Consider the following 57,671-nt stretch of genomic DNA (forward strand, 5'->3'; position numbering starts at 1 on the left):
GTCGTCGGCGTCAGTCGTCGTCGGCGTCAGTCGTCGTCGCCGAGCACCGGCTCCGGCAGGGTGCCGGCGTTGTGCTCCAGCAGACGCCAGCCGCGAGCACCCTCGCCCAGGACGGACCAGCAGCAGTTGGTCAGGCCGCCGAGGCTCTCCCAGTGCCTGGGCTCCAGGCCGAGGAGGCGGCCGATCGTCGTACGGATCGTGCCGCCGTGGCTGACCACGACCAGCGTGCCGTCCTCCGGGAGCTTCTCGGCGTGCCGGAGCACCACGGGCGCGGCGCGGTCGGCGACCTCGGTCTCCAGCTCGCCGCCGCCGCGACGCACCGGCTCACCGCGCTTCCACGCGGCGTACTCCTCGCCGTACCGGGCGATGATCTCCTCGTGCGTCAGCCCCTGCCAGACGCCCGCGTAGGTCTCCCGCAGGGCCTCGTCGTGCATGACCTCCAGGCCGGTGAGCGTGGCGAGCTCGGCGGCCGTGTGTGCCGCGCGCTGGAGGTCGGAGGCGATGATCGCGTCGGGCTTGAGCCCGGCGAGCAGCCGGGCGGCGCGGCGGGCCTGGGAGATGCCGGCCTCGGTGAGGGGGACGTCCGTGGAGCCCTGGAAGCGGCGCTCCACGTTCCAGGAGGTCTGGCCGTGCCGCCACAGAATGACGCGGCGGCCCTTGCCGGGCCGGCCCGCGGCCACCTCACCGGTGGCACTCATCGCCACTCACCACCCAGCTCGGCCGCCTCCTCGGCAGCCTGGACCTTCGCGTGCTCCGCGGCCTTGCCGCGGGTGGCCCTGGCGTCCTCGGGCAGCTCCAGCTCGGGGCAGTCCTTCCACAGCCGCTCCAGGGCGTAGAAGACGCGCTCCTCGCTGTGCTGGACGTGGACGACGATGTCGACGTAGTCGAGCAGCACCCAGCGGGCCTCGCGGTCGCCCTCGCGGCGCACCGGCTTGACGCCGAGCTCCTTCTGGAGCCGCTCCTCGATCTCGTCGACGATCGACTTGACCTGGCGGTCGTTGGGTGCGGAGGCCAGCAGGAAGGCGTCCGTGATCGACAGCACGTCGCTGACGTCGTAGGCGATGATGTCGTGCGCGAGCTTGTCGGCGGCTGCCTGGGCGGCGGTGTTGACGAGCTCGAGGGAACGGTCGGTAGCGGTCACTACAAGGCTTTCGGTCGGCGGACACTTGACACCTAGGGTCTCACGGACCGCCGACAGCACCCCACGTGATTATCGGCTCACGTGGGGTGCCCCGGGTGTCGAGTGGGGCGCGGCCCCGCTACGAGGACGACGGCTCGTAGTCCTGGCCGAGGACCACCGAGACGTCCGCGTTCCCGGACGTCTCGCCCTTGCTGACCGCTTCGGAGGACAGACCCAGGGTCTTGGCGACCTCGGTGGCGTCGTCCTTGTCGGCGGCGTCGGCGTAGACGACCTCGGAGGTGGCCGCGGTGGACGCGGTGCCGCCCTCCAGGAAGGTGAAGCCGCCGTTCAGCAGCACCACGCGGGCCGCGTTGGTGTTGTCCTTGACGCCGCTGGCATTGCGGACGGACACGCGGACCGCGGCGTCCTTGCTGGGGCTCTTGGCGCTGCCGCCGAGGACTTCCTTGACGACGCTCGCGCTCGCCTGCGCGCTCAGCGTGCCGTCGGTCTGGACGGGCAGCATGGCCGTCTTGTAGTCGCCGCCCTTGGCGAGGTCGGCGAGCTTGGCGAGGAAGGCGCCGAGGTCCTTGTCGGTCAGCGGCGGCTCGATGATCATCCCGAGCGTCTGCACGGTGGTGGTCGCGCCCTGCGTGTCCGAGGTCAGCTTGCGCAGCACGGCCTGCATGACCTGCCCGAACCGCTCCAGCTGGGCGTTCTGCGCCTCGCCGGAGCCCTGGTAGGTGGCGTAGGCGACGGCCGTCTTGCCGCTGAGGGTCTGCGCCTTGCCCTTGCGGACGAGGGGCGCGGCGCCCTTGGACTTGGCCTCCGGGTCGGGCACGTCGGCGTTGGTGTCGACCTCGATGTTGCCGACCAGGTCGACGAGGTTCTGCAGGTACGGGGTGTCCAGCCGCCAGGTGCCCTGGATCTCGGTCCCGAGGACGGTGTCGATCGCGTCGCGCGTCCCGGAGGAGCCGTCGTCGTCGACCGACTTGGCCAGGGTGGTCGTACTGCCGTCGTCGCCGGTCAGGGCGAGCGAGTTGGGCATCAGGACGGTGGTGCCCTGCCGGGTGGTGGCGTTGTCGACGAGCAGCGCCGTGGAGGTGCCGCCGCTCTTGGTGTTGTGCAGATGGACGACGATCACGTCACGCTTCTGGGCGCCCACGGGCGTCGCGGTGTCTGTCTTGTCCTCCGACGCCGCGAGGCCGGGCAGCTTCCCGGCGTACCAGAGGTAGCCGACGCCGCCTCCCGCGGCGATCGCGAGCACGACCACGAGGGCGATGACACGCGCGCGTGCCCGTCGCCGGGCCTCCTCACGGCGCTCGGTGCGGTTCTCGGTGAACTTCAGCCAGTCGATGACGTCCTCGGAGTCCTGGTCGGGCTCCTCGACGAAGGCGAACTGTTCGGTGCGGTAGTCCCCGTCAGCGCGCCCCTGACCCACCGGTTCCTCGACCGGCCCGGCCTGCTGCGGGATGTAGGCGGTCTGCTCCGCGACCCGCTGCTGCTGACCGCTAGTGGCGGTACGGCCGTACGGGTCATACGGCGCCGAGTGCGCGGCGCCGTGGTGCTGCTGCTGGTGCGTGCCCGTGCCGTACGGGTCGTAGCCGGCCGTGGGCGGCTGCTGACCGGTGTCGCCGGACCCGTAGGGGTCGTACGGCGGCGCCGGCTGCTGCCGACCGGTCGCGTACGGGTCGTAGCCGTAGCCCTGCTGTGCGTAAGGGTCGTACTGCTGCTGGGGCTGCTGTTGCTGCTGCGGGATCTGCCGGTACACCGGCTGCCCGTACTCGTCGTAGCCGACCAGTTCGTACTGGTCCGCCTCGTATCCCGCGCTCCCCGCGTCGTATCGGTCGTTCACCGGTAGCCCCTCTCGGCTCACTGCCTCACTCGCCGCGGTACAGCTCGCGCTTGTCGATGTAGCGCACGACTCCGTCCGGCACCAGATACCAGATGGGGTCTCCCTTTGCGACTCTCGCGCGGCAATCGGTGGACGAGATGGCCAGCGCGGGAACCTCGACCAACGAGACACCGCCTTCCGGGAGCCCCGGGTCGTTGAGGTGATGGCCGGGCCGGGTGACCCCGATGAAGTGCGAGAGGGAGAACAGCTCCTCCGAGTCCCGCCACGTCAGGATCCGGTCGAGGGCGTCGGCGCCGGTGATGAAGAACAGGTCCGTGTCGGGGTTGAGCGCCCGCAGGTCGCGCAGGGTGTCCACGGTGTACGTCGGGCCGCCGCGGTCGATGTCGATGCGGCTGACGGAGAACTGCGGGTTCTCGGCCGTGGCGATGACCGTCATCAGATAGCGGTCCTCAGCCGGGGAGACGTGCCGGTGGCTCTTCTGCCACGGCTGGCCGGTGGGCACGAACACGACCTCGTCGAGGTGGAACTGCGCGGCGACCTCACTGGCCGCGACGAGGTGGCCGTGGTGGATCGGGTCAAACGTTCCACCCATGACGCCGAGGCGGCGCTTGGCACGGTTCGACGGGCCGTTTCCGGGGCCGGTAGGCATGTCCTGCTCTCCCATGCGTGCAGACCCTACCGGCCCCGCCTGAGGGCTCCGGCCGGGCAGCTGCCGGCCGGACCGGGAAGGGCCTGGCCGGGACTCAGCGGTCGCGGTTGAAGCGGGTGGTGATCCACAGCAGGAGCAGCAGGATGACGAAGGCGCCACCCCCGGTGAGCCACGGGCTGATGCTGTTGTGGTTGCCACCGTGCTCCTCGCCCTCGGCGGCGAGGGTGACCAACTGGGCAGCGGCGCTGTGGAAGCTCATCTTCGGCGTGACCTATCCGGTGTGGGCGGGATAAAGATGTCGGCCCATCGTAAGCGGGCGCCATGACGGCGATCACGCCGACTCCACCGTTGGGGCGCCTTCGACGGTCCGCGGGGAACCTTCCCGGCGGCTCAGTCGTCATTCCGCCTGTAGCCCCGCAACAGGAACCACGCGGTCAGCACACAGCCCACGACCATCACGATCAGTACGACGCGGAGCAGATTTCCCGCCCCCTGCTGCTCGGCCGCGCTCGCGGCCCCGGTGAGCCAGGTGGCCGGGGGATTGTGCTCCATGACGCGGAACTCCTTCGCTGTAGTGCCCGTCCACGGTAACTCCGCCTAGGCTGGGCTCTGCTTCGGGGGCGCAAAGGGCGGAACAAGGCTCCGCAAAGGGCCGTAGAGAGCCATCCAGACGCACATGGGGGAAGACATGTCCGAAGGCCACGAGCACACCGGGCACGAGAACGTACCGAGCAGGCAGCGCAGGCGTTTCCCGGGGATCTCCTCGCGTGCGTACGAACACCCGGCGGACCGCTCGGCCCTGGTGGCCCTGCGCAAGCTCAGCGGCTTCGACACCGTCTTCAAGGCCCTGAGCGGCCTGCTCCCGGAGCGCAGTCTGCGGCTGCTCTTCCTGTCCGACTCGGTGCGGGTGTCGGACCAGCAGTTCGCGCACCTCAACGACATGCTGCGGGACGCCTGTTACATCCTGGACCTGGAGAAGGTCCCGCCGATGTACGTCAACCAGGACCCGGTGCCGAACGCGATGTGCATCGGCCTGGACGAGCCGATCATCGTGGTCACGACGGGCCTGGTCGAGCTGCTCGACGAGGAGGAGATGCGGGCGGTCGTCGGCCACGAGGTGGGCCACGCGCTCTCCGGCCACTCCGTCTACCGCACGATCCTCCTCTTCCTCACCACCCTGGCGGTCCGGGTCGCCTGGATCCCCCTGGGCAACATCGCGATCATGGCCATCGTGACGGCGCTGCGCGAGTGGTTCCGCAAGTCGGAGCTCTCCGCCGACCGCGCCGGCCTGCTGGTCGGCCAGGATCTCCAGTCCTCCATGCGCGGCCTGATGAAGCTCGCGGGCGGCCACCATCTGCACGAGATGAACGTGGACGCGTTCCTGAAGCAGGCCGAGGAGTACGAGGCGGGCGGCGACCTGCGCGACTCGGTCCTGAAGATCCTGAACGTCCTGCCGCGCTCCCACCCCTTCACCACGGTCCGCGCGGCCGAGCTGAAGAAGTGGGCCGAGTCCCGCGACTACCAGCGGATCATGGACGGCCACTACTCGCGCCGCGACGAGGACAAGGATGCCTCGGTGACCGACTCCTTCCGCGAGTCCGCCTCCCACTACGCCACCCACGTGAAGTCCTCCAAGGACCCCCTGATGAAGCTGGTCACGGACATAGCGGGCGGCGCAGGCGACCTGGGCGGCCGCGTACGCCGAGGCTTCGGCGGCTTCACAAGCGCACCCCCGAAGGACGAGCCGAGGCGCGACGACACGGACGGCACCGGCCCAGCCGACAACTGACGGCCCGCAAAGTCAGCCGTCCGGCGTTTGAGGACGAGGCCGTTCAGGCCGATGGCCGGGGTCTGGGGGCGGCAGCCCCCAGGGGCCGGGGCCGAAGGGGCAGCGCCCCTTCAAGGACGGGAAGGGTAGGGGCGGCGGGGGCGTGAAAAACCCCCGGCGCTCAGACCTTCGGCTGGGACCCCGAAGCCAGCGACCCGCACAGCGCCGTCGCCCCACCCGTGGCATAGGGGTCGGTCCCCGCAGGACCACCCTCCTTCGCCGTCTGCCCGGCCAGCAGCGGATGCAGCCGGTTCGTGGAGTCCTCGGCGCACGACAGCGGCCCCGCCTGCACGTAGGACACGACCAGCTGGGCCTGATGCAGCCGCAGGTCCTCCCGGTCGAACCGGAAGTGCAGCTCCCGCCGCACGGTGAACAGCGAGGCCTCGGCCGCCTTCTCCCCGGACCCCGCCCGCACCGCCCGCAGCGCGTACACAAACGTGTGATCGGCCGTGACCTCGAGCGTGGACGAGTCCGTCTCCGCCGCCTGCAGCGTCCCCTGCACCCGGATCTTGCGATCCGCCAGCTCGGCCTGGGAGGGGTCGAAGCGCACGAGCCACCCGGTCGGCGCATGCCGCCCGTCCGCGGCGGGCTGCCTGAAGCTCTGGTCGAACTGGTCCAGCTGATCGGGATCCAGCAGCACCCGGACCGGACGGTTCTGCTCACCGGTGAGCACCTCGGGATACAGCGAGGAGCGCACGATGTAGTCCTTGGCGATGCTCAGCGCGTTCGTCACCTGGCTGTCCGAGAAGTGCGCGGTACGGCGGGCGGCCGGCAGCGGTATGCCCTCCGCACCGAGCCGGAACTGAGCGGCGGGGCTGTGCGCGTACAGGTTCTCCGTGTCGCTCGCCCCGGGCACCTTGCCCTCCGGGGCGAGCGGGATGACGGTCATGCGCAGCGGCTCGGCGGGCGGCCCGGAGTTCGCCGGGGTCTGGTAGGGGTGCCGTACACCCATGTAGATCGCCGTACCGAAGGCCACGGCGATCAACAGGACCAGGATCAGTGCCTGCCGGGACAGGCCGCGCCGCAGTGGTGCCCGGTGGCGCACGGCCGGCGCGTGGTCGGCAATGCGCTCCTGCGCGGAGAACTCCTGGAGGCGGGCAGCACGGACGAACGACTCGTCGAAGACGACGGATCGGTACTCGTCCTCGCCACCTCCGGGGCCGCCCTCGGGTGTCCCCTCAGGTGGGTCTCCTGGCCCTCCCATATCTTCAGGGTAGGTCGCCAGGAGCTCAGGTAAACGCCCTGCTGCACGACAAGTTCTGACAGGTTCTCACCAGGATCGTCAGACAGCGCTCAGTGGCGTTCAGGCCATGGATCGGGGCCGATCAGGGCGTGCGCGGGGTCGCCGAGATGGCCGGTTGGGAGTGGTCGGCGGAGGCGGAGGGAGCGGCTGCGCTGCCCTGTTCCAGCCCGGTCGAAGCAGGCGCCGGGACCTGCTCCCGGCCGCCTGAGGAGGCGCCGCGGTAGACCGCCGTGAACGCCAGCGCGACCATGCCGATGCCCATCACGAGGGCGAGCATCCAGGCCACGGGACGGTGCCAGCGGACCTGCTTGCCGTACGTCCCGGGAGCGCCGTAGCGCCCCTCCAGGATGTCCGTGTCGTCCAGATCGTCCAGCTCGGGGTCATGGCCGAAAGAAGGGCGGTCATCGGGGCCGTACCCGTCGTCGTACCGCTCGCCCCGGCCGTGACTCCGGCGGGCCTCCGCCTCGGAGGCCTCCGCTCTCGCCTGGGCGGCGGCCAGGAGGCGCTCGACGGCGGTCGGCTCGTGCACCGCAGCCGCACGTACGAAGGCCTCGTCGAAGACCACGGAGGCGAACTCTTCGTCCGACACCCCGCGGTCGTGGTCGTCGTCGGGCTCCCAGCCGTCAGGGAACGGCGTGCCCCCCACGTCCTCCGGCACGGCTCCAGAGTAGACCTGGGGGGTCAATTTGGGCAGACGGTATGGAAATTCATCTGCCTGGTGAGACACCTGTCGTGCGGCACGGAGGCTGCCCGGGGGCGCGTGTCTGACGCATATGCCCTGGCCGCGCGCCCCTACGCCGTACGGGTTGAGCACCATACGGGTCAGCGCCGTACGTGCCCGTCGCCGGTGACGATGTACTTGGTGCTGGTCAGCTCGGGCAGCCCCATCGGTCCGCGGGCGTGCAGCTTCTGCGTGGAGATGCCGATCTCCGCGCCGAAGCCGAACTGGCCGCCGTCCGTGAAGCGGGTGGACGCGTTCACCGCGACCGTCGTGGAGTCGACCAGCTGGGTGAAGCGGCGGGCGGCCTGCTGCGAGGTGGTGACGATGGCCTCGGTGTGGCCGGAGGTCCACAGACGGATGTGCTCGACGGCCTTGTCCAGCGAGTCGACGACCGCGGCGGCGATGTCGTACGACAGGTACTCGGTCTCCCAGTCCTCGGCGGTCGCCTCGACGACGGTCGCCTTGGAGTCCTTGCCGTACGCCATCACCCGCTCGTCGGCGTGCACGGTCACCCCGGCCTCCGCGAGGGCGTCCAGGGCACGCGGCAGGAACTCGGGAGCGATGTCCTGGTGGACCAGGAGGGTCTCGGCGGAGTTGCAGACGCTGACGCGCTGGGCCTTGGAGTTGATCAGGATCTCGATCGCCATGTCGAGGTCGGCGTGGGCGTCGACGTAGACATGGCAGTTGCCCGTGCCCGTCTCGATCACCGGGACGATGGACTCGGTGACCACCGTCTGGATCAGCGAGGCGCCGCCGCGCGGGATCAGCACGTCGACGAGCCCGCGGGCCCGCATCAGCTCCCGTACGCTCTCGCGGCTCTCCCCGGGCACCAGCTGCACGGCGTCGGCGGGCAGCCCGGCCCCGCCCACGGCGTCGCGGATCACCCGGACGAGTGCGCTGTTCGACTCGTACGCCGAGGCCGAGCCGCGCAGCAGTACGGCGTTGCCGGACTTCAGGCAGAGGGCGGCGGCGTCGACGGTGACGTTCGGGCGGGCCTCGTAGATGATCCCGACGACGCCCAGCGGGACGCGGACCTGGCGCAGGTCGATGCCGTTGGGGAGGGTCGAGCCGCGGACGACCTCACCGACCGGGTCGGGCAGCGCGACGACGTCCCGCACGTCGGAGGCGATGGCCCGCACGCGCTCCGGCGTCAGCGTCAGCCGGTCGATGATCGCCTCGCTGGTGCCGGCCTCGCGTGCCTTGACGATGTCCTTGGCGTTGGCCTCGACGATTTCGCTCGTACGGACCTCCAGGGCGTCCGCGATGGCGAGCAGCGCGTCGTCCTTCTCGGCCCGCGGCAGCGGGGCGAGGTCGGCGGCGGCGGCCTTGGCGCGGTAGGCGGCCCGGTTGACCGGGGACATGGAGTCGTACGGCGAAAGCGTGGTCATGAAAGAAGGGTAGTGCGCCTGCGTGGGCGGTCCATCGTGTGTTCCGAACCGCGAGACGGAACCGAAACGCGACCCTCGCCCTCTTTTGCCCGCCCCCCCCCCGCCCCGCCCCCGCTGCTACGCGCTAGAACGGGTGGACACCCACCGGAGTCGCCGGCGGCGGTCCGAAGCCTTCGGCGAGCCGCAGGTGGTAGGTCTCGCGGTCGATGACCTCCAGTCCGACGATCTCCCAGGGCGGCAGACCCGCGCTCTGCCGGTGCTCGCCCCACAGGCGCAGGGCGACCGCGGCGGCGTCGTGCAGGTCGCGGGCCTCTTCCCAGTAGCGGATCTCGGCGTGGTCGCACGCGTACCGGCTGGTCAGCAGAAAGGGGTGGTCGTGGGCGAGCTGTTCGAGGGCGCGCCGCACCTCCTTCAGAGGGGCTTCCTGACCGGAGACGCTGAGGGTGACGTGCCACAGGCGGGGCAGGTCCTTGGGCTCCTCGTAGCGGTCGCCGGCCGCGACGCTCGTCAAGGCGCGCTCCTCACCGGCCGCACGGGACGAGGCCCCACCGGCACTGCGGGACGCCGTCCCAGGGCGCACTCGTCTCACGACGGCCTCCTTTACGCAGTGACCGACTCGGTGGTCGTGCGGAATGTGTCCCGTAGACAAAGTTGAGCAGGCCGCAAGGGCTCGCGGGGCGGTTTTGCGGAACGTCCACCTCAGGGCGACGTCGGCAACGGGGCGTTCCCCCTGTTTTCGGCACCCCTGGGCACTGGAGGGCACCCAGAACCCCGGGATCACCAAGGCATGAGCCCCACGGCCACCGAGCTCTACGGCTCCAGGATCACCAGGTCGTCCCTGTGCACGACCTCCCGCTCGTACTCCGCCCCCAGCTCCCGCGCCAGCTCCCGCGTCGACCGCCCGAGCAGTTGCGGCACCTCCTTGGCGTCGAAGTTGACGAGCCCGCGTGCGACCGCGCGCCCGGCGCTGTCGCGCAGCTCGACCGGGTCGCCCGCGCTGAACTCGCCCTCGACTGCGGCGATCCCGGCCGGCAGCAGGGACATCCGGCGTTCGACGACCGCCCGTACCGCGCCGTCGTCCAGGGTCAGCGAGCCCTGCGGGGTGGAGGCGTGCTGGAGCCACAGCAGGCGGTCGGCAGAGCGCTTGCCGGTGGCGTGGAAGTAGGTGCCGGTGTCACCGCCGTGCAGCGCCTCGGCCGCGTGGACCGCGCTGGTGAGGACGACCGGGATGCCCGCGGCGGCCGCGATCCGGGCGGCCTCGACCTTGGTGACCATGCCGCCGGTGCCGACCCCGGCCCGGCCCGCGCTGCCGATCTCCACCTCCGCCAGATCCTGCGGACCGTGCACCTCCGCTATCCGCGAGGTCCCGGGCTTGCTGGGGTCGCCGTCGTACACGCCGTCCACGTCGGACAGCAGCACCAGCAGGTCGGCCCGCACCAGATGCGCCACGAGCGCCGCGAGCCGGTCGTTGTCGCCGAAGCGGATCTCGTCCGTGGCAACGGTGTCGTTCTCGTTGACGATCGGGAACGCGCCCATCGCGAGGAGCTTGTCGAGGGTGCGGGAGGCGTTGCGGTGGTGGGCGCGGCGGCTCATGTCGTCGCTGGTCAGCAGCACCTGGCCGACACGGACGCCGTGGCGGGCGAAGGAGGCGGTGTAGCGGGCGACGAGAAGGCCCTGGCCGACGCTGGCGGCGGCCTGCTGGCGAGCCAGGTCCTTGGGGCGGCGGCGCAGGCCCAGCGGCGCGAGACCGGCGGCGATGGCGCCGGAGGAGACGAGGACGACCTCCCTCTCCCCACCGCTGCGGCTCTTCGCGAGGACGTCGACGAGCGCGTCGACGCGGTCGGCGTCCAGTCCGCCGGACGCGGTGGTCAGCGACGAGGACCCCACCTTGACGACGATCCTGCGGGCCTCGCGTACACCCTGCCTTGCCCCTGCCACCTGTGCTGTTTCCCCTCGCGTACGTCCGGTTCCCCTGTCCGGCAATCTACGCGAAGAGGATCGCGCGGCGCGCGGCGATTCCACCTCCCGGACAGCCGGGCGGTAACGGCCTGCTCACGCGTTGCATACGGCAAAAAGGTTGCGCTGGTTGCCTGTAGAAGTAAAAGACGGCGCAAACTTATGTTGAACGCTGTGCCACACGAAGCTCACCACGTTCACCGCGCGAAGCGGCTCCTCCTCCGCTCGGGCAAGAGCCCCTACGAGGTCGTCCCCGTCGAGGAGGCCCTCCATCGGGACGTCATCGCCACCAACGCCGGCAACCTGATCTTCAGCGACGCCACCCACAAGATCCTTCAGACCCCGCGCGCCGAGGTCGTCTCGAACGGCATCCGCACCGACGTCTCGGCGGCGGGCCGGATCAACGAGGAGTACGACGCCTTCGTCGTCCCGCTCGCGAACGCGTTCCGGCCCTCGTTCGAGGGGCAGCTGAAGCGGCTGACGCGGCTGATCACCAAGCTGCGCATTCCCGTGGTCGTGGTGGGGGTCGGCGCGCAGGCCGGGCTCGGCTACAACGCGGCACGGCTGAAGGGCATCGAGCCCGCGGTGCGCGAGTTCGTCTCCGCCGTACTCGACCGCAGCGCCTCGATCGGGGTGCGCGGCGAGTTCACCGAGAAGTACCTCAACGATTTGGGGTTCCGGGACGTCGAGGTCATCGGCTGCCCGTCGCTGTTCCTCTACGGCAAGGAGCTCACTGTCACCAAGCGGGAGCCGGCCCTCGGCGCCGGCTCCCGGATCGCGGTCAACGGCTCGCACAGCGCGGTGAGGTCGCAGGGCCTGGACCGGGTCATCACCCGCGCCCACGCCCGCTACCCCTACCTGCGCTTCATCGGCCAGAACCTCAGTGACGCACGGCAGTTGCACTGGCGGGACCTGTCCGACCCGAACGGCACGGTGACCGCGATGCCGACGCACCCCGACCACCCGATGTACCGGGAGGACAAGGTCCGCGTCTACATCGACCCGGTCACCTGGATCGACGACCTGCGCCCGTTCGACTTCTCCTTCGGCTCCCGCATCCACGGCAACATCGCGGCGCTGCTGGCGGGCACGCCGGCGACCGTACTGTGCGGCGACTCGCGCACGCTCGAACTGTGCCGCTACTTCGACATCCCGCACCGCCGGATCGACAAGCTGACCGAGGACGTGGACCCCGCGGCGCTGTACGAGGAGGCGGACTTCGGCGCCCTGATGAGCGGCCACCAGGAGCGGTTCGAGCGGTTCACGGCGTTCCTGGACAGAAACGGCCTGGAGAACACGTTCACGCACGGCGACGGCGGCGCCGCCTTCGACGCACGCATGAAGTCGCTGTCCTTCCCGGCAGGCATCCGCCCCTGGAACGACGCCGACCTGACCTCGCTCACCAGCAGGTTCGGCTGGCTGCAGAGCCGTATCACCGAACTCGCCACGGACAACGACCGGTTGCGGCGCGACCTGGCCCGCACGGCCAAGGGCGGCGCGGCGGTGCCGACGGCGTCCGTCTACCGCCGGGCCCGCCGGGTGGTCGGCGGACCGATCCGCAGGGCACTCCAATCGGGACGGTAGGGGGCCGGGGTCCCCGGCCGCCTCGGCGGGCGCCGGGGCACCCGGCAGCCCCGGTCACTCCAGGCCCCCAGGACACATGCGTGTCGTCCGCAGGCCGCCGCGCGTTAACCCGGGCGCACCACGACCCGTAACCCGACGCCCGCGTCCCGCGCCGATCTTGGAGTGACCGCAGTTGCCCGCACCCCTGTCCCGCATCCCGGCGAGAGCGCTCGTCACGGCTCTCCTGGCCGCCGCCTTCTGCGCCCAGGCCGTGGCGGCGCTGCGCCCGCACGTCCCGCTGCTGCTCGGCGCGACGGCCCTGTCCCTGGCCGTCGAGGGCGTGCTGCTGCGCTGGCAGCGCGGCATGCTGTCGGTGTTCGCCAAGTCGCACGCGGACATCACCGTGCGGCATGTGCTGCGGGACCTGTTGCTGATCGTGTGCCTGCTGCGGCTGGGCGAGCAGCACCGGGAGCCGGTGTACACCCCGCTGATTGCGGGCCTGCTCGCCTTCTACGTCCTGCACTGCGCGATCCAGGCGGCCTCTGTGCTGGTCCGCCGCACCCGCACGCTGCCGGTGGTCACCCGCAACATCGACGCCACCGCCCTGCGGCTGTCCCCCGCCCCGCCCATCCTGCTGCGCCGCCCGGGGCCCCGCCTGCTGGTCTTCGGCCTCCCGGCCACGGCCGGCCTGCTGGCCACGGCGACCACCGACGACCCCCGCTGCGCGGCCCTGGGCGTCGCACTCTCCCTGGGCCTGGCCCTGGTGGGCCTGTGCGACCTTCTCGTACGGCTGCTGCCGAGCCGTCGCCCGGCGGGTGAGCGGGAGACGCTGGAGTGGCTCGACGCCTGGCTGGCGGAGTACCGGCCGACGGCCGGGCTCTACTTCTCCGGCGGCGCGTCCTCGGCGTACCAGGCGAACATGTGGCTGGAGCCCCTCGCGAAGCTCGACGGACGGCCGCTGATCGTGCTGCGCGAGCGGTTCATGGTGCAGAAGATCGCGCCGACCGACGTGCCGGTCCTGTGCCTGCCGAAGGTCTCCACGCTGATGCGTCTGGAGGAGTCCTCGCTCCAGGTCCTCATCCACCCCTCGAACTCCGGCAAGACCTCCCAGGTCCTGCGCATCCCCACGCTCAAGCACACCTTCGTCAACCACGGGGAGAGCGACAAGCTGTCGTCGTGCAACCCGTACGCGAAGGCCTACGACGAGGTGTGGGTGGCCGGTCCGGCGGCGCGCGAGCGGTACGCGTACGCCGAGGTCGGCGTCGAGGACAAGGACGTCGTGGAGATCGGCCGCCCGCAGCTGGACGACGTCCGGCCGTACGCGGGCCCGCCGAGCGGGGCGTGCACGACGGTGCTGTACGCCCCGACCTGGGAGGGCTGGGACGGCAACCCCGGCAACACCTCGGTGATCGAGGCCGGCGAGAACCTCGTACGGGCGCTGCTCGCGGACGCGGGCGTACGGCTGCTCTACAAGCCGCATCCGCTGACGGGGTCGGTGGATCCGCGAGCGGGGGCCGCCGATCTGCGCATCCGCGAGCTGATCACGGCGGCGAACCGGGAGCGGACCGGCGAGCGCCCGCATGACACCGGTGAACTCGCCCTTCGTACCGCGGAGTTGGACCGGCTCACCACGACCGACGTGCGGGCGTCCGCCGATCAGCTCGAGCGGATGCTGCTGCAGTCGGCGCCGGAGCCGGGGCGGGCGCAGGCGGTGACGCGGGCGACGGCGGCCTGGGAGGAGGCGTACTGGGCCTCGCTGCCGGAGTGGGAGCACCAGGTCGTCACGGCCGCCCGGCCGACGCTGTACGCCTGCTTCAACGAGGCGGACCTGCTGATCAGCGATGTGTCCAGCGTGATCAGCGACTTCCTGGCGAGCGGGAAGCCGTACGCCGTGGCGAACACCAGCGGCCTTGCGGAGGACGTGTTCCGCAAGGCCTTCCCGACCGTGCGCGCGGGGACGGTGCTGACGCCGGACGCGGCCGGGGTGCCGGAGCTGCTGGACGCGGTACGACACCCCGAGAAGGACCAACTGGTCGAGGCCCGGGTGGAGTTGAAGCGGCACCTGCTGGGACCGGACGAGCCGCCGTCACAGGTGCGCTTCAACGAGGCCGTGCAGTCGCTGTGTTCGGAGGCCGGCGAGCACCGCGCCCGGATGGCGGAGCGGCTGGCCGCGGAGACCCCCGAGATCCCCGATCAGCGACGGTCCTTCACGCCGCAGCGGCCCGCCCACCCGGCGTAGCCCCGCCCGAGGAACTCAGCGTCCGGCGCGCTTTGCGCACCGCCCGCCGCAGGAACGAGTCCACGCCGCCCTCCCGGTATCCGGGGAAGGCACGGGCCTCGCGCGGTTCGGCGAGGTACACGGAGTCGGGTATGCCGGCCGCGGCGTCCCGGAAGTGCGGGTAGGCGAGGTAGACCCGGCGGCCCTTCTTCTCCAGGAGGGCCGCCGCCTGCTTCTTGGCCTTGACGAACTGCACGACGTCCAGCAGGAGTTCGGGGCGCTGCTCGGCGACGAGGTGCAGCCGCAGCCGCTCGTGGACCTTGAGCCGGCCGGCGATGCCAGGGGTCCAGTAAGCATCCATGAGGGGCTTGGCGAGCTCAAGCTTGTGCTGCCGGACCTTCTCGCTGTCCTTGGCGTACCGGGGTCCGAACTGCGGCAGCAGGGTGATGAGGAAGGGCCGGAGCATGAGCTGGTCGCGCCGCGGGCCCGCCGGTACGTGCTCGGCGATCAGGTTCATCAGGGCGCGCGCGGAGTCGAAGCGCAGGGTGTAGCCGCCGCTCTTGGTCACGTGCTTGCCGTCGTCGCGGCCCACCAGGTAGTAGCAGGTGTGGTCGGCCACGACGGAGACGCCGTCCGCCCGCAGGTAGGCCTCCATCGTGAACAGCGCGTCCTCGCCGGTCCACAGGGACTCGTCGAAGCGCATGTCGTGCCGGGTCAGCAGGTCGCGGCGGAACAGCTTCTGCGCGCTCAGCGTGAACTTGATGTTCGAGGAGAAGACGTCGGTACGGTCCAGCGTCTTGCCCCACATCGACTTGGGCGCGGTGCGGTTGACGCCTTCGATGCGGCCCAGCACCACGTCCGTGCCGTTTTTGTCGGCCATCGCGACCATGCGCTCCAGGGCCTCGGGGCCCAGCCGGTCGTCGGCGTCCAGGAAGAACACGAAACGCCCTGCGGCCTTCCCCAGACCGACGTTGCGCGGGCCGCTGGGGCCGCCCGAGTTCTCCTGCCGGATCACGGTGACCGGCATCGCCGCGCGGGCGGCGAACTCCTCCAGGCACTCCCCCGTGCCGTCCGTCGAACCGTCGTCGACGGCGATGACCTCGATGCGCCCCGGGCCGATGGTCTGCGCCTCGACGGAAGCCAGGCACTCGACCAGGTACGGCATCGCTTCGTACGCCCCGATGATCACAGTCACATCAGGCTGCGTGACGGTCACGTTTCCCCCTTGTCAACGGGATATTTCCCCCGTATCGCCTCATTCGCTACTTGGTAGACGGCTGGCCGTTGCAAGCGGTTGCCTCAGGCCGGTGCTTTGGTGGGCCAGATCACATCGCGAACTGACATGGGCTCACGTGATTCGGGAAGTGGAAGTGGCCCTTCAGAAACGACGCAGCGGCCCCCGAGGATCGCTCCTCGGGGGCCGCTGCGTCGGTCGTGGGTCAGGCGGTCAAGTCGTCCTCGGCCGCCGACGCCCGCGGCACCGGCACGGTCGCCGGCACGGGGTCGGGCTCGGGCTCGGGGTCCATGTCGGCTCCGGTCGCCGTCCGCGACTCCTGGCCGACATTGCGCGTCTCGGCCTTGATCGCGAGTTTCGCCACCGCGGTGTTGAACTGGCAGATGGACGTCGGCTCGTCCGGGCCGAGCAGGTACCGCTTGAGCTCCCCGCGGTCCGCGGCCAGCGCATCGGCGGCCGGATCCCGTACGGCGTCCAGCAGCTCGCCCAGTTCGGCCGCGCTGTTGGACAGGATCGTCGCGGCGCGCACCGCGGTGTTCGCCCGCTTGAACTCCTCCACGCCCAGCTCGGCGGAGTCCGTCACGGCGTACGGCTTGCCGCTGGCGATGAAGTCGGAGACCACGCTGGAGATGTCGGAGACCATCGCGTCGGAGACGTTGAAGCAGTCGTACAGGCGCGGCTCGGCGCCTGTGATGACGCGGTGCTCATGGCCGGGGAAGGAGCGCCAGTACGCGGTGTTCCACTCGGCGCGCAGCCGGGCGACCTCCTCGTGCCTGGCGGTGTCGACCAGCCCGTCGCGGGTGGCCTCGGCCTCGTCACCCTTGCCGTTGCCCTTCCCGTTGCCCTTGCCCTTCCCCGACAGCTCGGCGAGGCGGGCCTCGATGCGGGCCAGCTCGGCCTTGGCGGCGGTCAGCGTGGCGGTGTCGGCCGTGAAGCGCGCGTCGGTGACTCGCTCGGCGGCGGCCTGCTCGACCAGGGCGATGATCCGCCGGTGCGCGGCTCCGGCCTCCTTGCTGACGGTGCCGGTGAAGGGGTGCGGCTTGTACAGCACGCGGACCGGCGGGTCGGCCGACACGAGCTTCTTCACGATGCTCTCGCCGGCCAGCACGATCGAGGTGTTGCCGGGGTTGCCGTCCCAGCCCTCCCAGGTCGGCGCGTACAGCACGGTCGGGATCCGGCCCTCCGGGACACCGCTCCAGCCCTGGATCGGCGCCAGCTGCGGGCGGCCGACCTCGACGATGTCGTCGTCGCGGACACCGACGTCGGCGATGGCGTAGCGGTCGCGGCCCGCGCGGCCGGCAGTCCACACCTCGTCGTAGACCTTGCTGTACGGGTTGACGCTGGCCAGCTTGTCACTGTCGCCGTGGCCGATGAAGACGTGCTTCATGGTCGGGACGCGCAGCAGGTGGATGTTCTTGCCGACGTTCGCCGCGTACAGAGCGACGCGCACGTTCGACAGGTCCAGGTTCATCAGGTGCACACCGCCGGGCACGCAGATGACGGGGACCGTGGTGGGCGCGAGATTGTTCAGGATGACGCGCTCACGCAGGATGATCAGCGGCTTGGAGTCCAGCTGCTCCATGGTCTCCAGCCACATGTTGACCTGGTACGCGGAGTCCTTGGAGCCGGAGAAGTACAGCACCGTCTCAGGCTGGTACTCGCCCAGCCAGTCGTCGACGGCCGCCAGCACGGTGTCGGCGTTCGGCGGGATCTTCGACCCCCGCACGTAAGGCACGAGCGCCAGCACGTAACTGCAGCCCACACCCACGGTGATGCCGATGCCGACGAAGCCGACCACGGCCGACTCGAGGGACGCGGAGACGAGGATGCCGGCGACCGCCGCGAGGTCGAGGTGCAGCATCTTCTCCGCGGAGCGGTGCAGCAGCCTGCGCGGCGGGGCGTCCGGGATGCGGATGCGCGAGGCGAGGTCGACGTTGCGGGTGGCGACCGGCATACGGCGGCGGTTGCGGATCAGGGTGACCAGCGCGCCGTGCGGGGCCTGAAGGCCGTAGAAGGCGATGAAGCAGGCGATCGCGCCGTAGTAGATCAGGTCGTCCGCGAGGCCGAGCCGGGCCAGCAGCAGGATCAGCAGCAACTGCCTGATCAGGAAGCGGATCGACAGACCTGCCCGCACCTTGCTCAGGCGGTTGACCAGATAGCTGCCCTTGCGGTGCAGATAGTGGTCCGCCAGGTACGTCACGGCGGCCGCGGCCGCGAAGGCGGGAACGCTCGGGACGAGCGCGGCCAGCATGAGCGCCGGGAAGCCCAGCATCATGAGGGCCGCCGCGGCCAGCTCGGCCGCGCTGCCCACCCGGGCGACGCGAATAGCGGTGGATATCACGGAGAACCTGCTCAGGGAGGGGGCCGGTCTGAAGGGGGAAGGACTCAGGCCCCTGTGAATTCTTCGTGAACGAAGAATCGCAGAGGCCTGAATTCCATAAGGCTATTAACTGATGATTATGCCATGCCGTCCTGGCGGTCCAGAACACTGGCCAGCGCCTGCTCGAAGCCGGACGCCTTCCCGGCGGCCGCCGTCGGGTCCTGCTGGCGGACGTCGATCACATGGCCGGTCAGCTCGGAGAGCAGCACGTCGAGGGAGGTGCGGGCGACGGCCTCGGAGGAGAGCAGGCTGCCCGAGGGCTCCTGGCCGAAGGCCTTGGTGCGCATCGGGGTGGCGGTGCGCTCCGGGTTGATGCAGTTGACGCGGATGCCGTCGCCGGCCCACTCGTCGGACAGGGCCTGGGTGAGGTTCACCATGGCCGCCTTGGTCGAGGAGTACAGGCTGTACTCGGCGCGACCGCGGGTGTAGCTGCTGGAGGTGTACAGCAGCAGCTGGCCCTTGGTCTCGGCCAGGTACTTGTACGAGGACCGCGCGATCTGCACCGGGGCGAGGTAGTTGACCTTCAGCGCCTCCTCGATGGTGGCGTTGTCGGTCTCGGCGAGCTTGCCGATGCGCAGCACGCCGGCGGTGTTGACGACGTAGTCGATGCGCCCGGTCTCGGCGTACGCCTTGGACAGCGCGTCGTCGACCTCCTCCGGGTTCTCCACGTGGGTGCCGGTGGTGGAGCGGCCCAGCGCGTACACCTTGGCGCCGTAGGACTCGGCGAGTTCGGCGATGTCCTTGCCGATGCCGTAGGAGCCACCGAAGACGACGACGGTCTTGCCGGTCAGCAGTTCGCGGTAGGTCTCTTCGCTGACCTGCTCGGGCGTGGCGGTGGAGGCCAGCTGGAAGAGCTTGTCGGCGATGAAGACGTCGACGGGCTGAGTGACCTTCATGTTGTACTCGTCACCCGCGACGACGTGGATCGGCACGTCCGGCAGGTACTTGAGCACGACGGAGCAGTCGTCCGTGGCCTGGAAGTTGGGGTCACCGGCGGCGACCTCGTAGGCCCGCTTGATCGTGGACAGCTTGAACGCCTGCGGCGTCTGGCCGCGGCGCAGCCGGGAGCGGTCCGGGATCTCGGTGATGAACTCGCCGTCCTCGCCGTGCGTGCGGGTCACGATGATGGTGTCCGCGGACGGGATGGCGACGTCGACGGCCTGGAAGCGGTCCAGCGCCACGACGCAGTCGTCGATGACACGCTGGGACAGCAGGGGGCGCACGGCGTCGTGGAAGAGGACGTTCAGGTCCTCGCCCTCGGCCAGGCCCTCGCCGAGGGCGTCGATGGCGCGCTCGGTCGTCTCGTTCCGGGTCGAGCCGCCCTCGATGATCTTCTTGACCTTCTTGAACCCGGCCTTGGCGACGATCTTCTCGACGCCCGGCACGTAACCGGGCGCCATCAGCACGATGATGTCGTCGATCGAGTCGGCCTTCTCGAAGGTGGTCAACGTGTGCTCGATGACTGCCTTGCCGGCGATCTTCAGCAGCTGCTTGGGGATCGACAGACCCACGCGCTGGCCGGTACCACCAGCCAGGATCACTGCGGTGGTACGGGGCTTGGCTATGTGCTGGGACACAGGTGACCTACCTTGTGGCGACTGGGAACCTGGAAATGGTCCCACTTGGGGTTACCGCAGTGCAAGGTGAGCGTCCCCGTCTGCATATGTGCGCGCAACCTGTCATTCACCTTGTACGCATGGTCATTGCGCTGAAGCCCGCCGGAAGTTCCCGGCTGTTGCCGTGAGTAACGACACAGGCTCACCGAAGCCTCAGCCGCTTGAGGCAACGGTGGCCGAGCACCCGCACCAGCTCCCGGGACGACGTCTGGTGAACGGTGCGCGACTTCGCGGGCGCGGCATGCCGCACGGGAGCGCCGGCCGCCGCGGCAAGAGCCCCGTACAACGCATGCGCCGCCACCTCGGGAGCCATGCTCGGTACGGCGTCGATCCTGGCCGCCGGCTTCTGTACGGCGGCCGGCTGCACGGCGGACAAAAGGCTCATGTCGCCGATGATCCGCACCCCGGTCGACACGATCCGGTCCGCCATTTCGGCACCGATCCCGGCGGCGGCCTCGACGGCCCATTGCGGGGTGCAGATCTTCACGTCACCGGGACCGGGAGCGCACGTGTTCTTCATATGCATCACGGCGCCGTTCCGGACGAGCTGCGAATAGAGCTCTTCGGGCAGCTCATTGGCGCGGAATTCCTTATTAAGATTCCGCAGCATTTCGGTCTCGGCCAGGGTGAGCGAGCGATTCGCCGCGTCCGGAATCGGCCGCAGTAGCTGCGCGGGCAGCCCGAGCAGCGCCTCGAAGGCGCGCATCAGGCCCTCCCGGTCCCGGTCGTCGACCACGACGACGGTGACCCGCTCCGCGCCGGCCACCCGCGCCCAGCGCTCGACGAGCCGGTCATGCCGGTGCCGACGCCAGAAACTGGGAGTGGGCCTGTCGTACGGCGGCTTCCTGAGCAGGTGCTCCAGCCAGTCCTCGTAGCCCATGCGCAGGCCGTTCTGCACGTACTGCTGCCACTGCGAGGGCATGATCCGCGCGAGCGGGCGCAGCGTGACCAGGACGTGCACGCGCTCGCCGCCGAGCTGCTCGACGATCCGCTCCACGGTGTCGTCGTCGGGGGCGTCGGCGAAGAACTCGCTGCTGATCACGGACGTCCGCCGCCCGGTGCCGCGCACCTGCTCGAGCAGCCGCTCCCAGTGCCGCTCGGTGGGGGCGGGGTCGCCCATCATGCCGGTGCGGGCGCAGGCGGCCAGGACCGCTTCCATCGGGTGCCGGGTGGCGGCCGGCCACTCGACACCGTGCCGGGCCATCTCGGCCCTCGCCTCGAACAGGGCGCCCTGGATCGAGGTGGTGCCCGTTTTGTGCGGGCCGATGTGCAGCAGGCGGGTCCCGGTGGCGAGCGGGGTGATCACGCCGCCGTTGGCCGGGAGTTCATCTCTCGTACAGTCCGTCTCCATGGTCAGAGGACGGTAAGAGAGCTTGCTGAGAGAGCGCTGAGAGTGACCTGGGACACGGATGAGTCCCAGGCCCTCCAGCAGGTGTTACGGAAGTGACAGAGGTTGCGGGAGTTACACGACCTCGACGCCCGGCCGGCCCGCGTCGACCCGCAGCCGGGCGAGCGTGCTCGGCGTGGCCGTCTGCGCACGCACGGTGTCCACGATCCGCACCTGCGCGTCGATGCCGTCGCGGCGGATGTCGAAGAGGTGGTAGCCGCGATGGGCGTCGAGGAGCTTCCAGTGCGGGTTGTCCGGCAGGCGCGGGTCCCACTCCTTGTGGAAGGCGTCCTGGTCCTGGTCGCCGTTGCTGGAGATGGACGTACCGACGAACTCCGCGCCCACGACGTCCGAGCCCGGGTCGGCGTAGTCCTCCTTGAGGTCGCTGATCATCGTCAGATGACGGTCGCCGGTGAACACGACCGGGTTGCGGACCTGCTTCAACTCCTGCATCAGGGCGTTGCGTTCGGCTTGGTAGCCGTCCCAGGCGTCGTAGTACCAGAGCTTGCCCTCGCCGACCTTGAGGTCGGTCTCGGCCATCATGATTTGCGAGCCGATCATGTTCCAGCGGGCCGGCGAGTGGCGCAGCCCGTCGATCAGCCAGCTCTTCTGCTCGGCCCCCAGCATGGTGAGCGACGGGTCCTGGGCCGCCTCCTGGCTCTTGACCTGGTCGCTGCGGTACTGCCGGGTGTCCAGCACGCTGAGCCGGGCCAGGCGGCCGAACTCCAGGCGGCGGTACATCTGGATGTGCGGGCCGTTCGGAATGGCGCTCGCGCGGACCGGCATGTGCTCGTAGAACGCCTGGTAGCCCGCGGTCAGCCGGGCCACGAACGCGTCGTGCGGCTGCTTGTCCGGGTCCTGCGGGATCTCGCCGGCGAAGTCGTTGTCGACCTCGTGGTCGTCGAAGGTGACCACCCAGGGCGCGTTCGCGTGCATCGCGGCGAGGGCCGGGTCGGTGCGGTACTGGGCGTACCGGTTGCGGTACTGGACCAGGCTGTACGGCTCACCCGTGCCCTCGTGCCGGCGCACACCCGTCGCCGACGGCGTGGACTCGTAGATGTAGTCCCCGACGAACAGGACGAAGTCGGGGTCCTGGTCGAGCATGTCGGCGTACGGCGTGAAGTAGCCGTGCTGCCAGTTCTGGCAGGAGGCCAGCGCCATGCGCAGCCGGCCGCCGGAGCTCGTCGGGTGGGGCGCGGTGCGGGTGCGGCCGGTGGGCGAGAGCTGGCCGCCGGTGCGGAAGCGGTACCAGTACGTACGGCCCGGGCGCAGCCGTCGTACGTCGACATGGACGCTGTGCCCCAGCTCGGGCCGGGCCTGGGCGACCCCACGGCGCACCGGTTTACGGAACCGCTCGTCCTCGGCGATCTCCCACTCGACGGACACCACGCGATCGGGCATGCCGCCGCCGTTCAGCGGGTCCGGGGCGAGGCGCGTCCACAGCACGATGCCGTCGGGCAGCGGGTCACCGGAGGCGACACCGAGGCTGAACACGCCGTCGGGCAACGGGGTTTCGGCGGCCCGGGCGGCCGACGGCAGCCACAGCTGGGCGGAGGCCGCGGCGCCGAGCACCGCGGCACCCGCGGTCAGAAAGCGGCGTCGGTCGGGCGATACGGATCCGGAAACACCGGTCATCGGCGAACTCCCCTGCCTCGCTGGCCTCTTGGACACTTCGGATGCTCACGCCCGAGGGCGGCCCGGCTGCTGAACTGTGAGCTTCGCGTGCATGACAACTAGGGAGACAACGGAAGACCCGCTGCGGCACGGCAAGGTGCCTTTTCCACAACGGGTCTGCCGGTCGATCAGTGAGTGAACCCGGCTGGATCAGTAGTTGAACCCGGAGCCCAGCTTCGCGTTCGTCGCGACCGTGCCGAGGGTCCCCGCCCCGAAGGTGAACGAGCCCGTCGGGGTGACGCCGGCCGAGGTGGACTTGAACACCCACACCGACCCGGCGTTCGCGTTCTCCCCCGGTGCGCCTACGACGAGTTCCGCGCGGCCGTCGTGGTCGGCGTCCATGAGGTGGGTCGCGCCGCCGAACGCGTCCTTGGTCTCCGCCGCGCCCGGCACGCCCTCGGTGGCCTGATTGACTCCGCCTGCGCCGGTGCCGGTCAGACCGTTCGCGCCGCCGCGCAGTACGACGGCACCGCCGGCGTCGCTCAGACCGTCGAAGTCCTCGCCGGGCACGCCCGTGGAGACATCGGCGTACCCGTCGCCGTCCACGTCGGCGACCGAGACGTCGGAGCCGAAGCCGTCGCCGCGTTCGGCGGCGCCCGGGACTCCGGCGCTGTCCTGGTTGACGTACATCGCCTTCGTACCGACGGGCCCGTTCGCGGAGCCCGGTATGAAGGCGACCCGGCCGCCCGTGGGGATGGGAGTGTCGAGGTCGCCGTCGTAGCCGTCGACGGAACGGCCCACGACGATGTCCTCGTACCCGTCCCCGTTCACGTCACCGAGGTCGAGGGACTCGCCGCCCTGCACCCGCCGGTCCCGGGCGTCACGCAGCACGACCCCCTCGGCGAGCCCGTCCCGCGTGCCCCGCCAGTACGTGACACGGCGGGCGTCGTACTCGTCGCCGTCGTGCATGGTGCCGACGACGTCGTCGATGCCGTCACCGTTCACGTCGCCGGTGGCCAGGTCCAGGAAGCGGGGGTCGGATTCGTCCAGGACGATCTGCTCCCCGCCGCTCGCGGAACCGTCGCGGCCGAAGGGGCCCTTGACGACCCGCAGCTTGACCTGGCTCTCGACGACGACCAGGTCCGGCGCCCCGTCACCGTTCACATCACCGACAGTCAGCTGCCCCTTGGCGCTGAGCCGGTCATAGGTCTCGCGCCCGTACGCCAGCGCCGCCCCGCCGGACAGCCCGTTCGCCCCGCCCCACAGGACCTGCACGAGCCCCGTCTCGGCACCGCCCTCGACGGAGTCCTCACCACTCACGCCGACGATCAGGTCCGCGTACCCGTCCCGGTCGAGGTCGGCGCTGCTCACCGCGCTGCCGAACAGGTCCTCCGTCTCTGCGGAGTCGGTGACGCCGGCCGTGTTCTGGCTGATGACCTGCTTGGAGGTGGTCCTCAGCCCACTCGCCGACCCGTAGACCACGGCGACGTACCCGGCCTTCGACTTCCCGTCGACGGTCGCCTCGGGCGCCGCGACCGCGAGGTCGGAGTAGCCGTCGCCGTCGAAGTCGTCCTGCAGCCCGTTGGCAGCGGGCGCCCCTGGAGCGTCCCCGGTGGCGGCGCCTGCGACGGGGACGGTCAGCAGGCCGGCGGCGAGAGCAACGCCGGTGGCAAGTCCAAGCCGGCTCCGACGAGAGAGGAGGGTGCGGCGCTGGGAAGGTGAAGGCACGTCATCTCCGTGAATCCGGCGGGCAGTTGAGGAGCGGAGAGACCTGAACCTTCAAGATCTCATCCACGCCGCCCAGTAGGACTCACCGGAGGGAGAGGGGGTTGCCCTGGGATGCGCCGCGAATTTCCCCGGAGTTAACCAATCCGGCCAGCCGCGTTCCTTGCGGCCGGCGGCGGCTGCGCTCACGCGCCATCAGCGCCTTTCAACGCCGGGTCCAGGCATTTCAGCCTGTCTGGGGGTGCCCCCTCCGAGGGAGTTTGAGGACGAGGCCGTTCAGGCCGAAGCGGGGGTCCGGGGACGACAGCCCCCGGACGACGGCACCGACAACGCCGCACTCACCCCAAGCCTCAGAACGGCTCGAAGTCGTCGAACTCCCGGAGGGCGTCGTCCCGTTCGGCCTCCTTGTCACGCCGCCGCTGCGCGGCAGGCCGCGGCGCCTCGAAGCGGTGGTCCTCGCCACGGCGGCCGAGCATCTCCGCGCCGGACATCAGCGTCGGCTCCCAGTCGAAGACGACGGCGTTCTCCTCGGGCCCGATGGCCACGCCGTCACCGGACCGGGCGCCCGCCTTCATCAACTCGTCCTCGACACCGAGCCGGTTGAGCCGGTCGGCGAGATAGCCCACGGCCTCGTCGTTGCTGAAGTCGGTCTGCCGCACCCAGCGCTCGGGCTTCTCACCACGCACCCGGAACAGCGGCTCGCCACCGGCGTCCTCGCGCGTCACGGTGAAGCCCGCGTCGTCGACGGCCTTCGGTCGGATCACGATCCGCGTCGCCTCTTCCGTCGGCTTCGCGGCCCGCGCCCTGCCCACCAGATCGGCCAGCGCGAACGACAACTCCTTGAGCCCGAGATGCGCCACCGCGGACACCTCGAAGACCCGGTAGCCACGGGCCTCCAGATCCGGCCGCACCATCTCGGCGAGGTCCTTGCCGTCCGGTACGTCGATCTTGTTCAGGACGACGATTCGCGGACGGTTGTCGAGCCCGCCGTACTCCTGCAGTTCCGCCTCGATGATGTCCAGGTCGGAGACGGGGTCCCGGTCGGACTCCAGCGTCGCGGTGTCCAGGACGTGCACGAGGACACTGCACCGCTCGACGTGCCGCAGGAACTCCAGGCCCAGGCCCTTGCCCTGACTGGCGCCCGGGATGAGCCCCGGGACGTCGGCGATGGTGTAGACGGTCGAGCCCGCCGTCACCACACCCAGGTTCGGCACCAGCGTCGTGAACGGGTAGTCCGCGATCTTCGGCTTCGCGGCGCTCAGCACCGAGATCAGCGAGGACTTGCCGGCGCTCGGGTACCCGACGAGGGCCACGTCGGCGACGGTCTTCAGCTCCAGGACGATGTCCTGCAGGTCTCCCGGCTCACCGAGCAGCGCGAACCCGGGCGCCTTGCGCCGCGCCGACGCCAGCGCGGCATTGCCGAGCCCGCCCCGGCCGCCCTGCGCGGCCACGTAGGACGTGCCTTGCCCGACCAGGTCGGCGAGCACGTTGCCCGCCCTGTCGAGAACGACGGTGCCGTCCGGCACGGTCAGGACCAGGTCCTGCCCGTCCTTGCCGGAGCGGTTGCCGCCCTCACCGGGCTTGCCGCTGGTGGCCTTGCGGTGCGGGGAGTGGTGGTAGTCGAGCAGCGTGGTGATCGACTGGTCGACGGTGAGGATCACGTCCCCGCCGCGCCCGCCGTTGCCGCCGTCGGGTCCACCGAGCGGCTTGAACTTCTCACGGTGGACGGAGGCACAGCCGTGGCCTCCGCTACCCGCGGCGACATGCAGCTCGACGCGGTCCACGAAGGTGGTCATGGGATGTGCCTCCAGTTACGTACGGGGTGTTCTCTGAGAACTAACACGCGAAAGGCGGACCCGCTTCCCGTGAGGGAAGTGAGGTCCGCCTCGCGAAAGCTTCCGATCAGGCGACCGGAACGATGTTCACGACCTTGCGGCCACGGTGGGTGCCGAACTGCACCGAACCGGCCTGCAGGGCGAACAGCGTGTCGTCGCCGCCACGGCCGACGCCCGCGCCCGGGTGGAAGTGGGTGCCGCGCTGACGGACCAGGATCTCGCCCGCGTTGACGACCTGACCGCCGAAGCGCTTCACGCCGAGGCGCTGAGCGTTGGAGTCACGACCGTTACGGGTGGACGATGCGCCCTTCTTGTGTGCCATCTCTCCTCAGTCCCTTACTTCGCAGCCGCGGGGATCTCAGTGACCTTGATCGCCGTGTACTGCTGGCGGTGGCCCTGACGACGGCGGTAGCCGGTCTTGTTCTTGTAGCGAAGGATGTCGATCTTGACGCCCTTGTGGTGGTCCACGACCTCGGCCTGAACCTTGATGCCGGCCAGCACCCACGGGTCACTGGTCACAGCGTCGCCGTCGACAACGAGCAGGGTCGAGAGCTCGACCGTGTCGCCAACCTTGGCAGTGGAAATCTTGTCAACCTCAACGATGTCGCCGACAGCAACCTTGTGCTGGCGACCACCGCTGCGCACGATGGCGTACACGCGGATCTCACTCTCTCGCTCGGGAACGGCACCCCCGCAGTCCAGCCGCCCGGCACGCGGACGGCCTCTCCGGAACAACCTGCGCTCCGGAGGGATGAGGTTTACGGGGATGTGGCGTGCCTGTATTCAGGGACACGCCGACGGTCAAGGTTACGGGGCCGTGGCCAAGGGGGTCAAACCGGGCCGGGCTCCAACGCAGTGCGGCCGGTCACATGGACCGGCCGCACCACGCATCAGTTGTTCAGTTGTTGCCCATCAGTCGGGCATCACTCGTCGGTGGCGGCCGAGACCGTGGTCTTCTTCGCCGTCGACTTGGCCGCGGCCGTCTTGGTGGTCTTCGCCGCCTTCTTGGCCGTCACCTTCTTTGCGGCCGTCTTCTTGGCCGCGGTCTTCTTGGTGGCGGCCTTCTTCGCCGTGGCCTTCTTGGCCGTCTTACGGGCCGTCTTCTTGGCCGGAGCCGCCTCCTCGACGTCCTCCTCGGCGGCCGAGGCCTCCGCGGCGATGCCGGCCTCCGCCTCGGCGGCCGGGACGACCACGACGGCCGTCTCCTCGGACGCGGTCGGCGCGGTGGCCTTGCGCACGGCACGGCGCCGGGTCCGGGCCGGAGCGGCGCTCTCGGCGACCGCCGCGGCCGGAGCCGGCTCGGCCTGCTCCGAGGGAGCCTCGGCCGGAACCCGCGCCGCCTGCTCGGACGCGGTGGACGCGGCCTCGCCGACCGTCACGACGGTGGCCTCGGACCCTGCGGGCGAACCGGCGGGCGCGGACACCTTGCGGGTCGCACGACGCCGCGTACGCCCCTTGGGCGCGGCCTCCTCGGTGGCCGGGGCCGCGACGACCGCGTCCTCCACGGCCATCGGCTCGGCCTTGGCCTCGGCGGCCGACTCCGGCTGCACCGGACGCTCGACCTCCTGCTCGACGGTCACGTCCTGAGCCGTGGGCACCGCCTCGGACTTCCTCGGCGCACCCGCCGGAGCGGACGCCCGCCGACCGCCACGGCGACGCGAACGACCGCCACGCCCGGCTGCGGCCTCCGCCTCGGCGACGCTGCTGTATAGCTCCTCGTCGGGCGCGAAGGCAGGCTCCGCGAGTGCGGCGGGCTCTGCGGCCTCGGCAGCGACCTCGGCCTCGGACTCCGCCTCCTCCTCGGCCGTCTCGACCGGCTCGGCGGCGACGGCGGCCTCGTGGACATGCTCCGGACCGGCGCCGGCCCGCGCGCGCTTCTTGCGCTTGCCGCCGCCTCCGGCGGAGGTCGGCTGCTCCATGTGCACGATGACACCGCGGCCGTTGCAGTGGACGCAGGTCTCGGAGAAGGACTCCAGCAGGCCCTGGCCGACCCGCTTGCGGGTCATCTGCACCAGCCCCAGCGAGGTCACCTCGGCGACCTGGTGCTTCGTACGGTCGCGGCCCAGGCACTCCAGCAGGCGCCGCAGCACCAGGTCCCGGTTGGACTCCAGCACCATGTCGATGAAGTCGATGACGATGATGCCGCCGAGGTCGCGCAGCCGCAGCTGACGGACGATCTCCTCGGCCGCCTCCAGGTTGTTCCTGGTGACGGTCTCCTCGAGGTTGCCGCCCTGGCCGGTGAACTTGCCGGTGTTGACGTCGACGACGACCATCGCCTCGGTCCGGTCGATCACCAGCGAACCACCGCTCGGCAGCCAGACCTTGCGGTCCAGCGCCTTGGCGAGCTGCTCGTCGATCCGGTACGTGGCGAAGACGTCGACCTCGGAGGTCCACTTCTGCAGCCGGTCGGCCAGGTCGGGCGCGACGTGCGAGACGTATCCGTGGATGGTCTCCCAGCCCTCGTCACCGCTGACGACGACCTTGGTGAAGTCCTCGTTGAAGATGTCGCGGACGACCCGGACGGTCATGTCCGGCTCGCCGTACAGCAGCGTCGGCGCGTTGCCGCCCTTCGCCTTCTTCTGGATGTCCTCCCACTGCGCCTGCAGCCGCTCGACATCGCGGCGCAGCTCGTCCTCGCTCGCGCCTTCGGCGGCGGTGCGCACGATGACGCCCGCGTCCTCGGGGACGATCTTCTTGAGGATGGTCTTCAGCCGCGCCCGCTCGGTGTCGGGCAGCTTGCGGCTGATGCCGGTCATGGAGCCCTCGGGGACGTACACGAGGTAACGGCCCGGCAGGGAGACCTGGCTGGTCAGACGCGCGCCCTTGTGCCCGATCGGGTCCTTGGTGACCTGGACGAGCACGGACTGGCCGGACTTCAGGGCGGACTCGATGCGGCGCGGCCCGTTGGCCATGCCGAGCGCCTCGAAGTTGACCTCACCGGCGTACAGGACGGCGTTGCGGCCCTTGCCGATGTCGATGAAGGCGGCCTCCATCGACGGCAGCACGTTCTGGACCTTGCCCAGGTAGACGTTGCCGACGTACGACGTCGACTGCTCCTTGTTGACGTAGTGCTCGACGAGCACGTTGTCCTCGAGGACGCCGATCTGGGTGCGGTCGCCGTGCTGGCGGACGACCATCACGCGCTCGACGGCCTCACGGCGGGCCAGGAACTCGGCCTCGGTGATGATCGGAACGCGGCGACGGCCCTGCTCACGGCCTTCCCGGCGGCGCTGCTTCTTGGCCTCCAGGCGGGTGGAGCCCTTGATGGACTGCACCTCGTCGGACGGCTCGGCCTTCGGGCGGGGCTCGCGGACCTTGACGACGGTGCGCTCGGGGTCGCCATCGCCGGGCTCGGTGTCCACGGAGGAGTCACCGGCGCGACGGCGACGGCGCCGGCGACGACGGCTGCTGGAGCTGGAGCCGCCGTCCTCGCCTCGGTCGTCCTCGGCGTCCTCTTCGTCCTGCTCGGCGGTGTCCTCGGCGTCCTGTGCGGCCTGCGCCGCGGCAACCTCGTCGCCCTCGGCGTCACCGCCCTCGGACTCGGAGTCCGCGGACTCACCCCGACGACGACGCCGGCCACCACGCCGACGGCGCCGACGCGACCCGGTCTCCTCGGCGTCGTCACCGTCGGCGGCGTCCTCGGTCTCCGCGTCCTCGGCGTCCTCGGTCTCGTCCTCGGCGGCCGCCTCGACGCTCTGGGCGGCCTCGTCCTCGGAGGTACCCCGGCGGCGGCGACGGCGCTTCGACGCGGCGGGCTGCTCCTCTGCGAACTCCTCGACGTCCTCGGTCTCCGCCTCCGCGGCCGCCTCGGCGGCTGCGCGCTGGGGCGTCTGGAACTGCGGCTCGGTGAACACAGGCGCCTGGAAAACGGCCATGGCAGGCCGCGCGGGGCGCTGTCCCTCGCCGCCCTCGGAGGCGGCGGACTGGGTCGGCGCCGCGAAACCGGTGGCGGCCCGCTGGACGACCCGGCGACGGCGGCGGGGGGCTGCCTTCTCCTCGGCTTCGGCGGCGGGCGCCTCGGCGGGCTCGCCGAGGCCGGCCACCGCGGCGCTCACAGTGTCGATACCGGACGTCACGGGCGTCGCCGCCGTCACCGGCGTCTCGGCGGGGGCCTCGGCGGCAACGGCCTCGGAGGTCTCGTCGGCGGCAGCGGCCGCACGCCGCGTGGCGCGCCGGCGCGTACGACGCGGGGCAGCCTCGGCGGTCTCATCGGCGTCGGCGGAGGTCTCGGCGGGGGCCTCGTCGCTCACGGGTGCCTCGGCGCTCTCGTCGGCCGCCGCGGAGGCAGCGCTCTCGTCGGCGGCGGAAGCACCGGCGGGCACGGAAACCCGACGGGTGGCACGGCGGCGCGTACGACGCGGGGCGGCCTCCTCGGCAGCCTCGGCGTCCCCGGCCGGGGCAGCGGCTTCAGCGGCGGCAGGCACTTCAGCGGCCGTATCGGACGCATCGGAGACCACGGTCTCGGCGGCCTCCGTCGGCGCGGGAGCACCAGCGGGGGCGGATGCCCGACGCACCGCACGGCGACGCGAACGAGGCGGCGCCGTCTCCTCGGCAGCCGCGGCGCTCTCGGCCGCGGGCTCTTCGGCGGCCGTGCTCGCCTGCTCGGCCACGGGTGCGGCAGCAGCCACCGGCACCACGGTCTCGGCGGCCTCGGCGGCAGCCGTCGGCGATCCGGCCGGCGCGGAAGCGCGACGCACCGCCCGCCGACGCGTACGTCCGGCAGGAGCGGCCTGCGCCGTCCCCTCCGCCTCTTCGGCCTCTTGGGTCTCTTCGGCGTCCGTGGCCTCAGAAGTCGCCTCGGCCACGGCGGCCACGACGGCGTCGATGCTCTCCTGGGGCTTCTCGGCCGACTCCGCGTCTTCGGTCAGGGCCGCCACATCGGAGGCATCGGCGACCGGTATGGCCGGCTCGACCACCTCTGTGGGCTGCGCCTCGGCGGCAGCCGTCGGCGGGCCCGCCGGGCGGGACGCGGCACGGCGCCGCCGGCGCGGCGGCAGGGTGTCGCTGGGCGTGTTCAGTTCGGAACCCTCATTGGGTTCGGTCGGTTCGAGCATGCGGGCGTTTCTCCCGTCAGGCTCCCGGGCGCCGCGCCTGGTCCGGCGGTATGCCGGTGACGTCCGCGGCTCGCGCGTTGCGCGACTGCCGCCGTCCGGGGCGCGGGCGCCGCACGGGAGCTCTCTGTGTCCTGTCTCGCCGGTTCCGTACGCCGAATGCGTACGGCCTGGCGAAAGTCTTCTGGTCGGTGCGCTGCCCGACCCAGGTGGCTCCCGAGTACGAGGGCGGCGCTTCGACGACCGTCCCTGCGCGGAACCTTCCTTACGCCGGCGCCGTCGCGGCGGCAGCGGTCTCGGCCTTGGTTGGGGCCGTCGCTGCCTCGCGGTCGGGCGCGAGCGGGTCGGTCACCGTGCCGGTCTCTTCATCGAACAGCCCCTGCGCCAGCCTGGTCACCGCTGCGGGGACCGGCGGCGCCAGGTCGGCCACGGCGCGGAGACCGGACAGGACGTCGTCGGGTCGTACGGCAGGCGTCACGTGCCGAACAACCAGCCGCAGTATCGCACAGGGCTGGTCGGTCGGCCTATCAGCCGTTTCACTCTGTGTTTCAAGTTGTACGACCGCGGGTCGGGCGTCGAAGGTGCGGACGCCGTTCTTGGTCATCCGCTGGACCTCGACCGCCTCGGCGGCGTTGAAGGCCGCCACGGCTCGCTCGGCCTCGGCCGGCTCCACGCCGGCCAGCCGCAGCTCCCACACGGAAGCGGTGAGCCGGTCGGCGAGCCCCGAGGTCCGGGCCTCGACCGCGTCGACGATGTCGAGGCCGGTAGGCAGCGACTCGTCGAGCAGAACCCGCAGTTTCTCGGGATCCCGCGCTGTGGTGAGCGCGATCTCCAGATACTCCGCCTCACTGCCCGTGCCGGTGGGTGCGGCATTGGCGTACGACACCTTCGGATGCGGCGTGAACCCTGCCGAGTACGCCATAGGCACCTCGGCACGGCGCAGCGCACGCTCGAAGGCGCGCTGGAAGTCACGGTGGCTGGTGAACCGGAGGCGGCCGCGCTTGGTGTAGCGCAGTCGGATGCGCTGCACCGCGGGTGCGGGCGGCGGGCCTTCGGGCTGTCGCTTGCCCAGTGTCGTTCAGTCCTTCGTGAGAGCGGTCGTACTGCTCCCAAGAGTACGTGTCTCACGGCCCAGAGGTTCCCGTCGGGCCACTGTCTCCCGCGGTTTCGGCTCCCCGAAGAGCATCCGCCGCACGTCGGCCCGCGCCTGCCGTACGGACTCCCGGGCGCCGGCGAGCGCCTGCCGGGTGGCCCGCCCCACGCCGCGGGCGGCCTCGGCGGCGGGCCGCAGGACCGCGTCCCGGACGACGTGTCCGACCGGTGTGAGCACCGTCCGGTACACCCATCGCACCGGCTCCACGAAGGTCCACCGGAAGAGGCTCGCGAGGAACCGTCCGACGGCGAGCGAGATCCGCCCGGCGACCCGCCACGCATGCCCGAGCGCCTCCCAGATCTCCCTGCCGATGGCGGCGAGCACTCGGCCGACGGGAGCGAGGACCCACCGGTACACGGCGAGTGCGGGCAGCACGAACAGCACGCGCCCGATCCAGTACAGCGCGATCCCGATCCCGGTGACGATGGTGCTCACGGCCCACAGCAGGCCCCTCGCGCACCAGGCGATCGCCCGCCCAAGGGGCGCGAGGACCCACTCGTACACCCACAGGGCCGGGACGACGAGCAGATACCGGACCAGCCACGCCACGACGGCGTACGCGCCGAGCCCGAGCGCGCCGAGCACCGCCCCGAGCCCCCTGAGGACCCACATCGCCGCATACCCGATCGGGGCGAGCACGCGCGCGTACAGCCACCCCAGCCCGGCCCCGATCCCCCGCGCCAGCCACGCGCACGCGTGCCCGAGGGGAGTGAGCACGTACCGGTACAGCCAGACCAGCGGAATGACGACGAGTACGTTCCCCAGCCAGGCGAGCCCCGTCGCGAAGGGCACCACGACGTACCGCCACAGCGCCACGAACGGCCACACGAACAGCGCCCGTCCGAGCCAGAGCAGCGCCCGCCCCAGCGGCCTCAGCATGGTGTCGTTGAGGAAGCGCCCGGCGACGACGAGCGCGTCCCACACCATCCGCACCGGCACGACCAGCACCAGCACCACGATTCGCAGGGGCAGTCGTATCGCGACGACGAGGCACCCGTCCGGCGCTGACGGCTGCTCGTGCCCGGCCGGTGGCTCCTGCGGGTCCGTGGCCGTGGGCTTCTCAAGGTCCATATTCGCCTAGACGCTCCAGCCACCCGTCCGGATCCCACCGGCGCCCACAACCTCCGGCCCGACGCGGGGCGTTCGCACTGCAGGGTGTGCCGACCGGGTGACCCGTGGATTCGTAGGGTCGAGTCCCCGCCGAATCGGCAAGCAGATGACGCAGCCCACCGCACAGCGCATCCCCTCCTCCAGCATCGGCGCGAACGCGATGCCGGTGCCCTCGGCGAGCGTGGCGACGAACGCCATCGACCAACTGCCCCAGTGCAGATGCGGCCTGGGCACGGTTTTATGCGTCACATTGATGAGGTTGTTGTTGTGCCACACCCGCCTCGCTAAATGAGCTGTGTAGTGAGCGGTACTGAACTCATCGATACCCAGCTTTCCTCGATCCTTCCTCATATACGAAACCTGCACGTCGACGCCCACATAGTCATAGCTCGCTCCTTCAGGAAGTTGAAATACGCGTTCAAGTGAATACTCCTGCCCGACATCGAGCCAATTTCAGGGTCCGCAGAAATTACCACTGCTTATTATGGTCTTCTTGGTTTCCTCGACGTGCAGATCCGCCTCCCCTACCGGGTAACCCGGCTTTCCCGCACTCTCGCGCCACCCCTTCATCAAATCCTCGCGCCGAGCGAGCTTGGAGTAACTGCCATCTCTGCCACGCACCGTGTAGATGTCGTTGACGATGTACCCGCGAGTCCCCGAACTTCGCCCGCAAGGTGAAGTGCATGGGGGCTGAGGTGGGCTGGTACATGGGTCGAGTACGCAAGACTGACACCGGCCAGAAGTGCGGTTGCGACCACGCGGGCCGCAAGCCGCTTGGGCTGCGGGACTATGGTCCAGGTTTTCTTCCGAACAAGCAGGCAGAGTGCCCACAGAGCCCAGCGCCAAAGCGGCAGGAACACCAACAGATAGGGCGTGTATTCCGTTTCCTCGAGCCACATGAGGGCCGCAGCCATGGCGCCGATGCACCCCAGAGGCACGCACGCCCCCGCCCTCTGCGCTGCGGTGGCCCGACAGGAGCCGCCCACTGCCCGGAAGGAGTTGGGCCTGCGCCAGGCCGCTCCCGCTGGGGCCCGTCCGCACGCGGATGCGGGGGCCGGCCGACCAGGTCGCGCACGTTGTCGTCAAGAGATCGCACACGCGAGTGAGCCCCCTTCCCATCCCGGGAAGGGGGCTCCTCAGGTATCTCAAACCGAACTCAGTGCGAGTGCCCGCTCCCCGCAGGAGCCGGCGCCGCGTTCTTGACCGTCAGCGGCAGCAGCTTCTTGCCCGTCGGGCCGATCTGGATGTGGGTGTCCATCTGCGGGCACACCCCGCAGTCGAAGCACGGCGTCCACCGGCAGTCCTCCACCTCGGTCTCGTCGAGGGCGTCCTGCCAGTCCTCCCAGAGCCAGTCCTTGTCGAGGCCGGAGTCGAGGTGGTCCCAGGGGAGGACCTCCTCGTAGGTGCGCTCGCGGGTGGTGTACCAGTCGACGTCGACGCCGAAGGGGACCAGCGCCTTGTCGGCGCACTGCATCCAGCGGTCGTAGGAGAAGTGCTCGCGCCAGCCGTCGAAGCGGCCGCCGTCGTCGTAGACCGCGCGGATGACCGCGCCGATGCGGCGGTCACCCCGGGAGAGGAGGCCCTCGACGATGCCCGGCTTGCCGTCGTGGTAGCGGAAGCCGATCGAGCGGCCGTACTTCTTGTCGCCGCGGATCTTGTCGCGGAGCTTCTCGAGACGGGCGTCCGTCTCCTCGGCCGACAGCTGCGGGGCCCACTGGAAGGGGGTGTGGGGCTTCGGGACGAAGCCGCCGATCGAGACCGTGCAACGGATGTCGTTCGAGCGGGAGACCTCGCGGCCCTTGGCGATGACCTTGGTCGCCATGTCGGCGATCTGCAGGACGTCGTCGTCGGTCTCGGTCGGCAGGCCGCACATGAAGTACAGCTTCACCTGCCGCCAGCCGTTGCCGTAGGCGGTGGAGACCGTCCGGATCAGGTCGTCCTCCGAGACCATCTTGTTGATGACCTTGCGGATGCGCTCCGAGCCGCCCTCCGGTGCGAAGGTCAGTCCGGAGCGGCGGCCGTTGCGCGTCAGCTCGTTCGCCAGGTCGATGTTGAAGGCGTCGACACGGGTGGACGGGAGCGAGAGGCCGATCTTGTCTTCCTCGTAGCGGTCCGCCAGGCCCTTCGCCACGTCGCCGATCTCGCTGTGGTCCGCCGAGGAGAGGGAGAGCAGGCCGACCTCCTCGAAGCCCGTCGCCTTCAGCCCCTTGTCGACCATGTCGCCGATGCCGGTGATCGAGCGCTCGCGCACCGGGCGCGTGATCATGCCGGCCTGGCAGAAGCGGCAGCCTCGGGTGCAGCCGCGGAAGATCTCGACCGACATGCGCTCGTGGACCGTCTCGGCGAGGGGCACGAGCGGCTGCTTGGGGTAAGGCCACTCGTCCAGGTCCATGACCGTGTGCTTGGACACACGCCACGGGACACCGCTCTTGTTCGGTACGACACGGGCGATACGGCCGTCCGGGAGGTACTCGACGTCGTAGAACGCCGGGATGTACACCGAGCCCGTCCTCGCCAGGCGGAAGAGGACCTCCTCGCGGCCTCCGGGGCAGCCCTCCGCCTTCCATGCGCGGATGATCGCCGTCATGTCCAGCACGGCCTGCTCGCCGTCGCCGATGATCGCCGCGTCGATGAAGTCGGCGATCGGCTCGGGGTTGAAGGCCGCGTGGCCGCCCGCCAGGACGATCGGGTCGTCGATGGTCCGGTCCTTGGACTCCAGCGGGATGCCCGCCAGGTCCAGGGCCGTGAGCATGTTGGTGTAGCCGAGCTCGGTGGAGAAGGACAGGCCGAACACGTCGAAGGCCTTCACCGGCCGGTGGCTGTCCACCGTGAACTGCGGGACGTCGTGCTCCCGCATCAGCGCCTCCAGGTCCGGCCACACACTGTACGTGCGCTCGGCGAGGACGCCCTGCTGCTCGTTCAGGACCTCGTAGAGGATCATGACGCCTTGGTTGGGCAGCCCGACCTCGTACGCGTCGGGGTACATGAGCGCCCAGCGGACGTCACAGGAGTCCCACGGCTTGACCGTGGAGTTGAGCTCTCCGCCGACGTACTGGATCGGCTTCTGCACATGCGGGAGCAGAGCTTCGAGCTGCGGGAAAACCGACGCAGCGACTTCGGCAGGCATCTCGCGAACCTTCGTGAGCGGGACTGAACTGACAGGGGTGACCATCTAGCCTAACGCGACCGTGGCCACCCCCAGCACGTCCGAAAGCTCAGAGGACGTCCGCCCCGCCCCTGACCCCGTCCCAGACTCCGGGCAGCTCGTCCTCCACGGCCGCCGCCCGCTGCTCCTCGCGCCCGTACAGCAGCCCGTAGGTGAAGGCGCTCTCCCCGCCCGCGTGCGCGACCGCGGACAGCTCGCGCAGCGTCTGGCGGGCCATGACGCTGTCCTGGTGCTCGCCGAGCAGGTTCTGCAGGGACTTCATGGTCTTGACCAGGCGCTTGGCCGGCTTGCCGAGCGCCGGAACGGCCGCCTCCGCCGCGTAGCGGGTGCGCTTGGTCTTCTTGCGGGCCTCGTGAATGGTGACGTCACGCTCGCTGCCGGGCTCCAGCTCGAGGGCCCGCTCGACGAGCGCGGACACCTTGCCGAAGTCCTTCCGCACGGCCTTCGGCAGCGCGTTCCCGGGCTCCTTCCCGGCCGCCTTCAGCAACGGGGGGTCGGCGAGCAACCCGTCGACGGCATCGAGCAGGGCCAGGTAGCGGCGGGAGTCCAGGACCCCGATCAGCCGGCCGCTCGCCCCGCCGGGCCTGTCCCCCGCCCAGTGGCTCAGCCGCTCGGCGACAGGACCGTAGACGAGCGTGTCGGGCACCTCGTCGAGAGCGGCCGACAGCCGCTCGTTCAGCACCTCGCGGTCCCGGTCCACGCCCAGCTCGCCGGCCAGCCACTTCAGCTCGTCGCCGATCGGGTCGGTGACGGCCCGGTCCAGGACCTTGCCGAAGGACTTGAAGGTGCTGCGCATCCGGCGGGTGGCGACGCGCATGCTGTGCACGGAGTCCTCGACGTCCTGGCGTACGGCGGGGTCGAGCTCGACGATCGCGTCGCGCTGGGCGCGGACGTACGCGAGCACGTGGTCGCCGGCGGTCACGGGGTCCTCGACGGACACGGGGGCGAGCTTCTGCGGGGCGGTCTCGGCCAGGGCGCGCGCGAGCTTCGACTCCGACTTGGACGGCCGAACCCCGGCCTTGCGCAGCCGCTTCTCCACCTTGTCGAGCAACTCCGGGTCGACGCCGTCGGCCAACTCCACCTCGATCTCGGTCCATTGCGCGCCACCGCTGCCGCCTGCGAGGCGGTCGGCCTGCACGGCGTCCACACTGACCTCCGCGAGCAGCCCGCCGTCGGCGTCCACGAGATGCCGCACGTCACGCTCGGAGCGCAGCCGGACCATGGGCACCAGTTCGGCGTCCCGAACCCGGGAGCGGACGAGTCCGGCGAGGGAATCGGGCAGCGTGTCGGACAGCGGCGCCTGGACCTCGTCCCGCACTCCGGGGGCCACGGGGAACTTCAGATGCCAGCCGGCGTCGGACCCGCCCGTTCGGCGCCGCAGGGTGATCGAGGACGAGGCGAGGCGCTCGTCCGCGGTGTCGTAGTAGGTGGCGTCCAACTGCGCTACACCCTTGTCGATCACGGCATCGACCCCGGCGGCCCCGGTCAGATCCGGCAGGCCGCTGTCGTCGGATTCATACTTCCGCTCGATTTCGCGCTTCGTGTCCGCCATGCCCTGAATCTAGTGGGAGTCACGACGGGATGACAGGGCTCACCAGCCATGAACGCTGGGAAAACGGGGGGCGGCGACTGGGAGTCGGGCCGATGCGGGCCGATCCTGCCGCAGGCCACCCGGCCCCCGGCTGGAGCACCGCGCCGCCGCGCATCATCCGGACGGCACGGCGCCCGTTCGACCGACCGCACGGCACCCATTCGGCTGACCGGAGCGCCGGTCCGACGTCGCTCCGGTCCGACGCCGCAGCACCGGTCCGACGCCGCTCCGGTGCAACGCCGCAGCGCCGGTCCGACGTCGCTCCGGTCCGACGCCGCAGCACCGGTCCGACGCCGCACCTCCCAGCCCCGGCCCGCCGCTCACGCGGACAACGGACGTTGCACCCGGATCGACTGCAGCAACCCCACCGCCACCCACACCGCGAACATCGACGACCCTCCGTACGACACGAACGGCAGCGGCAGACCGGTCACCGGCATGATCCCCAGCGTCATCCCGACGTTCTCGAACGCCTGGAAGGCGAACCACGCCACGATCCCCGCCGCGACGATCGTCCCGTACAGCTCGGTGGTCTCGCGGGCGATCCGGCAGGCCCGCCACAGGATCACGCCGAGAAGGAGGATGATCAGCCCGCCGCCGAGGAAGCCCAGCTCCTCCCCCGCCACGGTGAACACGAAGTCGGTCTGCTGCTCCGGCACGAACTGGCCGGTCGTCTGCGAGCCGTGGAACAGCCCCGCGCCCATGAGCCCGCCCGAACCGATCGCGATGCGTGCCTGGTTCGTGTTGTAGCCGACCCCCGCCGGGTCGAGCTCCGGGTTGGCGAAGGCCGCGAAGCGGGCGATCTGGTAGTCGTCCAGGACACCCAGCTGCCAGACCGCGATCGCCCCCATGGTGCCCGCGCCGATCAGCCCGAAGACCCAGCGGTTGGAGGCGCCGGACGCGAGCAGCACACCCAGCACGATCACCACCATCACCATGACCGAGCCGAGGTCGGGCATGAGCAGCACGATCAGCATCGGCACGGCGGCCAAGCCGAGCGCCTGCACGACCGTGCGGTGGTCCGGGTACTGCTTGTCCCCCGCGTCCACTCTCGTCGCCAGCAGCATCGCCATGCCCAGGATGATCGTGACCTTCACGAACTCTGAGGGCTGGAGCGAGAAGCCGCCGGGGAGCTTGATCCAGGAGTGGGCGCCGTTGATCGTGGAGCCGAGCGGTGTGAGCACCAGCAGGATCAGGAAAACCGAGACGCCGTACAGGATCGGCACGGCCGTGCGCAGGGCGCGGTGCCCCAGCCACACGGTCCCGATCATCAGCGCGATCCCGATGCCGGTGTTCAGGATGTGCCGGATCAGGAAGTAGTACTGGTCGCCCTGGTTGAGCTCGGTGCGGTTGCGTGTCGCCGAGAAGACCAGGATCGAGCCGATCAGCGACAGGGCGATCGCCGCCAGCAGTATCGGCCAGTCCAGCCGGCGGGCGAGGGAGTCGCGGGCGAACAGGCGGGTCCAGCCCGCCCGTTCGGGCCCGTACCCGGAGACCTGGAAACTGTTGGCGCCGGTCATGTGAGCATCCTCCGGCTTCCGCGCCCGCGGCCCCTGCGTCGTCTGCGCCGGGTGTCCCGGTTCTCGGTCGTCGGCGGCGCGACCGTCCCGGCGAGCTGCTGCTCGTCCGGCTCGGCCTCGCCCTTCTGGCCTGCCCGCTGCTCCTTCGCCGGGTCCTTGGAGACCTTCGGCGAGGCGATGGTGCCGTCGGTGCGGACCTTCGGCAGGTTCTTCTGCGGGGCGGGCAGCAGCGCGTTCTTCTTGTTGATCGCGCCGTCGTCGGAGACGCCGTACAGCGCGTCGTAGATGTTGCGCACGGCCGGACCCGAGGCGCCGGAACCCGTACCACCCTGGGAGATCGTCATGACGACCGAGTAGTCCTTGGTGTACGTCGCGAACCATGAGGTCGTCTGCTTGCCGTAGACCTCGGCGGTACCGGTCTTGGCGTGCATCGGGATCTTGTCCTGCGGCCAGCCGACGTCCGCGAACCGCCAGGCGGCGGTACCGCGGGTGGCGACTCCGGCGAGGGCGTCGTCCATCGCGGCCAGCGTCTGCTTGCTTATGGGCAGCTTGCCGTGGGACTTGGGCTTGATCTCCTCGACGGTCTTGCCGTCGGGGCTGACGACGGCCTTGCCGACCGTCGGGTCGTAGAGGGTGCCGCCGTTGGAGATGGCCGAGTAGATGGTCGCCATCTGGATGGGGGTGACGAGGGTGTCGCCCTGTCCGATGGAGTAGTTGACGGAGTCACCGGCGCGCAGCCGGTTGCCTTCGAGGCAGTTCTCGTAGGCGATCTTCTCGGCGTAGCTGCCGTCCTTCTTGCCGTACTTGCACCAGGCGTCCTTGTTGGCCTTCCAGTAGTCCTGCTTCCACTGGCGGTCGGGGATGCGGCCGGTGACCTCGTTGGGGAGGTCGATGCCGGTCTCCGCGCCGAGGCCGAACTGGTGGGCGGTCTTGTAGAACCAGTCGCCCGCGTTCTTCTTCGGCTTGGTGCCGCCGTCCCGCTTCCACTCCTCGTGGGAGAGGCGGTAGAAGACGGTGTCGCAGGAGACCTCCAGGGCGCGGCCGAGGCTGATCGGGCCGTACCCCTTGGACTCGAAGTTCTTGAAGACCTGGCCGCCGATCGAGTACGAGCTGGAGCATTCGTACGGGCCGTCGAAGGAGTAGCCCGCGTTGACCGCGGCGGCCGTCGGGACGACCTTGAAGATGGAGCCGGGGGCCGACTGCCCCTGGATCGCCCTGTTGAGCAGCGGGTAGTTGGAGGCCTTGCCGGTGAGTTGCTTGTAGTCCTTGGCGGAGATGCCTCCCACCCAGGCGTTCGGGTCGTACGAAGGGTTGGACGCCATGGCGACGACGCGGCCGGTCTTGGCCTCCATCACCACGACCGCGCCCGAGTCGGCCTTGTACGGCTCGTTGGTGTTGCGGTCCCACTCCTTGCGGGCTGCTTTCATCGCCTCGTTCAGCTCGTACTCGGCGACCCGCTGCACGCGGGAGTCGATGCTGGTGACGAGGTTGGCCCCGGGCTGGGCGGCGTCCGCCTTGGCCTGGCCGATGACCCGGCCGAGGTTGTCGACCTCGTAGCGGGTGACGCCGGCCTTGCCGCGCAGTTGCTTGTCGTACTGCCGCTCCAGGCCGGAGCGGCCGACCTGGTCGGAGCGCAGGTACGGCGAGTCGGTGTCCTGGGCCTGCTGGAGCTCCTCGTCGGTGACCGGGGAGAGATAGCCGAGGACCTGGGCGGTGTTGGAATTGCCGGGGCTCGGGTACCGGCGCAGGGCCTGTGGCTCGGCGGTGATGCCGGGGAAGTCCTCGGCGCGCTCACGGATCTGCAGGGCCTGCTTGGGGGTGGCCTCGTCGGTGATGGGGATGGGCTGGTACGGCGAGCCGTTCCAGCAGGGCTGCGGGGTCTCGGCGTCGCAGAGCCGGACCTTGCCCATCACGTCCTCGGTCTTCATGCCGAGCACTTTGGCCAGCTTGGCGAGGACGCCCTTGCCGTCGTCCTTCATCTTCAGCAGGTCGGTGCGGGAGGCGGAGACCACCAGCCGCGTCTCGTTGTCGGCGAGCGGCACTCCGCGCGCGTCCAGGATCGAGCCGCGCACGGCGGGCTGGACGACCTGCTGGACGTGGTTGCCGGACGCCTCCTTGGCGTACGCGTCGCCCTCGCGGATCTGCAGGTACCACAGGCGCCCGCCGAGGGTGCCGAGGAGGGAGAGGACGAGGATCTGGATGACGACGAGCCGGATCTGGACGCGTGGCGTCCTACCGGTCTCGGGGATGTTGCTCACTGCGGCTGCCTCCCCCTCTCAGTGCAAGTGCCAGTGCGGATACGACTGTGTGTGTACGACTCTTCGTACGACCGTGTGCACGACGCCGCCTGCGACCGCGTGTACGAGTGATGAACGTCCGGCCTGCGAGGCCCGGTTCCTCCTGGACTCACCCGTCCGGGTGAACTCCCCTGCCCTCACAGCCGCTTGACCCCCTTAATGCGCCCGGCGCGCGCAGTCCGCGCCCGCACCGCCTTCACCTTCAGTCCGCCCTTGAGGCCACCCTTCAGGCCCCCCATCCCGCCGCGCTGGCCGCCGATGCGCAGACCGGTGCCGCCGGAGAGCCAGCCGGTGGAGATGTCGGCCTTCTTCGCCTGCGACTTGCTGTCGGCGAGCGGGTCGTTCTCCGCCCGTCGGGCCAGCGCCATGATCCCCGGGACGACGAACGGGGCGAGCAGCAGGTCGTACAGCGCGGCCGTGAACAGCAGGCTGCCGAGGCCGACATGGCGGGCGGCGGTGTCCCCGACGAGGGCGCCGACACCGGCGTACAGCAGGGTCGTGCCGATCGCGGCGACGACCACGACGACCATCGGCCCGGTGGCCGATTTGAGCCGGCCGTTGTCCGGCTTGATGAGCCCGGCGAGATAGCCGATGACGCTCAGCACCAGCGCATAGCGGCCGGCGGCATGGTCGGCGGGCGGGACGAGGTCGGCGAGCAGACCGGCACCGAAGCCGACGAGGGCGCCGCCGACATGGCCGTAGACCATGGCGAGGCCCAGGACGGTGAGCAGCAGCAGATCGGGGACGGCGCCCGGGAGGTGGAGGCGGGCCAGGACGCTGACCTGGATCACCAGGGCGACGACGACCAGGGCGGAGGAGAGCAGGACTCGGTTGACGCGCATCTGGCTTCAGCTCCTACTGCTCTTGCTCGTACACGTCTTGCTCGTACTGGTTCCGGCCGTCGGTCCCAGGCTGATTCTGGCCGTCGGCCTGCGGCTGGTCCTCACCGTCGGCCTGCGGCTGGTCCTGACCATCCGCCTGCGGCTGGTTCTGACCGTCTGCCGGGTCCTCGGCGCCCGGCGTGACGGTGACCGTCACGGTCGGCGTGGGAGTCGGCTCGGGCTTGTCGGGGAGCACCGTGTCGCGCGGGTCCTTCGCGGGGGCCTGGACGACGACGCCGACGATGTCGAGCTTGCTGAAGCCGACGTACGGCGTGACGTACAGGGTCCGGGTCAGGTTGCCGCCGGAGGGGTCGACGCGGGAGACCACGCCGACGGGGACGCCGGGCACGAACGGCTTGTCGGCCTGTGAGCCGAAGGTGACGAGCCGGTCGCCCTTCTTCACCTCGGCCTTGCCGTTGAGGAGTTCGACGCGCAGCGGCCGGTCGCCCTGTCCGGAGGCGAAGCCGAGTTCGTCGCTGGCCTCCATGCGGGTGCCGACGGTGAAGTCGGGGTCGTTGGCGAGCAGCACGGTCGCGGTGTTCGGGCCGACGGTGGTGACGCGTCCGACCAGCCCGTCCCCGTTCAGGACGGTCATGTCGCGCTGGATGCCGTCGTTCACGCCGACGTCGATGGTGATCGTCCAGGAGAAGCCCTGGGCTGCTCCTATCGCGATGACCTCCGCGCCCTTGATGCCGTACTGGCCTGCTCCCGCGACCTTCAGCACCTTGTCCAGCTGCTTCAGGCGGCTGCGGTTGCGGTCGTCGCTGCCGAGCTTGGCCTTGAGGGCGGCGTTCTCCTGCTCCAGCCGGGCGAGCCGGTCGTGGCGCTCGCCGGAGTCGCGGATCGCGGCGACCGCGTTGCCGACCGGGTTCACCGCGGCCGACACGCCGTCCTCGATCGGTCCGAAGACCGTGGCAGCGGCATGGCGGGCACCGTCGACCGGCGAATCCTCACCGCCGCGGATGTCCACCGTGATCAGTGCGAACGCGATGGCGATCAGCAGCACCAGGAGCAGCCGGCTCTCTCGTGTGTCCCTCACGTGCAGCGGCCGTGCCCTTCCTCAGTAGGAATTCGGGAAACCCCCGGTAAACCCGAGGGGGCTCTGTATGCGGAGTTTGACTACGAACTTCTAAGCGGAGCTTGTGCGTGGAGCTTCTCTGCGAACTTTCGAAGGCTCGAAGGTTCGACGTTTCGAGGCTCTTCAGGGAGCTTATGCCTCTATATCAACGATCCGCCGTACGAGAGGAGATCATCCCGTACGGCGGAATCGAAGAGTTACGTCATCTGCGCGGCTGGGCGTCCAGCACCTGCTGCAACGCCTCGAACTCCTCGACGCACTTGCCGGAGCCGAGCGCCACGCTGTCCAGCGGGTCCTCGGCGATATGGATCGGCATGCCGGTCTCGCGGCGCAGCCGCTCGTCGAGGCCGCGCAGCAGGGCACCACCGCCGGTCAGAACGATGCCTCGGTCCATGATGTCGCCGGACAGCTCCGGCGGGCACTTGTCGAGGGTCGTCTTCACGGCGTCCACGATCGCGTTGACCGGCTCCTCGATGGCCTTGCGTACTTCGGCCGCTGAGATGACGACGGTCTTCGGCAGCCCGGAGACAAGGTCCCGGCCGCGGATTTCGGTGTGTTCGTCAGCATCGAGGTCGTACGCCGAACCGATCGTGATCTTGATCTGCTCGGCCGTCCGCTCACCCAGCAGAAGGGAGTACTCCTTCTTGATGTGCTGGATGATCGCGTTGTCCAGTTCGTCGCCCGCGACGCGGATGGACTGGGCGGTGACGATGCCGCCGAGGGAGATGACCGCGACCTCCGTGGTGCCGCCGCCGATGTCGACCACCATGTTGCCCGTGGCCTCGTGGACCGGCAGGCCGGAGCCGATGGCCGCGGCCATGGGCTCCTCGATGATGTGCACCTGGCGGGCGCCGGCCTGGGACGACGCCTCGATGACGGCGCGGCGCTCGACGCCCGTGATGCCGGAGGGCACACAGACGACGACCCGCGGACGAGCCAGATACCGCCGCTTGTGGATCTTCAGGATGAAGTAGCGGAGCATCCGCTCGGTGATCTCGAAGTCGGCGATGACGCCGTCCTTCAGCGGACGTACGGCAACGATGTTGCCGGGCGTGCGCCCGATCATCTTCTTCGCTTCGGCGCCGACCGCGAGAATGCCGCCGGTGTTGGTGTTGATCGCGACGACGGACGGCTCGTTGAGTACGATCCCGCGACCCCTGACGTACACCAGCGTGTTGGCGGTCCCGAGGTCGACAGCCATGTCACGGCCGATGAACGACATTGAGTTCCCCATCAGGATTCGTCTGGCCTTCCTGGGAGCTTTTGATGGCTTTTCAGGTCGGCGAAGTGGGTGCTGTGACGTGAAGGCTTCTATCGTAGACGCGCCTTCGCGAACACTGCGGGAGGGTCTTCGCCATTGTCATCAGATGGCGAGTCGCCTCGCTTGTGGAGACGGGCCATCGGGGGCACTCGTTCCCTCGATCGCCACGCATATGCCGCCGGGCGGTCGGGTTTCTTCGACCGCCCCAGTTCGGGCCTGGTGTGAGGGTCAGGCGCGGCCCGGGAAGAAGATCTTCACCTCGCGCTCCGCGGACTCCTCGGAGTCGGAGGCGTGGATCAGGTTCTCGCGGACGATCACACCGAAGTCGCCGCGGATGGAGCCGGGTGCCGCGGCGATCGGGTCGGTCGGACCGGCGAGTGCGCGCAGCCCCTCGATGACCCGCTCACCCTCGACGATCAGGGCCACGACCGGGCCGGAGGCCATGAACTCCACCAGCGGCTCGTAGAAGGGCTTGCCCTTGTGCTCGCCGTAGTGCTGCTCCAGGGTCTCCTGGTCCAGGGTGCGCAGCTCCAGCGCGGTGATCTGCCAGCCGGCCTTGCGCTCGATCCGGCTGATGATCTCGCCGGTCAGGCCGCGGCGGACTGCGTCGGGCTTGAGCAGGACGAGGGTGCGCTGGGTCACGACGAGCTCCTTATTACCTACAGGTGTGCGGTGGGACGAGGTTACAGGGCTGAGCTGGGCGCTCGTCACGGAGTGTCAGCTAGTGCAGGTGACGGGCCCCAGGGGATGCCCCCGGGGCTCCGATCGGCCTCAGCGGCCTCGTCCTCAGGCTCCGGAAGGGCTGGTTTTGTCCCCTTGCGCCGCAAAGCGCGCCTTCGCCTCGTCGACCTTTCTGCCGTAGTGCACCGACGCCCACCACAGCGCCGCGAACACCGCGCCCAGGAAGAACATCGTCGGGACGATGAAGCCGGACGCGATCAGGGCGATCTGCAGGGCCCAGCCGAGGGCGACTCCGCCGGGCCGGGTCACCAGGCCGCACAGCAGCAGGCACAGGAACATCGCGATCCCGCTGACCGTCCACACCGTCGACATGGCCAGGTCGGGATCCTTCATGGCGACCAGACCGGCGAAGCCGATGACGAAGAACTCGCCGATCAGGGTCGAGGAACAGAGCGTACGCATTTTCGGACTCAGCCCTTCCCCAGCAGCAGCCGGGCTTCGCCGACCGTGATGACGGACCCGGTGACGAGCACACCGCCGCCCGCGAACTCGCCTTCCTCCTCGGCCAGCGTGATCGCGGCCTCCAGGGCGTCCGGCAGCCGCGGCTCGACCTGCACGCGCTCGTCGCCGAACACCTCGACGGCGATGGCGGCCAGTTCGTCGGCGTCCATGGCGCGGTGGGAGGAGTTCTGCGTGACGACGACCTCGGCGAAGATCGGCTCGAAGGCCTCCAGCAGCCCACGCACGTTCTTGTCGCCGCTCGCGCCGACAACCCCGATCAGCCGGCTGAAGTCGAAGGCCTCCGCGATCGCCTCGGCGGTCGCACGCGCGCCCGCCGGGTTGTGAGCGGCGTCGAGCACGACGGTCGGAGAGCGCCGTACGACCTCCATACGGCCCGGAGAGGAGACGGCCGCGAACGCCTTGCGGACGGTGTCGATGTCCAGCGGCTCGGCCCGCGCGGCGCCGACGCCGAAGAAGGCCTCCACTGCGGCGAGGGCGACGGCGGCGTTGTGCGCCTGGTGCGCGCCGTGCAGCGGCAGGTACACCTCGGGGTACTCACCGCCCAGCCCGCGCAGGGTCGCCAACTGCCCGCCGACAGCGACCTGACGCGACACGACCCCGAACTCCAGGCCCTCGCGCGCGACCGTGGCGTCGACCTCCACCGCCTTCTTCAGCAGCACCTGCGCCGCGTCCACCGGCTGCTGGGCCATGATCACGGTGGCGTCCTGCTTGATGATCCCGGCCTTCTCTCCGGCGATCTCACCCGGAGTGCCGCCGAGCCGGTCGGTGTGGTCGAGGTCTATGGGAGTCACGACGGCGACATCACCGTCGATGACGTTCGTGGCGTCCCAGGAGCCGCCCATTCCGACTTCCACGACGGCCACATCTACCGGCGCGTCGGCGAAGGCGGCGTACGCCATGCCCGTCAGCACCTCGAAGAAGGACAGCCGGTACTCCTGCTGGGAGTCGACCATCTCGATGTACGGCCGGATGTCCTGGTACGTCTCGATGAACCGCTCGGCCGAGATCGGCGCCCCGTCGAGGCTGATCCGCTCGGTGATCGACTGCACGTGCGGGGAGGTGTAGCGGCCGGTGCGCAGCTCGAAGGCGCCGAGGAGGGCCTCGATCATGCGGGCCGTCGACGTCTTGCCGTTGGTGCCGGTGATGTGGATGGAGGGGTACGCCCGCTGCGGGTCGCCCAGCACGTCCATGAGCGCGGCGATCCGGGTGACGGACGGCTCCAGCTTGGTCTCGCCCCAGCGAGTGGCGAGCTCCGCCTCGACCTCGCGCAGCGCCTTGTCGACCTCGGGGTCCTCGGGGCGTGCGGGCACGTCGGCGCTGGGCGGGCCGCCCTGGGTGCGCAGGGTGCGGCTGCCGGCCTCGATGACCGCGAGATCGGGGTCGCGGTCGGTCTCGGCCGCGATGATCTCTTCGAAGTGGTCGAGGGGGTCGGGCTCGTTCTCGTCGCTCACGGGGTCAGTCTACGGAGGGGGACTGACAGCGCGCCCACGGAGTGGGGTGCGTGGTGTCACGTGGCGGGTGCGGGTGCGTTGTGGCTGGTCGCGCCCCCACGGAGGCGCCGCACAGCGATACGGTCCGTGCCCCCGAGAGAGTCGGCGAAGGCCCCCGGAGCCAAGAAGCTCCGGGGGCCTTCATCGACGTACGAACACCTACGCCTGCGGCAGCCGATCCAGCTGCGCGGCGATCCGTGCGATGTCCTCTTCCGCCTTGGCCAGGCGGCCGCGGATCTTCTCCACGACGTTGTCCGGCGCCTTGGCGAGGAACGCCTCGTTGCCGAGCTTGGCGTTCGCCTGGGCCTTCTCCTTCTCGGCCGCCGCGAGGTCCTTCGCGAGGCGCTTGCGCTCGGCCGCGACGTCGATCACGCCGGAGAGGTCGAGCGCGACCTCCGCGCCCGCCACCGGCAGGGTCGCCGTGGCCGTGAAGGACTCGCCCTCCGGCTGGAGGCGCAGCAGCTGGCGGATGGCCGGCTCGTGCGGGGCGAGGGCCGTGCCGTCGAGGGTCAGGCGAGCGGGGACACGCTGGCCAGGCTGGAGCCCCTGGTCGGCGCGGAAGCGGCGGACCTCGGTGGTGACCTGCTGGAGAACGGCGATCTCCTGCTCGGCCGCGGCGTCACGGAAGCCGCTGTCCTTCGGCCACTCGGCGATGACGAGCGACTCGCCGCCCGTCAGCGTCGTCCACAGGGTCTCCGTGACGAACGGGACCACCGGGTGCAGCAGCTTGAGGGTGACGTCGAGGACCTCGCCGAGGACGCGCTTGGAGACCTCGGCCGGCTCGCCGCCCGCCTGGAACGTCGTCTTCGACAGCTCGACGTACCAGTCGAAGACCTCGTCCCATGCGAAGTGGAAGAGCGCGTCGGACAGCTTCGCGAACTGGAAGTCCTCGTAGAACGCGTCGACTTCGGCGACGACGGAGTTCAGACGGGACAGGATCCAGCGGTCCGTCGACGACATCGCCGACGGCTCCGGGAGCGGGCCGTCGACCGTGGCGCCGTTCATCAGCGCGAAGCGCGTGGCGTTCCAGATCTTGTTCGCGAAGTTACGGGAACCCTGGACCCAGTCCTCGCCGATCGGGACGTCGACGCCCGGGTTGGCGCCGCGGGCCAGGGTGAAGCGGAGCGCGTCGCTGCCGTACTTGTCCATCCAGTCCAGCGGGTTGACCGCGTTGCCGAAGGACTTCGACATCTTCTTGCCGAACTGGTCGCGGACCATGCCGTGCAGGGCGATGGTGTGGAACGGCGGGGTGCCGTCCATCGCGTACAGGCCGAACATCATCATCCGGGCGACCCAGAAGAAGAGGATGTCGTAGCCGGTGACCAGAACGGAGTTCGGGTAGAACTTCGCGAGCGACTCGGTCTGTTCGGGCCAGCCGAGGGTGGAGAAGGGCCACAGGCCGGAGGAGAACCAGGTGTCGAGGACGTCGGTGTCCTGGTGCCAGCCCTCGCCGGTGGGCGGCTCCTCGTCGGGGCCGACGCAGACGACTTCACCCTCCGGGCCGTACCAGACAGGGATGCGGTGACCCCACCACAACTGCCGTGAGATGCACCAGTCGTGGAGGTTGTCGACCCAGTCGAAGTACCGCTTCTCCATCTCCTGCGGGTGGATCTTGACCTTGCCGTCGCGGACCGCGTCACCGGCGGCCTTGGCGAGCGGGCCGACCTTGACCCACCACTGCATGGACAGGCGCGGCTCGATGGTGGTCTTGCAGCGCGAGCAGTGGCCGACGGAGTGGACGTACGGACGCTTCTCGGCGACGATCCGGCCCTCGGCGCGCAGCGCGGCGACGATGGCCGAGCGGGCCTCCAGGCGGTCCAGGCCCTGGAAGGGGCCATGGGCGGTGATGACCGCGTGCTCGTCCATGATCGTGATGGCCGGCAGGTCGTGCCGCTGGCCGATCTCGAAGTCGTTCGGGTCGTGGGCCGGGGTCACCTTGACGGCACCGGTGCCGAACTCCGGGTCGACGTGCTCGTCGGCGACGACGGGGATACGGCGGCCGGTGAGCGGCAGCTCGATGTCGCGGCCGACGAGGTGGCGGTACCTCTCGTCGTCGGGGTGGACGGCGACCGCGGTGTCGCCGAGCATCGTCTCGGCGCGGGTCGTCGCCACGACGATGGCGTCGTCGCCGTCGCCGTACCGGATGGAGACGAGTTCGCCGTCGTCGTCCTGGTACTCGACCTCGATGTCCGAGATGGCCGTCAGACAGCGCGGGCACCAGTTGATGATGCGCTCGGCGCGGTAGATCAGCTCGTCGTCGTAGAGGCGCTTGAAGATGGTCTGGACGGCCTGGGACAGGCCCTCGTCCATGGTGAACCGCTCGCGGGACCAGGCGACGCCGTCGCCGAGGCGGCGCATCTGGCCGCTGATCTGCCCGCCGGACTCGCCCTTCCACTGCCAGACGCGCTCGACGAACGCCTCACGCCCGAGGTCGTGCCGGGACTTGCCTTCCTTGCCCAGCTCGCGCTCGACGACGTTCTGCGTGGCGATACCGGCGTGGTCCATGCCGGGCTGCCACAGCGTCTCGAAGCCCTGCATGCGCTTACGGCGCGTCAGGGCGTCGATGAGGGTGTGCTCGAAGGCGTGCCCGAGGTGCAGGCTGCCGGTGACGTTCGGCGGCGGGATGACGACGGTGAACGGCGGCTTGTCGCTCTTCGCGTCCGCCTCGAAGTAACCCCGCTCCACCCAGCGCTCGTACAGCGGCCCCTCTACGTCGGCCGGCGCGTACTGGGTCGGCAGTTCGGTGTCGGGCGCTGGTGGCTGCTGCTGAGCGTTCTCGGTCACCCGCTCAGTTTAGGGGTGTCGCGGGCGTGTCCCGAAACGCGTTTGTTCTGTAACGGTGGGCACCCCGATGCCATGCGTTGCCTGAGTCTGAGCCAGGATGTCAGGAACACATAAGCATCTGGAGGGGAACCCAGAAATGAGCTACAACCAGCCGGGCCCGTACGGCGGGCAGCCCCAGCAGCCCGGTCCGTACGGCGGGCCGCCTCAGCAGCCCGGTCCCTACGGCCAGCAGCCGCAGGCGCCCCAGCCCGGCTACGGCTACCCCCAGCAGGCCCCGCCGGCCCAGCCCCAGCCTGGTTACGGCTACCCGCAGCAGCCCCCGGGCGTCCCGCCCCAGCAGCCGAACCCCTACGGCCAGCAGCCCCAGTACGGTCAGCAGCCCCAGTACGGCATGCCGCAGCCGCCGACCCCGGGCGGCGGTGGCAAGAAGACCGGCCTGATCATCGGCGCGGTGGCCCTCGTGGCCGCGATCGGCGTGGGGGCGTACTTCGCTCTGGGCGGCAGCCGGGGCGGCGGCGCGGGCAGCCTCGAGGACGACGGGGCGCACAAGCTGGCTACGCCGGAGAAGCTGCTCAGCGAGTACAACCGGGCCTCCAAGGCCGGGCAGGACGTCGGCGGGGCCAGCGACACCGCCGAGGACATGGAGAAGAGCGGCGTCAAGAACGGCCAGAGTGTGGTCGGCCTCTACTCGACGGCGGATCTGAGCGGTTACGACCCCAACGACCCGTCGAGCACCGCGCCGGACCTTTCCGAGCTCGCGACGGCCAAGGGCATCACCTACTTCGGCGCCTACGGTGAGATCGCCGATCCCGAGGCGGCCCTCGAGAAGTTCTTCACCGACTTCAAGAAGGGGGCCGAGGAGGATTCCGGCTCCAGCTCCTCCGGCGCAGGCAAGACCGAGCTGGTCGGTGAGCCCGAGGCGGTCGACATCGACGGTGCGGTCATGAAGTGCCAGGCCGCCAAGGGCCAGGACCTGATGACCAAGAAGGAGAAGACCGACTGGTTCTGCGCGTGGGCCGATTACAGCACCATCGCGATGGTGTCGCCGGGCGACGCCACCAAGGGCATCTCCAAGGACGTCGCCGTGGACATCACCACGAAGGTCCGGGCCGAGATCCGCGTCAAGGCCTGACGACGCCCCACTCGTTAACGGCGAAGGGGCCCCGGTCGGTTGACCGGGGCCCCTTCGTCCGTCTGCGGTACTGCGGTACGGCTACGCCGACTTCTGCTCGCCCGGTCCGCGGCGCGCATCTCGCGGGATCAGCGTCGGGTTCACGTTCGACTGGACGACCTCGGCCGTGATGACGACCCGGGCGACGTCCTTGCGGGACGGCACCTCGTACATCACCGACATCAGGACCTCCTCCATGATGGCGCGCAGGCCGCGCGCGCCCGTCTGGCGGAGGATGGCCTGGTCGGCGATGGCCTCCAGGGCCTCGCGCTCGAAGTCGAGCTCCACGCCGTCGAGTTCGAAGAGGCGCTGGTACTGCTTGACGAGGGCGTTGCGCGGCTCGACCAGGATCTGGAGCAGGGCCTCACGGTCCAGGTTGTGGACCGAGGTGATGACGGGGAGGCGGCCGATGAACTCGGGGATCATGCCGAACTTGACCAGGTCCTCCGGCATGACGTCCTCGAACTGGTCCTTGGCCTCCAGCTCGCGCTTGGAGCGGATCGTCGCGCCGAAGCCGATGCCCTTGGCGCCGGCCCGCGACTCGATGATCTTCTCCAGGCCGGCGAACGCGCCGCCCACGATGAACAGGACGTTCGTCGTGTCGATCTGGATGAACTCCTGGTGCGGGTGCTTACGGCCGCCCTGCGGCGGAACCGAGGCCGTCGTGCCCTCCAGGATCTTCAGCAGGGCCTGCTGGACGCCCTCGCCGGACACGTCACGCGTGATCGAGGGGTTTTCGCTCTTCCGGGCGACCTTGTCGATCTCGTCGATGTAGATGATCCCGGTCTCGGCCTTCTTGACGTCGTAGTCGGCCGCCTGGATCAGCTTGAGCAGGATGTTCTCGACGTCCTCGCCGACATACCCGGCCTCCGTCAGCGCCGTCGCGTCCGCGATGGCGAAGGGGACGTTCAGCATGCGGGCCAGGGTCTGGGCGAGCAGCGTCTTGCCGGAGCCCGTGGGGCCCAGCAGCAGGATGTTGGACTTCGCCAACTCGATGGCGTCCTCGCGGCTTTGACCGCCGCCGTTCTCGCCGGCCTGCACGCGCTTGTAGTGGTTGTAGACGGCGACGGAGAGCGCCTTCTTGGCTGCTTCCTGGCCGACCACGTAGCCCTCGAGGAACTCGTAGATCTCGCGCGGCTTGGGCAGTTCCTCCCAGCGGACCTCACTGGTCTCCGCGAGCTCTTCCTCGATGATCTCGTTGCAGAGATCGATGCACTCGTCGCAGATGTACACACCAGGGCCTGCGATGAGCTTCTTGACCTGCTTCTGGCTCTTGCCGCAGAACGAGCACTTGAGCAGATCGCCGCCGTCACCGATGCGTGCCACGGTGTGCTTCCCCTTCGCCTGGGAGACGACTGGACGTTTTCGAATCCAGCGGCTCCTGGTGCTGCCTTATGTCGACGGTACCTTGCCTGGGCCCCCGTTCGGGCCCCCCTTGGCGCGGTTCACTTTGACGTGCACCGTCCCAAACCGTGCCAAGGGGCAGCAGACACTACCGGGTCCGCGTCAGCGAACGTCGGCGTTGTTCATCTTCCGGGTGGAGATGATCTGGTCGATCAGCCCGTACGACAGCGCGTCCTCGGCCGTGAGGATCTTGTCGCGCTCGATGTCCTCGCGGATCTTCTCGATCGGCGTGGTGGAGTGCTTGGCCAGCATCTCCTCCAGCTGCGAGCGCATCCGCAGGATCTCGTTCGCGGCGATCTCCAGGTCGGAGACCTGACCGCGGCCGGTCTCGCTGTACGGCTGGTGGATCAGCACACGGGCGTTCGGCAGCGCCATGCGCTTGCCGGGCGTGCCGGCGGCCAGCAGCACGGCCGCGGCGGAGGCCGCCTGGCCCATGCAGACCGTCTGGACGTCCGGCTTCACGAACTGCATCGTGTCGTAGATGGCCGTGAGCGCGGTGAAGGAGCCACCCGGGCTGTTGATGTAGACCGAGATGTCCCGGTCGGGGTCCATCGACTCCAGGCACAGCAGCTGCGCCATGACGTCATTGGCGGAGGCGTCGTCGATCTGCACGCCGAGGAAGATCACGCGCTCCTCGAAGAGCTTCGCGTACGGGTCGTACTCGCGGATGCCCTGCGAGGTGCGCTCCACGAACCGCGGGATGACGTAGCGGGACTCGGCGGCGGGACCCGTGTACTCGGCGCGCGTGCGGTCGTACAGGCCGCTGCCGGGGTAGTCGTTCACTGTCTGTCTCCTAGGGGCTTGGGCGGTCGGCTGGGGGCGCTGCGGGGGTGTGTGTGCCCCGCGGTGGGGCTCAGGCCCCGGTGCCGCCGCCGCCCGGCATACCGGCGGCCGTGGGCATCACGTCGTCGATGAGGCCGTACTCCTTGGCCTCGAAGGCGTCGAACCAGCGGTCGCGGTCCGAGTCGCGGGTGATCTGCTCGATCGACTGGCCCGTGTGCTGGGACGTGAGCTCGGCCATGCGCTTCTTCGTGTGCAGCAGCCGCTCGGCGTGGATCTTGATGTCGGAGGCCGAGCCGGCCAGGCCCGCGGAGGGCTGGTGGATCAGGATCTCGGCGTTCGGCAGCGCGAAGCGCTTGCCCGGGGTACCCGCGCTGAGCAGGAACTGTCCCATCGAGGCGGCGAGGCCCATGGCGATGGTCACCACGTCGTTCTTGATGTACTGCATGGTGTCGTAGATCGCCATGCCGGCCGTGATCGAACCGCCGGGGCTGTTGATGTACAGGAAGATGTCCTTGTCCGGTTCCGCGGCAAGGAGCAGCAGCTGCGCAGTGATCTTGTTGGCGATGTCGTCGTCGACCGGCTGGCCGAGGAAGATGATCCGCTCGCCGAGCAGCCGGTTGTAGACCTGGTCGCCGAGGCCACCGCCGATGGAGGGCTCGCCGGCGGCGGAGGGCATCAGATTCGTCACGTATCCACCTGCTCGTCTTACGACGGCGCCGGGCCGTCTTACGTGTTCTGCGGGCAACGGGGGCTTCCCTGCCCTCATACTCATGGACCCTAACGCGGTGGCCCTGTGCTGCAATCCCGGTTCCGCGGGTGTTCGCTGTGAGCGCATGCGCTCCGCCGGGTGGGCCGAATTTCTCCCCACAGCTTCGGCTGACAGTGGGCGGCTACCGGTCGCGGGTGCTGGTCGCGCCGTTCCCCGCGCCCATTGGGGGGACGTTGCCCGGCCGTAGCTGAAGAAGGGCCCTGGGGGTGTACCCCCAGGGCCCTTCCTACGGCTTACAAGGCTCCGTGGGCTCAGCCCTCGGACTTCTCCTCGGCGGCCTCGTCCGCGGTGCCCTCGGCGGCCTCCACGGTCTCCGTGGCCTGCTCGGTCTCGTCCTCGTCGTCCAGGTCGATGACCTCGCCGTTGGTGTCCTTGACCACGGCCTTCTCGACGACGACGGCCAGCGCCTTGCCGCGGGCGACCTCGCCGACCAGGAGCGGAACCTGGCCGCCCTCGACGACCGCCTGGGCGAACTGGTCGGGGGACATGCCGGAGGAGGCCGCGCGACGCATGAGGTGCTCGGTGAGCTCCTCCTGGTTGACGTTCAGCTTCTCCTGCTTGACGAGCTCGTCGAGGACGAACTGCGTCTTGATGCCCTTGACCGCGGCTTCCTTGGTCTCGGCGTCGAACTCCTCGACCGTCTTGCCCTGGATCTCGAGGTACTTCTCGAGGTCGAGGCCCATCTGGCCGAGCTGGTGGTGCTCGAGGTTGTGCTTGCGGGTGTTGATCTCGTCCTCGAGGAGCTTCTCGGGGACGGGCACCTCGACGAGCTCCAGCAGCTTCTCCAGGACGCGCTCCTGGGCCTGCGTGGCCTGGTCGTACTGCTTCATGTTCTCGAGGCGCTTGCGGCTGTCGGCCTTGAGCTCGTCCAGGGTGTCGAACTCGGAGGCGAGCTGCGCGAACTCGTCGTCCAGCTCGGGCAGTTCGCGGGCGGCGACCTGGGTGACCTTGACGGTGACCTCGGCCTCCTTGCCGGCCGCCGAGCCGCCCTTGAGCTCGGAGGCGAAGGTGGCCTCGCCACCGGCCTCGAGGCCCTTCACGGCGTCGTCGATGCCCTCCAGCAGCTCGCCGGAGCCGATGGTGTAGGAGACGCCCTCGGCGACGCCGTCCTCCAGGACCTCGTCGTCGACCTTGGCCTGCAGGTCGATCGTGACGACGTCGCCGTCCTCGGCGGCACGCTCGACCGGGGAGGTGGAGGCGAAGCGCTCACGGAGCTGCTCGACCGACTTCTCGACGTCCTCGTCGGTGACCTCGACCGCGTCGACCTCGACCTCGATGCCGGAGTAGTCCGGGATCTCGATGGTCGGGCGGATGTCGACCTCGGCGGTGAAGTTCAGCGTCTCGCCGTCCTTCAGCTCGGTGATGTCGACCTCGGGCTGGCCCAGGACGTTCAGGTCGGCCTCGTTGACCGCCTCGGTGTAGAACTTCGGCAGCGCGTCGTTGACGGCCTCCTCCAGCACGGCGCCACGGCCGAACCGCTGGTCGATGACGCGGGCCGGGATCTTGCCCTTGCGGAAGCCCTTCACCGTGACCTGCTGGTTGATCTTCTTGTACGCCGCGTCGAGGCTGTCCTTGAGCTCCTCGAAGGGCACCTCGACAGTGAGCCGAACCCGAGTCGGGTTCAGGGTCTCCACGGCGCTCTTCACGGTTCGGTCTCCTTGTGGCTGACTTCTTGGGTTCTGCCGGGACCAGACTGGTCCGGCGGATTTCGCCGCCCGGGAGGACTTCATCAGATGGAGAGACACACGGGCGTGCAGCTTGCATAGTAACGGCAGCGGCGACACCCCCCAAAGGCGATCACTGGACGCGATCACACGAGGTCGTCACGCATGTGGCCGGTCTTGACCGGTCCTGGTCGGGGTGGCGGGATTTGAACCCACGGCCTTCCGCTCCCAAAGCGGACGCGCTACCAAGCTGCGCCACACCCCGTGCTGGTGCGACACGTAGGGTACATGCCCACAGGCGGCGCGGCCGCCGCATTAACGGGGTGTGCGGTCAGGGGTGCCGACCCGCTACGATGCCTTCTGTGCCGCGGTCACCTGACCTGCGGCGCGTCCTGTGCGGGCGTAGCTCAATGGTAGAGCCCTAGTCTTCCAAACTAGCTACGCGGGTTCGATTCCCGTCGCCCGCTCCATACGGCTCAGGGCCAGGTCAGAGGATGATTCCTCCGCCTGGCCCTGATCGTTTTCGGGGGCTCCGATCAGCCCGCCGTGTCCCCCGCGTGCCCCTTGGGCTTTCGATCTTGCTTCTTCTTCGCCTTGCGGGCCTTCTTGCGCGCCTTGTCGACGAGGCCGCTCAGTGCGTCGGCGATTAGCCGGTCACGGTCGGCGCTGGCGTGCTGGTAGATCAGCGCGGCACGGGCCGTGCTGTGGCCCATGCGCGACATCAGCTCACGCGTACTGGCACCCGTCGACGCGGCGAGGGTGTTGCCCGTGTGCCGAAGATCATGGAAGTGCAGGCTCTTGATCCCAGCGCCGTCGCAGGCCTTGTGCCACAGCCGGTTGAAGTGGTTCCGACGCGGGGTCGCACCCTTGGACCCGATGAACACCCGACCGTCCGCACCCTGTTCGGCGTACCGGTTCAGGTGCTCGCGGATGTCCGGGATGATCGCGGCCGGGATAGACACCGTG

44 protein-coding genes and 2 tRNA genes (1 of these 46 running past the window's edge) are annotated in these 57,671 nt (G+C 69.8%); 5 read left to right on the forward strand and 41 right to left on the reverse strand.

Going from position 1 to position 57,671, the window contains the following annotated elements:
• Nucleotides 1–26: 26 nt before the first annotated feature.
• The 6 genes from ACFY5C_RS13310 to ACFY5C_RS13335 form a co-directional block, all read right to left on the reverse strand.
• Nucleotides 27–698 carry a histidine phosphatase family protein gene (locus ACFY5C_RS13310; protein ID WP_389443895.1) on the reverse strand — a complete coding sequence of 224 codons (672 nt, stop codon included), beginning with the start codon at nucleotides 696–698 and terminating at the stop codon, nucleotides 27–29.
• Nucleotides 695–1,141: a ribosome silencing factor gene (gene rsfS, locus ACFY5C_RS13315; RefSeq protein WP_389443897.1), complete on the reverse strand. Its 447-nt coding sequence runs from the start codon at nucleotides 1,139–1,141 to the stop codon at nucleotides 695–697. The genes ACFY5C_RS13310 and rsfS overlap by 4 nt, the downstream gene beginning before the upstream one ends.
• A gap of 118 nt (nucleotides 1,142–1,259) precedes the next feature.
• Nucleotides 1,260–2,972 (reverse strand): LytR C-terminal domain-containing protein, encoded by a 1,713-nt coding sequence (locus tag ACFY5C_RS13320; protein WP_389443898.1) that lies wholly within the window; start codon nucleotides 2,970–2,972, stop codon nucleotides 1,260–1,262.
• 25 nt (nucleotides 2,973–2,997) lie between these two features.
• Complete coding sequence (nadD, locus tag ACFY5C_RS13325) at nucleotides 2,998–3,636, reverse strand: nicotinate-nucleotide adenylyltransferase (RefSeq protein WP_383611116.1); 639 nt, start codon at nucleotides 3,634–3,636, stop codon at nucleotides 2,998–3,000.
• A 79-nt stretch (nucleotides 3,637–3,715) separates the two neighbouring features.
• Nucleotides 3,716–3,880, reverse strand: a complete 165-nt coding sequence (locus ACFY5C_RS13330; protein ID WP_107119861.1) for a hypothetical protein — start codon at nucleotides 3,878–3,880, stop codon at nucleotides 3,716–3,718.
• A 131-nt stretch (nucleotides 3,881–4,011) separates the two neighbouring features.
• Nucleotides 4,012–4,173: a hypothetical protein gene (locus tag ACFY5C_RS13335; protein WP_389443900.1), complete on the reverse strand. Its 162-nt coding sequence runs from the start codon at nucleotides 4,171–4,173 to the stop codon at nucleotides 4,012–4,014.
• A 124-nt stretch (nucleotides 4,174–4,297) separates the two neighbouring features.
• Here ACFY5C_RS13335 and ACFY5C_RS13340 point away from each other — a divergent pair, with 124 nt between their 5' ends.
• Nucleotides 4,298–5,410, forward strand: a complete 1,113-nt coding sequence (locus ACFY5C_RS13340) for a M48 family metallopeptidase (protein ID WP_389443902.1) — start codon at nucleotides 4,298–4,300, stop codon at nucleotides 5,408–5,410.
• Nucleotides 5,411–5,570: 160 nt separating this feature from the next.
• Here ACFY5C_RS13340 and ACFY5C_RS13345 read toward each other — a convergent pair whose 3' ends face one another.
• From ACFY5C_RS13345 to proB, 5 genes are all read right to left on the reverse strand, one after another.
• A complete protein-coding gene (locus ACFY5C_RS13345) occupies nucleotides 5,571–6,653 on the reverse strand; it encodes a hypothetical protein (RefSeq protein WP_389443904.1) in 1,083 nt (360 codons plus the stop codon).
• Nucleotides 6,654–6,774: 121 nt separating this feature from the next.
• Nucleotides 6,775–7,377 (reverse strand): hypothetical protein, encoded by a 603-nt coding sequence (locus tag ACFY5C_RS13350; RefSeq protein WP_389443906.1) that lies wholly within the window; start codon nucleotides 7,375–7,377, stop codon nucleotides 6,775–6,777.
• Between the two features lie 137 nt (nucleotides 7,378–7,514).
• Nucleotides 7,515–8,801, reverse strand: a complete 1,287-nt coding sequence (locus tag ACFY5C_RS13355) for a glutamate-5-semialdehyde dehydrogenase (protein WP_389443908.1) — start codon at nucleotides 8,799–8,801, stop codon at nucleotides 7,515–7,517.
• A 124-nt stretch (nucleotides 8,802–8,925) separates the two neighbouring features.
• Entirely contained in the window at nucleotides 8,926–9,381 is a 456-nt protein-coding gene (locus tag ACFY5C_RS13360; RefSeq protein ID WP_389444139.1) for a hypothetical protein, read from the reverse strand.
• 230 nt (nucleotides 9,382–9,611) lie between these two features.
• The gene (proB, locus tag ACFY5C_RS13365) at nucleotides 9,612–10,739 is read right to left on the reverse strand and encodes a glutamate 5-kinase (protein WP_389443910.1); all 1,128 of its coding nucleotides are present in this window, start codon (nucleotides 10,737–10,739) and stop codon (nucleotides 9,612–9,614) included.
• A 180-nt stretch (nucleotides 10,740–10,919) separates the two neighbouring features.
• Here proB and ACFY5C_RS13370 point away from each other — a divergent pair, with 180 nt between their 5' ends.
• Nucleotides 10,920–12,341: a polysaccharide pyruvyl transferase family protein gene (locus ACFY5C_RS13370; protein WP_389443912.1), complete on the forward strand. Its 1,422-nt coding sequence runs from the start codon at nucleotides 10,920–10,922 to the stop codon at nucleotides 12,339–12,341.
• A 172-nt stretch (nucleotides 12,342–12,513) separates the two neighbouring features.
• Nucleotides 12,514–14,559: a hypothetical protein gene (locus ACFY5C_RS13375; protein WP_389443914.1), complete on the forward strand. Its 2,046-nt coding sequence runs from the start codon at nucleotides 12,514–12,516 to the stop codon at nucleotides 14,557–14,559.
• Here ACFY5C_RS13375 and ACFY5C_RS13380 read toward each other — a convergent pair.
• From ACFY5C_RS13380 to ACFY5C_RS13495, 24 genes are all read right to left on the reverse strand, one after another.
• Nucleotides 14,528–15,754 (reverse strand): glycosyltransferase family 2 protein, encoded by a 1,227-nt coding sequence (locus ACFY5C_RS13380; RefSeq protein ID WP_389443916.1) that lies wholly within the window; start codon nucleotides 15,752–15,754, stop codon nucleotides 14,528–14,530. The genes ACFY5C_RS13375 and ACFY5C_RS13380 overlap by 32 nt on opposite strands.
• A 223-nt stretch (nucleotides 15,755–15,977) precedes the next feature.
• Complete coding sequence (locus tag ACFY5C_RS13385) at nucleotides 15,978–18,083, reverse strand: hypothetical protein (RefSeq protein ID WP_389444141.1); 2,106 nt, start codon at nucleotides 18,081–18,083, stop codon at nucleotides 15,978–15,980.
• 146 nt (nucleotides 18,084–18,229) lie between these two features.
• Complete coding sequence (locus tag ACFY5C_RS13390) at nucleotides 18,230–19,729, reverse strand: SDR family NAD(P)-dependent oxidoreductase (RefSeq protein WP_389443918.1); 1,500 nt, start codon at nucleotides 19,727–19,729, stop codon at nucleotides 18,230–18,232.
• Nucleotides 19,730–19,910: 181 nt separating this feature from the next.
• On the reverse strand, nucleotides 19,911–21,119 hold the full coding sequence (locus ACFY5C_RS13395; RefSeq protein WP_389443919.1) for a hypothetical protein: 1,209 nt from the start codon (nucleotides 21,117–21,119) through the stop codon (nucleotides 19,911–19,913).
• 111 nt (nucleotides 21,120–21,230) lie between these two features.
• Complete coding sequence (locus ACFY5C_RS13400) at nucleotides 21,231–22,790, reverse strand: alkaline phosphatase D family protein (RefSeq protein WP_389443921.1); 1,560 nt, start codon at nucleotides 22,788–22,790, stop codon at nucleotides 21,231–21,233.
• 189 nt (nucleotides 22,791–22,979) lie between these two features.
• Nucleotides 22,980–24,497 (reverse strand): FG-GAP-like repeat-containing protein, encoded by a 1,518-nt coding sequence (locus ACFY5C_RS13405; RefSeq protein ID WP_389443923.1) that lies wholly within the window; start codon nucleotides 24,495–24,497, stop codon nucleotides 22,980–22,982.
• 347 nt (nucleotides 24,498–24,844) lie between these two features.
• Nucleotides 24,845–26,290: a GTPase ObgE gene (gene obgE, locus ACFY5C_RS13410; protein WP_389443925.1), complete on the reverse strand. Its 1,446-nt coding sequence runs from the start codon at nucleotides 26,288–26,290 to the stop codon at nucleotides 24,845–24,847.
• Between the two features lie 106 nt (nucleotides 26,291–26,396).
• Nucleotides 26,397–26,651 (reverse strand): 50S ribosomal protein L27, encoded by a 255-nt coding sequence (gene rpmA, locus ACFY5C_RS13415; protein ID WP_010041940.1) that lies wholly within the window; start codon nucleotides 26,649–26,651, stop codon nucleotides 26,397–26,399.
• A gap of 14 nt (nucleotides 26,652–26,665) precedes the next feature.
• On the reverse strand, nucleotides 26,666–26,986 hold the full coding sequence (gene rplU, locus ACFY5C_RS13420) for a 50S ribosomal protein L21 (protein WP_007381993.1): 321 nt from the start codon (nucleotides 26,984–26,986) through the stop codon (nucleotides 26,666–26,668).
• Nucleotides 26,987–27,252: 266 nt separating this feature from the next.
• Nucleotides 27,253–31,383, reverse strand: a complete 4,131-nt coding sequence (locus tag ACFY5C_RS13425; protein WP_389443927.1) for a ribonuclease E/G — start codon at nucleotides 31,381–31,383, stop codon at nucleotides 27,253–27,255.
• Between the two features lie 262 nt (nucleotides 31,384–31,645).
• The gene (locus ACFY5C_RS13430) at nucleotides 31,646–32,410 is read right to left on the reverse strand and encodes a TIGR03936 family radical SAM-associated protein (protein WP_389443929.1); all 765 of its coding nucleotides are present in this window, start codon (nucleotides 32,408–32,410) and stop codon (nucleotides 31,646–31,648) included.
• A gap of 48 nt (nucleotides 32,411–32,458) precedes the next feature.
• Nucleotides 32,459–33,604: a hypothetical protein gene (locus tag ACFY5C_RS13435; protein WP_389443931.1), complete on the reverse strand. Its 1,146-nt coding sequence runs from the start codon at nucleotides 33,602–33,604 to the stop codon at nucleotides 32,459–32,461.
• 6 nt (nucleotides 33,605–33,610) lie between these two features.
• Nucleotides 33,611–34,021: a hypothetical protein gene (locus ACFY5C_RS13440; protein ID WP_389443933.1), complete on the reverse strand. Its 411-nt coding sequence runs from the start codon at nucleotides 34,019–34,021 to the stop codon at nucleotides 33,611–33,613.
• Nucleotides 34,022–34,799: 778 nt separating this feature from the next.
• Complete coding sequence (locus tag ACFY5C_RS13445) at nucleotides 34,800–36,770, reverse strand: TIGR03960 family B12-binding radical SAM protein (RefSeq protein ID WP_389443935.1); 1,971 nt, start codon at nucleotides 36,768–36,770, stop codon at nucleotides 34,800–34,802.
• Between the two features lie 88 nt (nucleotides 36,771–36,858).
• A complete protein-coding gene (locus tag ACFY5C_RS13450) occupies nucleotides 36,859–38,361 on the reverse strand; it encodes a CHAD domain-containing protein (RefSeq protein ID WP_389443937.1) in 1,503 nt (500 codons plus the stop codon).
• A 359-nt stretch (nucleotides 38,362–38,720) separates the two neighbouring features.
• Nucleotides 38,721–39,920 (reverse strand): rod shape-determining protein RodA, encoded by a 1,200-nt coding sequence (gene rodA, locus ACFY5C_RS13455; RefSeq protein ID WP_389443939.1) that lies wholly within the window; start codon nucleotides 39,918–39,920, stop codon nucleotides 38,721–38,723.
• Complete coding sequence (mrdA, locus tag ACFY5C_RS13460; RefSeq protein WP_389443941.1) at nucleotides 39,917–42,178, reverse strand: penicillin-binding protein 2; 2,262 nt, start codon at nucleotides 42,176–42,178, stop codon at nucleotides 39,917–39,919. The genes rodA and mrdA overlap by 4 nt, the downstream gene beginning before the upstream one ends.
• A 176-nt stretch (nucleotides 42,179–42,354) precedes the next feature.
• On the reverse strand, nucleotides 42,355–43,059 hold the full coding sequence (gene mreD, locus ACFY5C_RS13465; RefSeq protein WP_389443943.1) for a rod shape-determining protein MreD: 705 nt from the start codon (nucleotides 43,057–43,059) through the stop codon (nucleotides 42,355–42,357).
• Nucleotides 43,060–43,072: 13 nt separating this feature from the next.
• Nucleotides 43,073–44,137 (reverse strand): rod shape-determining protein MreC, encoded by a 1,065-nt coding sequence (gene mreC, locus ACFY5C_RS13470; RefSeq protein ID WP_389443945.1) that lies wholly within the window; start codon nucleotides 44,135–44,137, stop codon nucleotides 43,073–43,075.
• 241 nt (nucleotides 44,138–44,378) lie between these two features.
• Complete coding sequence (locus ACFY5C_RS13475) at nucleotides 44,379–45,398, reverse strand: rod shape-determining protein (protein ID WP_004931372.1); 1,020 nt, start codon at nucleotides 45,396–45,398, stop codon at nucleotides 44,379–44,381.
• 267 nt (nucleotides 45,399–45,665) lie between these two features.
• Nucleotides 45,666–46,079: a nucleoside-diphosphate kinase gene (gene ndk / locus ACFY5C_RS13480; RefSeq protein WP_030052239.1), complete on the reverse strand. Its 414-nt coding sequence runs from the start codon at nucleotides 46,077–46,079 to the stop codon at nucleotides 45,666–45,668.
• A 144-nt stretch (nucleotides 46,080–46,223) separates the two neighbouring features.
• The gene (locus ACFY5C_RS13485; protein ID WP_389443947.1) at nucleotides 46,224–46,580 is read right to left on the reverse strand and encodes a DUF4233 domain-containing protein; all 357 of its coding nucleotides are present in this window, start codon (nucleotides 46,578–46,580) and stop codon (nucleotides 46,224–46,226) included.
• A gap of 8 nt (nucleotides 46,581–46,588) precedes the next feature.
• On the reverse strand, nucleotides 46,589–48,091 hold the full coding sequence (locus ACFY5C_RS13490; RefSeq protein ID WP_389443949.1) for a bifunctional folylpolyglutamate synthase/dihydrofolate synthase: 1,503 nt from the start codon (nucleotides 48,089–48,091) through the stop codon (nucleotides 46,589–46,591).
• Between the two features lie 198 nt (nucleotides 48,092–48,289).
• A complete protein-coding gene (locus ACFY5C_RS13495) occupies nucleotides 48,290–50,914 on the reverse strand; it encodes a valine--tRNA ligase (protein WP_389443951.1) in 2,625 nt (874 codons plus the stop codon).
• A gap of 136 nt (nucleotides 50,915–51,050) precedes the next feature.
• Here ACFY5C_RS13495 and ACFY5C_RS13500 point away from each other — a divergent pair, with 136 nt between their 5' ends.
• Complete coding sequence (locus ACFY5C_RS13500) at nucleotides 51,051–52,046, forward strand: hypothetical protein (protein WP_389443953.1); 996 nt, start codon at nucleotides 51,051–51,053, stop codon at nucleotides 52,044–52,046.
• Nucleotides 52,047–52,127: 81 nt separating this feature from the next.
• Here the strand turns inward: ACFY5C_RS13500 and clpX are convergent, their stop codons facing one another.
• The 5 genes from clpX to ACFY5C_RS13525 all read right to left on the reverse strand — a co-directional run bounded on the left by clpX (nucleotide 52,128) and on the right by ACFY5C_RS13525 (nucleotide 56,970).
• The gene (clpX, locus tag ACFY5C_RS13505) at nucleotides 52,128–53,411 is read right to left on the reverse strand and encodes an ATP-dependent Clp protease ATP-binding subunit ClpX (protein ID WP_389443955.1); all 1,284 of its coding nucleotides are present in this window, start codon (nucleotides 53,409–53,411) and stop codon (nucleotides 52,128–52,130) included.
• Nucleotides 53,412–53,591: 180 nt separating this feature from the next.
• Nucleotides 53,592–54,272, reverse strand: coding sequence for an ATP-dependent Clp protease proteolytic subunit (locus ACFY5C_RS13510; protein WP_389443957.1), 681 nt, complete (start codon nucleotides 54,270–54,272; stop codon nucleotides 53,592–53,594).
• A gap of 70 nt (nucleotides 54,273–54,342) precedes the next feature.
• The gene (locus ACFY5C_RS13515) at nucleotides 54,343–54,948 is read right to left on the reverse strand and encodes an ATP-dependent Clp protease proteolytic subunit (RefSeq protein WP_328430572.1); all 606 of its coding nucleotides are present in this window, start codon (nucleotides 54,946–54,948) and stop codon (nucleotides 54,343–54,345) included.
• Nucleotides 54,949–55,292: 344 nt separating this feature from the next.
• On the reverse strand, nucleotides 55,293–56,687 hold the full coding sequence (gene tig, locus ACFY5C_RS13520) for a trigger factor (protein WP_389443959.1): 1,395 nt from the start codon (nucleotides 56,685–56,687) through the stop codon (nucleotides 55,293–55,295).
• Nucleotides 56,688–56,893: 206 nt separating this feature from the next.
• A tRNA-Pro gene (locus tag ACFY5C_RS13525) sits at nucleotides 56,894–56,970 on the reverse strand.
• A 131-nt stretch (nucleotides 56,971–57,101) separates the two neighbouring features.
• Between ACFY5C_RS13525 and ACFY5C_RS13530 the strand changes: the two genes are divergently transcribed.
• Nucleotides 57,102–57,175: transfer RNA gene (locus ACFY5C_RS13530), tRNA-Gly, on the forward strand.
• 66 nt (nucleotides 57,176–57,241) lie between these two features.
• Here ACFY5C_RS13530 and ACFY5C_RS13535 read toward each other — a convergent pair.
• Nucleotides 57,242–57,671: the 3' portion of a tyrosine-type recombinase/integrase gene (locus ACFY5C_RS13535; protein ID WP_389443961.1), read on the reverse strand. 740 nt of this gene lie beyond the right edge of the window; the window shows 430 of its 1,170 coding nt (coding positions 741–1,170); the start codon falls outside the window, past its right edge; the stop codon is at nucleotides 57,242–57,244.

Source organism: Streptomyces sp. NPDC012935, assembly GCF_042900345.1.
Taxonomy (GTDB): domain Bacteria; phylum Actinomycetota; class Actinomycetes; order Streptomycetales; family Streptomycetaceae; genus Streptomyces.

Bases quoted from the DNA above. Each gene is read 5' to 3' on its own strand.
- ACFY5C_RS13310 (WP_389443895.1), bottom strand. From the start codon at position 698: ATGAGTGCCACCGGTGAGGTGGCCGCGGGCCGGCCCGGCAAGGGCCGC.
- nadD (WP_383611116.1), bottom strand. From the start codon at position 3,636: ATGGGAGAGCAGGACATGCCTACCGGCCCCGGAAACGGCCCGTCGAAC.
- ACFY5C_RS13330 (WP_107119861.1), bottom strand. From the start codon at position 3,880: ATGAGCTTCCACAGCGCCGCTGCCCAGTTGGTCACCCTCGCCGCCGAG.
- ACFY5C_RS13335 (WP_389443900.1), bottom strand. From the start codon at position 4,173: ATGGAGCACAATCCCCCGGCCACCTGGCTCACCGGGGCCGCGAGCGCG.
- ACFY5C_RS13340 (WP_389443902.1), top strand. From the start codon at position 4,298: ATGGGGGAAGACATGTCCGAAGGCCACGAGCACACCGGGCACGAGAAC.
- ACFY5C_RS13345 (WP_389443904.1), bottom strand. From the start codon at position 6,653: ATGGGAGGGCCAGGAGACCCACCTGAGGGGACACCCGAGGGCGGCCCC.
- ACFY5C_RS13355 (WP_389443908.1), bottom strand. From the start codon at position 8,801: ATGACCACGCTTTCGCCGTACGACTCCATGTCCCCGGTCAACCGGGCC.
- ACFY5C_RS13370 (WP_389443912.1), top strand. From the start codon at position 10,920: ATGTTGAACGCTGTGCCACACGAAGCTCACCACGTTCACCGCGCGAAG.
- ACFY5C_RS13395 (WP_389443919.1), bottom strand. From the start codon at position 21,119: ATGGAGACGGACTGTACGAGAGATGAACTCCCGGCCAACGGCGGCGTG.
- ACFY5C_RS13400 (WP_389443921.1), bottom strand. From the start codon at position 22,790: ATGACCGGTGTTTCCGGATCCGTATCGCCCGACCGACGCCGCTTTCTG.
- obgE (WP_389443925.1), bottom strand. From the start codon at position 26,290: ATGACCACCTTCGTGGACCGCGTCGAGCTGCATGTCGCCGCGGGTAGC.
- rpmA (WP_010041940.1), bottom strand. From the start codon at position 26,651: ATGGCACACAAGAAGGGCGCATCGTCCACCCGTAACGGTCGTGACTCC.
- ACFY5C_RS13425 (WP_389443927.1), bottom strand. From the start codon at position 31,383: ATGCTCGAACCGACCGAACCCAATGAGGGTTCCGAACTGAACACGCCC.
- ACFY5C_RS13435 (WP_389443931.1), bottom strand. From the start codon at position 33,604: ATGGACCTTGAGAAGCCCACGGCCACGGACCCGCAGGAGCCACCGGCC.
- ACFY5C_RS13445 (WP_389443935.1), bottom strand. From the start codon at position 36,770: ATGCCTGCCGAAGTCGCTGCGTCGGTTTTCCCGCAGCTCGAAGCTCTG.
- ACFY5C_RS13450 (WP_389443937.1), bottom strand. From the start codon at position 38,361: ATGGCGGACACGAAGCGCGAAATCGAGCGGAAGTATGAATCCGACGAC.
- rodA (WP_389443939.1), bottom strand. From the start codon at position 39,920: ATGACCGGCGCCAACAGTTTCCAGGTCTCCGGGTACGGGCCCGAACGG.
- mreD (WP_389443943.1), bottom strand. From the start codon at position 43,059: ATGCGCGTCAACCGAGTCCTGCTCTCCTCCGCCCTGGTCGTCGTCGCC.
- ACFY5C_RS13475 (WP_004931372.1), bottom strand. From the start codon at position 45,398: ATGTCGTTCATCGGCCGTGACATGGCTGTCGACCTCGGGACCGCCAAC.
- ACFY5C_RS13485 (WP_389443947.1), bottom strand. From the start codon at position 46,580: ATGCGTACGCTCTGTTCCTCGACCCTGATCGGCGAGTTCTTCGTCATC.
- ACFY5C_RS13500 (WP_389443953.1), top strand. From the start codon at position 51,051: ATGAGCTACAACCAGCCGGGCCCGTACGGCGGGCAGCCCCAGCAGCCC.
- ACFY5C_RS13515 (WP_328430572.1), bottom strand. From the start codon at position 54,948: ATGCCCTCCGCCGCCGGCGAGCCCTCCATCGGCGGTGGCCTCGGCGAC.